A 57,671-nucleotide genomic window follows, 5' to 3' on the forward strand; every position below is an offset into this window, starting at 1 on the left:
CAAACGATATTAGGACAGAGTATTTATCAAGCTCAGAGTAAACTGGGTGATATAATCAAGAAAGGCGATCAAATGTATCTGGACGGTGCTCATAAAAATCATCTTGAACTTTTTGATAGTAAAAATAATTTTAAAGCAGCCCTTAATTTAGATAGTCCAGTAAATGTGGATAAGACCAAAGCTGGTCAAGGGAGGAAACTTAAAATTGACTGAAATAAACAAGTTAAATGACATAAAAACGATTTTAGTCGAGCTAGCAGCAGCTTGCAATATCTCAAAAAATAAGCTTGATAATAATGGTAACCTTGATTATTCGTTAAATCTGGATGATGAACTGCAAGATGAGCTCAAAAAATTGATATCCATGTTTGCAGTATCAAAAAAAGCCCTTGACCAAAATGATATGGTTGCAGTTCAGACAGCATTAGTAATGGCTAGGATATATGCAATGAATTTACGTAATTTTTTTGATGGAATCTTTGAAGATATCGAAATGATAGGTTGGACAGATCGATATAATTGGCCGAAAATTCCTGAAAATTATAAGATCCCAGACCACTATAATTACTCTGAAAATAAGAAATAATAACCATCTCAGTTAAAAGGCTGGGGTTCAATTTATTAACAAAGCGCTGATTTTTTTATCCGGCATTTTGTCAGTAATAAATAATAAGTGCGCTTTCTCAAGCGCACCTTATTTATTACTTCAATTAATCATAATACGGACTGGCTATTAATCGCCGCATGCATTTCTTGTACAGAAATCACCTGTTCGGTTGGATCAGCACTCAGTGCCATTGTTGTAGCAAACCCACCATTTAATGTAGTGTCATAATGCACTTTATATTGCAGAGCACTACGGCGAATAAGTTTGGAATCCTCAATTGCCTGACGACCCGCAGTCGTGTTTACAATATAGCTATATTCACCATTTTTGATTCTGTCCTGAATATGCGGACGCCCTTCGTGAACCTTATTCACCAGACGAGGGTTAATCCCCGCTTCGCCTAGCACAACCGCAGTACCATGAGTCGCATCCAGTTCAAAACCCTGTTTCAGCAACTTAGCTGCCAAATCCACAACTCGGCCTTTATCACCTTCACGCACTGACAGAAGCGCTCTACCACTTTGCGGAATTTTGGCGCTACATCCCAATAGTGCTTTTGAGAAAGCTTCGGCAAATGTACGCCCAACTCCCATCACTTCTCCGGTTGACCGCATTTCAGGCCCAAGAATCGGATCCACACCGGGGAATTTGTTGAAAGGCAATACAACCTCTTTCACCGAATAGTATGGCGGGATGATCTCCTTAGTTGCACCTTGCTCAGCCAGAGATTGCCCAACCATCACTCGAGCCGCAACTTTCGCCAGTGGTAAACCGGTCGCTTTAGAAACAAATGGCACAGTACGAGCTGCACGCGGGTTGACTTCAATCAGATAAACCTCATCATTCTTGACAGCAAACTGGACATTCATCAAGCCACGTACACCCAATTCAAATGCCAGTTTTTCTACCTGCTGACGCATGACATCCTGAATTTCCTGATTTAGGGTGTAAGCAGGCAGTGAACAAGCTGAGTCGCCGGAATGCACTCCAGCCTGCTCAATATGTTCCATAATGCCGCCGATCAATACACGCTCACCGTCACAGATAGCATCAACGTCCACTTCCACAGCATCATCAAGGAAGCAATCAAGCAATACCGGGGCATCATTAGAGACACTGACCGCAGTCTGGAAGTAACGGCGTAAATCAACTTCGTCATAGACGATTTCCATCGCACGGCCGCCCAAAACATAAGATGGACGAACCACCAGCGGATAACCCAAAATGTTTGCTTTCTCAATGGCTCGTTCTATCGTGGTCACTGTGGCATTTTCAGGTTGTTTCAGGCCAAGACGATTGACTGCCTGTTTGAAACGTTCACGATCTTCCGCACGATCAATCGCATCCGGGCTGGTGCCAATAATTGGAACACCGGCGATTTCCAGTTCACGCGCCAATTTCAGCGGAGTCTGCCCACCATACTGAACAATCACCCCTTTTGGCTGTTCAACACGCACAATCTCAAGAACATCTTCCAAAGTCACCGGTTCGAAATAGAGACGGTCCGACGTATCGTAATCTGTTGAAACGGTTTCCGGGTTACAGTTCACCATAATGGTTTCATAACCATCTTCACGCAGTGCCAGCGCTGCATGAACACAGCAATAGTCGAATTCAATCCCTTGTCCAATACGGTTAGGGCCGCCACCCAATACCATGATTTTTGGCTTGTCGCTATTCGGATTAGCTTCACACTCATCTTCATAAGTGGAATACATGTATGCAGTATCAGTCGCAAATTCTGCCGCACAGGTATCAACGCGCTTATAAACCGGATACAGATTATATTTGTGGCGCAGTTTACGGATCTCTTTTTCAGCCACGCCAACCAGTTTCGCCAGACGTGCATCAGCAAAACCTTTACGTTTCAGATGACGCAGGAAGTCGGCCGTCAAGCTGTTAATGCCCTGATCTGCCACCTGTTCTTCCAATCGCACCAGTTCTTCAATTTGCACTAAGAACCAGCGATCAATATCAGTCAGGTTAAAAACACCATCAACAGACATACCCGCACGGAAAGCATCAGCGATATACCAGATACGCTCAGCGCCCGCATCTTTTAATTCGCGACGAATTTTAGTCAATGCTTCTGGATCATCTAAATTGACTTTCGGATCAAAACCGGTTGCCCCGATTTCCAAACCACGCAATGCTTTTTGCAGAGATTCTTGCTGAGTGCGGCCAATCGCCATCACCTCACCAACAGATTTCATCTGGGTTGTCAGACGATCATTGGCCCCTGCAAATTTTTCGAAATTAAAACGAGGAACTTTAGTAACTACGTAGTCAATAGAAGGTTCAAAGGAAGCTGGCGTGCGACCACCAGTGATATCATTCATCAATTCGTCAAGGGTGTAACCGACAGCCAGTTTAGCGGCAATTTTAGCGATCGGGAAACCTGTCGCTTTCGAAGCCAGCGCAGAAGAGCGGGAAACGCGTGGATTCATTTCGATGATAACTAAACGGCCGTTTTTTGGGTTCACCGCAAACTGTACGTTAGATCCCCCAGTTTCTACACCGATTTCACGCAATACCGCCATCGAAGCGTTACGCATGATTTGATACTCTTTATCCGTCATCGTTTGCGCCGGGGCAACCGTGATGGAATCACCAGTATGAATCCCCATCGCATCAAAGTTTTCAATAGAGCAGACGATAATGCAGTTATCATTTTTATCCCGCACGACCTCCATTTCATACTCTTTCCAACCAATCAGAGATTCATCAATCAAGAGTTCGTTGGTTGGTGAAAGATCCAAGCCACGCTCACAAATTTCCTCGAATTCTTCACGGTTATAAGCAATACCGCCACCGCTTCCTCCCATAGTAAAGGAAGGACGGATAATACAAGGAAAACCGACTTTATCAGCAACTGCCAGCGCTTCTTCCATTGAATGGGCGATACCAGAACGCGGAGTTTCCAAGCCGATCTTTTTCATTGCTATATCGAAACGGCGGCGATCTTCCGCTTTATCAATCGCATCTGCGGTAGCGCCAATCATGGTAACGCCAAACTCTTCCAGTACTCCCTGACGCTCCAGTTCTAGCGCGCAGTTGAGTGCGGTTTGTCCGCCCATTGTTGGCAGAATCGCATCAGGGCGCTCTTTTTCAATGATTTTACGCACCACTTCCCAGTGGATCGGTTCAATATAAGTGGCATCGGCCATTTCTGGATCAGTCATAATGGTAGCAGGGTTAGAATTCACCAGAACGACACGATAACCTTCTTCCCGTAATGCTTTACAAGCTTGTGCTCCTGAGTAGTCGAATTCACAAGCCTGACCAATAACAATCGGGCCAGCTCCCAGAATCAGGATACTTTTAATATCAGTACGTTTTGCCATTTTATTTTCTCCTGATTACTTGGTGTTATGACGATTATTTTTCTGACAATACTGTTCAATTAGGTCAATAAAGTGATCAAATAACGACGCTGTTTCATGGGGACCTGGGCTGGCTTCTGGGTGACCCTGGAAGCTAAATGCGGGTTTATCCGTGCGATGAATGCCTTGCAACGTACCGTCAAATAGAGATTTATGAGTCACGTTCAGATTTGACGGCAATGATTTTTCATCTACAGCAAAACCGTGGTTTTGGGCAGTAATCATGACAACATTACATTCAAGATCTTTTACCGGATGGTTTCCACCATGATGACCAAATTTCATTTTCATGGTTTCAGCGCCACTAGCTAATGCCAACAATTGGTGTCCAAGACAGATACCAAAGATTGGAATCTCTGTCTCAAGCAGGGTTTTGATTGCTTCGATTGCATAGCCACAAGGTGCCGGATCCCCCGGTCCATTAGATAAGAAAATACCATCTGGATTCAGTTTCAGTACATCTTCAGCCGGTGTCTGGGCAGGAACAACTGTCAGGCGGCAGCCACGATCCACCAGCATTCGCAAAATATTACGTTTTGCACCAAAGTCATAAGCAACAACATGATAAGGCAGATCCTGTTCTTGCTTATCTTCCGGTAATCCCCCCGCCAACGTCCAGCTTCCCTGTAACCACGGATAAATCTGTTTAGTTGTTACCTCTTTTGCTAAATCCATCCCTTCCAATCCCGGAAATGCTTGCGCTTTTTCCAGAGCAACCTGAGCATCAATCTGCTTACCTGCTATAATACAACCATTCTGTGAACCCTTTTCTCTTAACAAACGCGTAAGTTTACGGGTATCAATATCTGATATCGCAACAATATTATGGCGTTTAAGGTAATCGGAAAGCGTTTCTTCGCAGCGGAAGTTACTGGTCAACAGTGGTAGATCACGAATCACTAGCCCTTGGGCCTGTACTTTTAGTGATTCTTTATCGACTGAGTTAACACCGACATTACCAATATGGGGATAAGTAAGAGTGACAATTTGGCGGGAATAGGAAGGGTCTGTGAGAATTTCTTGATATCCGGTCATCGAGGTATTGAAAACCACTTCCCCAACTGCCGCCCCTTCCGCACCGATGGCACGACCGTGGAATTGGGTTCCGTCTTCCAGAACCAATATAGCTGACTTAATCAAAACACCCTCCAAAGAATAATTACTCGCAACTAGTGCATATTAATTCAGATTTATTCCTCAAAATCAATGCCAAAGCTGCTTTTTAGGCAAAATTTTGGCAAATTGCGCGCATTCTAATGATGAGAGGGGGAGTTGTCTACAAAAAATGTTACTTTTCTTATTTTTTTACACATTACACCGGGTGAATTAATAAAGTAAGACTAAAAACAGCAACAAAACTAATTTAGAAAACGGTAATCAGCATAGAAAACTTGATTATCAGATGAAAAGCTAAAAATAATCATAGAAAGGAGAAAAAAGCAGAAAATTAAGGCTAAGAATAAGACAAAAATAGAAAAAATAAACCAAAAAATAATAAAATCAAATAAAGAAAATAAAAATCGCACAATAAAATATTTAATTATGCGATATCAATAAGTTAAAAAAATTTTCTTTCAAAGCAAGTCGAGATCCAGCACGTCTTTCATATCAAAAAGACCTCTGTTTTTACCACTTAGCCATAAAGCAGCCTTTACAGCGCCATTTGCAAACGTCATCCGACTGGAAGCCTTATGAGTTATCTCTACTCTCTCCCCAATATCTGCAAACATAGCGGTATGCTCGCCCACGATATCCCCGGCACGGATAGTCGCAAAACCAATACTTTTCGGATCACGTTCACCGGTATAACTTTCACGGGCATAGACAGCACACGCTTTTAGATCCCGCCCCAAAGCATGAGCAATAGATTCACCCATTGCTAAAGCCGTTCCTGATGGTGCATCCACTTTATGGCGGTGATGCGCTTCGATAATTTCGATATCGCTATACTCACCCATCACTTTCGCCGCTTTTTCTAATAGCTTAAGTACCAGATTCACACCTACGCTGAAATTCGCGGCAAAAACAATCGGGATATCAGCAGAAGCCTCTTTAATTACCTGTTTACCAGCCTCATCAAAGCCCGTTGTACCGATCACCATCGCCTTGCCGCCCTGGCGACAAATTTCAAGATGAGTCAACGTTCCTTCCGGCCGGGTAAAATCGATCAGGATATCAAAATTATCAACGATACTTTTCAGGTCATCACAAACAGTCACACCTGTATGACCAATACCCGCCAACTCTCCAGCATCGGCACCGATCAGAGAAGAACCAGAGCGCTCCAAAGCTGCGCCAAGAACTACACCCTCTAATTGATAAATAGCCTGAATCAACTGACGTCCCATACGCCCACCAGCGCCAACAATAGCAACACGAATATCTGTATCAGCCATAAGCCCTCACTATGAAGTTAGTCCTTTTCCTGATTTAACACGATGATCAGTCAGATGAATACTTTAAATAAAGATAAAACATACTACTTTATTCTTGTTTATCATGGATATTTAGATTATTTATCTAATTTCTTTGACTTCAACACGTAACTCTTTCGGCACTTCAAACACAATATTTTCTTCCCTACCGTGTAATTCCTTGACGGAGCCAGCTCCAAGATTTCTCAGGCGTTCAATAACTTGCTGAACTAAAATATCCGGCGCCGAAGCGCCAGCGGTTACACCAACCAGAGAGGTGCCGGTAATCCACTCTTCTTTAATATCCTCCGCAGAATCTATCAAATAAGCAGGCTTACCAACTCGTTGAGCTAACTCAGCCAGACGATTTGAGTTAGATGAATTCTTTGAACCCACAACCAAGACAACATCAGCATCAGACGCCAGATCCCGCACCGCTTCCTGGCGGTTAGTCGTCGCATAGCAGATATCATCCTTACGAGGACCAACAATGTTCGGGAATCGCGCATTAAGTGCATCAATCACTTCTGAAGTATCATCAACGGATAACGTGGTTTGAGTCATAAAACACAAATTGTCTTCATCTTTGACTTTCAAGTTCCATACATCTTCTGGAGATTCAACCAGATACATTCCGCCTTCCGCATTGTTGTACTGACCCATTGTACCTTCAACTTCGGGATGCCCAGCATGACCAATCAGAATAGCTTCTTTGCCCTTGCGGCTGGCTCTTGCGACCTCCATGTGGACTTTCGTCACTAACGGACAAGTCGCATCGAACAACATGGTCAAATTGCGGGAACGCGCTTCTGCACGAATAGCCTGTGAAACACCATGTGCCGAAAAAATCAGAATCGCATCATCCGGTACTTCTGAAATTTCTTCAATAAAGATAGCCCCTCGCTTGCGCAGGTTATCTACAACATAACGGTTATGCACAACTTCATGACGAACATAGATCGGCGCACCATATAATTCCAGTGCGCGTTCTACGATACTGATAGCTCGGTCAACACCGGCACAAAAACCGCGAGGGTTAGCCAGCAATATCTGCATGGTTTTCCTCCAATTGTTGATCAATTTCCAATACTTCAATTTCAAACGTGACGTTCTGATCAGCTAACGGGTGATTGAAATCAACAGTCACAGACTCTTCTGTTACGGCTTTGACTATGCCCGGCATTTCACTGCCATTCATCGCCGTAAATAACATTATAGTGCCAATTTCAGGCATACCCGTTTCAGCAAAATCACGCGGAGTAAAATATTGGATCAGATCAGGATTTGGTTTACCAAATACAGCCTCACCAGCCAGAGTAAAGCTATGTTTATCTCCCTCTTTTAGCCCAGTAAGCTGCTGTTCCAAAGGTGAGGAAAGGGTTCCATCACCTAAACGAAATAATGCAGGTTTGCCCTGAGTGTAAGTGGAGTCGGCAATGGAGCCATCTTGCAGTTTTAAAGTGAAATGCAGTAAAACTGCACTATCCGCCTGCACCTGGTTTGACATATTACTTATCCCACTTTGATTGTCTTTTCATCCGGGCTTAAAAAGCTATCAATGATAACCAATCCAGCCCCGAGACATATCGCCATATCGGCGATATTAAAAGTTGGAAAGTGCCAATCACCGACATAAAAATCAATAAAATCGATGACAAAACCATGAACCAACCGGTCAAACAGATTACCCAATGCTCCACCAATAATCAGGGCATAAGCGATATTACTCAGTTTCTTCTTTGCACTGGCACGATACATCATCACCGTCAACACAACTGAAATAGCAACGGCAATGAATGCAAAGAACCAACGCTGCCAGCCGTCTTTCTCAGCAAGGAAACTGAAAGCCGCCCCAAAATTCTGGGCATAAGTCAGATTAAAATAAGGTATCAATGGAACGGATTCATACAGATGAAAGTGTTGTAACACTAGCTGTTTACTACCCAGATCCAGAATCAATACCACAACAACTAACCAAAGCCAGCGAAGGCCGGTGGAGCAAATGGGTTTATTCATCAGGCAAACTTACGCTCTTCGCCGTTACCGGCAACATTAGTTACACAGCGGCCACAAAGTTCTGCATGTTCCGCCACCAATCCCACATCTTTAGCGTAATGCCAGCAACGAGGGCATTTTTCGCCATCCGCTTTACGGAAAGCAATTTTCAGGCTACCGATTTCGCTTTGCTGCGCATCTTCATCAGCCTGATCATAATCTGCAACAACCACCTGAGATGTTAGCAGAACAAAACGCAATTCATCTCTGAGGCTATTCAGTTTGTCCGCCAATTCAGAATCGGCGTACAGCGTCACTGCGGCTTCCAGTGAACTACGGATATGTTTGTCTGCACGTGCCTGCTCCAACACTTTGTTAACTTCACCACGCACTGCCAGCAAATCAGCCCAGAAAGCATCATTCATCTGCTCGCCCGCAGCCGGACCAAACAAGCCGTCATACCACTCTTCGGTAAATACATATTGAGCACGTTTGCCAGGCAACTCATTCCAAACTTCATCGGCAGTAAAAGAGAGGATAGGCGCCATCCAGCGAACCAACGCTTCCGCAATATGATACAGCGCAGTCTGACAACTCCGACGAGCCAGACTATCGCTCTTAGCGGTGTACTGACGGTCTTTAATGATATCGAGATAGAACGATCCCATCTCCACGGAACAGAATTGCATCATACGTTGAACAACAGTATGGAAATCATACTCATCGTAGCATTTTGCAATGTCTGCCTGCGCTGCCTGAGCACGCCCTACCGCCCAACGATCCAACACCGCCATCTCTTCTGGTTTAACCCTATGTTGTTCAGGATCAAAGCCATTCAGGTTCGCTAGCAGGAAACGCGCCGTGTTACGGATACGACGATAGGCATCAGCAGAACGTTTCAGGATCTCATCGGATACCGCAATTTCACCGGTGTAATCGGTAGAAGCAACCCATAGACGCAGAATATCTGCCCCTAATTTATTTATAACATCCTGCGGACTGACGGTATTACCGATAGATTTAGACATCTTACGGCCCTGACCATCCACAGTGAAACCGTGAGTTAACACCTGACGGTAAGGCGCTTTACCTTTTATTGCCGTTGAGATCATCAGGGAAGACATAAACCAGCCACGGTGCTGATCTGAACCTTCAAGATAGATATCCGCAGCGTTACCCTGGAATTCAGGGCGGGCATCAACCACCGATGCGTGAGTTGATCCCGAATCGAACCAGACATCTAACGTATCAAAAATTTTGACATAGTTAGCTGCGTCATCACCTAGCAGTTCGGCTGGCTCCAGATCCCACCACGCCTGAATGCCATCAACTTCAACACGTTTTGCAACTTCTTCCATCAATTCGATGGTACGTGGATGAAGTTCTTCTGTCTCTTTATGGACGAAAAGAGACATCGGCGTACCCCAAGTACGTTGACGTGAAATACACCAGTCAGGACGGTTTTCAACCATTGCCTCAATACGGGCCTGGCCCCAACCCGGAATCCACTGAACCCCTTTGATCTCTTGCAACGATTGTTTACGCAGACCATTTTGATCCATGCTGACAAACCACTGCGGCGTGGCACGGAAAATGATAGGCGTCTTATGGCGCCAGCAACAGGGATAACTGTGCTGTAATTTTTCCAAATGCAACAATGCATTGTTTTCACTCAGGATATTCAGCACAACATCATTCGCCTTAAAGACAAATACGCCATCCAAAGTAGGATAAGTACCGGGCAGATAGCAACCATTCGGGCCAACCGGATTTGCAACTTCCAAACCATATTTCTGACCGAGAACAAAGTCGTCCGGGCCGTGACCTGGCGCCGTGTGCACAGCACCGGTACCTGCATCTAGAGTCACATGATCACCCAGTACAACCGGTGAATCAAAGCCCATAAATGGATGTTTAAAGCGCAACAGCTCCAACGCCGCCCCTGCACAACTCCCTAATACCACCCACGAAGTTATACCCGCACGCTGCATTACACTTTCTACCAAATCAGCCGCCAGGATCAGACATTCGCCCTCAATCTGTACTAATTGATAGCTAAATTCAGCATGCAAAGCGATGGCCCGGTTAGCCGGCAATGTCCACGGCGTGGTTGTCCAGATCACCAGAGAGACTGGCTGATCTGGCGCCTGCACACCAAATTTCGCACAAACCGCTGCTGCATCAACCGCCTTAAAACGCACATCAATCGATGGAGAAGTTTTGTCGTAATACTCAACTTCCGCTTCGGCCAATGATGAGCGGCAATCAGTACACCAGTGAACAGGCTTGGCGCCTTTCAGCAAATGACCATTAGCGATAATACGGCTCAATGCGCGAATAATATTGGCTTCAGTCTTAAAATCCATCGTCAGATATGGACGTTCCCAGTCACCTAATATGCCCAGACGAATAAAATCTTTCTTCTGACCTTCAATCTGCTCTTTAGCATATTTGCGGCACTCGGCACGAAATTCAGCGGCGGAAAATTTCTCCCCGGGTTTACCAATAATCTGCTCAACCTTAAGCTCAATAGGTAAACCGTGGCAATCCCAACCAGGAATATATGGCGAGTCATATCCCGCCATCCCTTTGGATTTAATAATAATATCTTTGAGAATTTTATTGACTGAGTGACCAATATGAATACTGCCATTCGCGTAAGGAGGGCCGTCATGCAGAATAAATGTTTTTTTACCGGCTTTTGCTTTACGAATTACCTGATACAACTCATCTTTGTACCAACGTTTTAACATATCTGGTTCGCGCTTTGCTAAATCTCCACGCATTGGAAACCCTGTTTCTGGCAGATTCAGGGTGTTTTTATAGTCACTCATTCGATTCTCAATTCCAATTTTCCGCTAGATACATGACACAGGCCGCTGTTTAAGAAATTCCCTTGCAGCGACCAAATCATTAGCAATTTGCTGCTTGAGTGCATCAAGGGAAGCAAACCGCTGCTCATTACGCAATTTTTTGCGTAACACCACATCAATATAACGCCCATAGAGATCCATTTGGGTATCAATTAGATGTACTTCAAGTTGTTGACCCTGACCAGAAACTGTTGGGCGTGTGCCAATATTGGCAACACCCGGTAAGGGCTTGTCTCCTAAACCATAAACTTCAACAACATAAACGCCTTGTACAGGAGCCACTAATCGTTTTAACGGCAAATTAGCTGTTGGAAAACCAATGGTGCTCCCCAGTCGTTTACCATGAACGACCCGGCCGCAAATACTATATGGATGCCCTAATAATGTTTCGGCTAATACCAAATCATCATTTTGCAATGCTTGACGGATAGCTGTGCTGCTGATCCGCAAACCATTATCACAAAAACTTTCACTATTGGTCACGTCAAAGCCGTATGTTTCACCGGCTCGCTGTAAAAAGGCAAAATCACCACTGCGAGCTTGACCAAAACGAAAGTCGTCTCCCACCGCGAGAAACTTAACACCCAATTTTTCCACCAGCAACCGTGAAACAAAAGCTTCTGGCGTATTTGCCGCAAAATTTCTGTCAAATTTCACGCATAATAAATAATCCACACCACATTGGGCGAGATATTTGGCTTTATCCCTCAATCTCGTCAAACGCGCGGGAGCATTACCCTTAGCAAAAAACTCCAAGGGTTGTGGCTCAAAAGTCATGACCATTACTGGTAATTCCTGACGCTGCCCTTCGTGTTTTAAGTGTTTCAGTAGTGCCTGATGACCTCGGTGAACGCCATCAAAATTACCAATCGTCAACACGCAACCGCGGTGACATGCCCGGATATTACGTATACCGCGAATTAGCTCCATAGCTGGCCCAATACCCTGGAAATTGCCAAATTATACCTTGTACAAAGCTCAAGGTTAACCCACCATCATAAGATGATTTAAATCAATAACCCTGATTCATACAACAAAAACGCGCAGGAATCCCGAAAAATATTCATTTTATTTCTATCTGGACTATTCAATGAGATTTTTATTGTGAAAGACTGTATTCCCGCTAAGTAAGCTGATAAAATCCTGCGCCATCACAACGAAACAAGTTGCCGCGGTACAACGGCGCTTATTTGCACAAATCCATTGACAAAAGAAGGTTGAACAGGCATATTCCTCGGCCTTTGAATTGTCCTCGATAGAATATATTTGGGAGTTGGACCTTGGCTAATATCAAATCAGCTAAGAAACGCGCCATACAGTCTGAAAAACGTCGTCAGCACAACGCTAGCCGTCGTTCTATGGTGCGTACCTTCATCAAGAAGGTATATGCTGCTATCGCTACTGGCGATAAAGAAACTGCACAGAAAGCATTTAATGACATGCAACCTATTGTCGATCGTCACGCCTGTAAAGGTCTGATCCACAAAAATAAAGCAGCACGTCATAAATCTAATCTGGCGGCTCAAATCAACGCAATGCAATAATTTGCGTTTAGATTACTGAAAAACCGGCCTGCGCCGGTTTTTTTGTGTTTGCAGTTATTATCAATTATTTTTTAAGCACGCTTCTTAGGCGGCACATTAAACAACGCAGAAAAATCTTTATTACATACCCTTTGAACAGCCGGGTGTTGAATCATTCGTTCAGCAAAAATCACATAATACTCTTCCTGCACGGCATCCAATCGACCAATTTCAGCAATATCGTTATCCGCAAAAATATCATTGGTATACAAAGATGGCGCTACAAAAATCGCATTATGATACATACCAAACGCTTTCATTAACGCGGCATCATCAAACTCACCCAATACTTCAACTTGAAGATTTTTATTACGTATCCAAGTCAACAATTTACGCCCCAACATAGAGCGACGCCCTGGAACCAATAAACGACGTTCCTCCAAACATTCCGGGAAAGGTTTTTCCGGGATAGGCTGTCGGCAGAAAAAACTTACATTACATTCACCCAGTTTTACCGAGAACAACCCTTCCTGTTGGGAAGAATCCACCGGGCAATCAGACAATATCATATCAAGTTTGTGCTGGCTGAGTTGCTCCAATAGCAATTCATGGGTTGATTCAAAACAACGTAGATGGATCTGTTCATGTTCCACAACCGCCGTTTTCAATACCTGGCTAACCAAACGTTTGGACAAAGCATCAGCAACACCAACATCAAATAAAAGGTTAGATTCACGGCTATAGTTAACGATATCTAACATCTCCTGGCTTAGCATAAACATCTTATCCGCATAGCGGAAAATAAGTTGCCCTAGCTCGGACGGTACTAAACCCCGGCCTTGACGTTTGAACAGCTTTCCTCCCAGACGCTCTTCCAGCGCCTTTATCTGTCCGGTGATCGTCTGAGGTGTTAGATAAAGTGCCTCTGCCGCTCCAACCACAGATCCTTCCTTGCAAACATGCCAGAAATAATAGAGATGATTAAAATTCAGATGTGACACCCGCATATATTTTTCCTTATGTATCGCTTTCGTCTAACAGACTACCTAGCCATACATCTCTAATTTACCGCTTTACGGCGATTTCCTGTTTTTCACTACATAAAATATCCGCGATACCATTTTAATATTGTACCGCGAGTACAAAAATGAGAGTCAGTTCGGAAATTCTTTCTGAAACTACCGGCTAAATTAATGAATTTACCACAGCTCTGCCATCACTTTTTCTTTGGTAAGACCATTCGTAACAAGCCATAACCCACAAATGCAGCAATGGTTGAACCCATCAGAATGCCAAGACGGGAATAGATACTAAAAGATTCATCTCCCCCTTCAAAAGCCAATCCTGAAATAAAGATAGACATAGTAAAACCGATTCCACAAAGAACGGAAACCGCAAATATCTGTTTAAGATTAATCTGCTGTGGCAATTTAGCAAATCCGATCTTAATAGAAATATAGCTAAACAGAAAAATTCCCAATGGCTTACCAAGAAATAGAGCCGCAGCAATACCTAGAGGTAACATATCGGTCAGACTATTTAATGTAACGCCATTCAGGACTACGCCTGCATTGGCAAAGGCAAATAACGGCAAAATAAGATACGCCACCCAAGGATGCAAACCATGCTCAAGTGATTCAGATGGTGAATGATTATTCTGGCCATGTAGAGGAATCAGAAAACCAATGATAACGCCAGCCAGTGTCGCATGAACACCCGATTTCAGGATACAAACCCAAAGGATAGCGCCGACAACCAGATAAGCTGATATTTTTTCAACACCACGCCAATTCATCCAAACCAGCAAAGCAATCATCGCGGCTGACAATCCAAGCGCCACAAGGGAGACAGTTTTGGTATAAAACAGAGCGATAATCAGGATAACGCCCAGATCATCAATAATTGCTAGCGCCAACAAGAAAACCTTGAGTTCTGTTGGTACTCGCTTAGACAATAACGCCATCACACCCAGGGCAAAAGCAATATCGGTTGCCGCAGGAATAGCCCATCCCTGACGGGTAAACTCATCATTGCCATTAAATAGCAGATATATCAGTGCCGGAGCGACCATACCACCTATCGCCGCAATCACCGGAAATACCGCCTTATCACGCCCTGCCAAAGAGCCTTCCAGCAGTTCCCGTTTAACTTCCAAACCAACAATTAAAAAGAAGACCGCCATTAAGCCGTCATTAATCCACAACAATAAGGGCTTATTGATCTCCAGTGCTGCGAATTGTACTACCACCGAAATATTAAGAAATTGCTGATAAATACCCTGTAGTGGTGAGTTTGCCATTATTAGCGCAATAATGGCAGCAATGATAAGAAGGAGCCCTCCAGCCGCTTCTAATTTCAGGAATTGACGGATAATTGCGGTCACGATGATTAACCTCTGAAACTGATCGGACTTAAATGGTACTCTAGCTATGGTTTCGAAAAAAATCGATTTTATAACCAGAATAATTCGTCATAACCGATCTATTGATGATCTACATCTCAATAAAATAGATTATCAATCAGAGGAAATCGTTAAATGAGAGAAGCCCTATTTATCTTACATTAGCACCAATTTCCCGCATCTTAGCCAAAATGCGGTTTAAATCATCTTCTGATAGTGTTAACTGTGCTGTTATATAGAATATACCCGTTATCTTTCAAGTTGCCTCTTTATTGGCTGCATTCGCTCACCCCCGGGCACATAGTTCGCTATGCTCCCGGAGATTCGTTCCCTTGCCGTCGCGATGCATCTTGAAATTCATTGGGTATATAATTCTCAACTCAAACAAAAAGTCCTCATTTAATAACGAGGACTTTTTCATCCATAATTTGAGCTTTATTTAACAATCGATCTCGCTATCTGTGGAGATATCGACCGTTACTTGGTCAAATCATCAAAGAATTTCTTTACGCCATCGAAGAAACTTTTAGACCGTGGACTATTCGTTTCTTCGCCAGCACCACCAAAAGATTCACCCAATTCACGCAGTAATTCTTTCTGTCTTTCATTCAATTTAACTGGCGTTTCTACCACTACCCGGCACAGTAAATCACCCTGAACACCACCACGGACAGATTTAACACCTTTGCCTTTCATGCGGAACATTTTACCGGTCTGAGTTTCAGCAGGTATTTTCAGTTTCACACGGCCATCGAGGGTTGGTACTTCGATTTCTCCGCCCAGTGCCGCCATTGCAAAGTTAACTGGCACCTCACAATAGAGATTACTTTCTTGACGTTCAAAAATATGATGCGATTTCACCTGTACCTGAACATACAGATCACCTGCGGGGGCGCCTTTAGCTCCTGCTTCTCCCTCACCGCTCAAACGAATGCGGTCGCCGGTATCCACACCTGCCGGAATTTTAACAGACAGGGTTTTGTATCTTTCAACTCGCCCATGACCATGACATTTATGGCAAGAATCTTTAATAATCTGACCACGGCCATGACAGTGTGGACAAGGTTGCTGAACGGTGAAGAACCCCTGACGCATATGAACCTGACCAGCACCTTGACAGGTTGAGCAGGTTACAGGGCTAGTGCCTGCTTTAGCGCCGCTGCCATGACAGGTATCACAGGTTTCCAGTGTCGGGATACGGATCTCTTTGGTCACACCACGAACCGCTTCTTCCAACGTCAATTCCATGCTGTAACGCAAATCAGCGCCACGGCTTGGACGCTGCTGACGACGACCACCGAAGATATCACCGAAAACGTCACCAAAGATATCGCTAAAATCAGCACCGCCGCCGCCCATGCCGCCTTGTTCAAAAGCAGCATGACCATATTGGTCATAAGCAGCCCGTTTCTGGTCATCCGTCAGAATTTCATAAGCTTCTTTAACTTCTTTAAATTGACTTTCTGCCTCTTTATCGCCCTGATTACGATCAGGATGATATTTCATCGCCAGCCGCTTATAGGCTTTTTTAATCTCTTTTTCGTTCGCTGTTTTGGAAACCCCCAAAACCTCGTAATAATCTCTTTTCGCCATCTCTTATTTTACCCTTAACATGCGCGCACGGGCGCAGAGTTCCCTCAACGCCCGTGCCGGTTAATCAGCAACAGTTGTCATAATTTAACTGTCACCGCGCCCGCTAAGGGCTATTATTTTTTATCTTTAACTTCTTCGAATTCAGCGTCTACAACGTCGTCATCTTTCTTCGCACTGTCGCCAGCGTCTGCGGTTGCGCCAGCCTGAGCTTGCTGCTGAGCGATTTCCAACAGTTTAGCGGAAGCCTGAACCAGAGCTTGAATTTTCGCTTCAATATCCGCTTTATCTTCGCCTTTTGCCGCAGTTTCTAGCTGAGTGACAGCACTTTCAATCGCAGTTTTATCTTCTGCCGGCAGCTTGTCGCCCGCTTCTTCTACTTGCTTACGAGTACCGTGAACCAGTTGATCTGCCTGGTTACGGGTCTGTACCAACTCTTCAAACTTACGATCAGATTCGGCATTAGCTTCTGCATCACGAACCATCCGTTGAATTTCTTCCTCATTCAGACCAGAAGAAGCCTTGATGGTGATCTGCTGTTCACGACCGGTGTTTTTGTCTTTAGCAGATACATGCAAAATACCGTCGGCATCAATATCAAAAGTCACTTCAATCTGAGGCATGCCACGAGGCGATGGCTGAATACCATCCAAATTGAACTGGCCCAGAGATTTGTTATCGCCGGCACGTTTACGCTCACCCTGCAACACATGGATAGTTACCGCAGACTGATTGTCTTCTGCCGTAGAGAACACCTGGCTGTGTTTGGTTGGGATCGTGGTGTTTTTCGTAATGAGGGAAGTCATTACGCCACCCATTGTTTCGATGCCCAGAGACAACGGCGTCACATCCAGCAACAAGACATCTTTCACATCGCCGGCCAACACGCCGCCCTGTACCGCCGCGCCCATTGCTACCGCTTCGTCAGGGTTCACGTCTTTACGCGGCTCTTTACCGAAGAAATCAGCAACGACTTTCTGTACCATTGGCATACGGGTCTGACCGCCCACCAGAATGACATCGTTCACATCAGAAACTGACAGTCCAGCATCTTGCAATGCAACTCGGACAGGCTCCATAGAACGTTTAACCAGATCTTCTACCAGTGATTCCAGTTTCGCACGGGTCACTTTGATGTTCATGTGCTTAGGACCGGTCGCATCTGCGGTGATATATGGCAGGTTAACATCGGTCTGTTGCGCAGAAGAAAGCTCAATTTTCGCTTTTTCCGCCGCTTCTTTCAGACGTTGCATTGCCAGTGGATCGTTACGCAGATCAATGCCCTGATCTTTCTTAAATTCATCAACCAGATAGTTGATCATACGGCTGTCGAAGTCTTCGCCGCCCAAGTGAGTATCACCGTTGGTTGCCAACACTTCATACGTTTTTTCGCCGTCAACTTCATCAATTTCGATGATAGAGATATCGAAAGTACCACCACCGAGGTCATAAACCGCGATAGTACGGTTACCGACTTCTCTGTCCAAACCATAAGCCAGTGCAGCAGCCGTTGGTTCGTTGATAATACGTTTTACTTCCAGACCTGCGATACGGCCCGCATCTTTGGTTGCCTGACGCTGAGCATCGTTAAAATAGGCAGGAACGGTAATTACCGCTTCAGTCACTGGCTCGCCCAGATAATCTTCCGCTGTTTTCTTCATTTTCTTCAAAACTTCAGCAGAAACCTGAGGAGGAGCCATCTTCTGGTCTTTCACTTCCAGCCATGCGTCGCCATTATCTGCCGCAATAATTTTGTATGGCATGATAGCTACGTCGCGTTGCGCTTCTTCGTCTTGGAAACGACGGCCAATCAGACGCTTAATAGCAAACAACGTATTTTGCGGGTTAGTAACAGCCTGACGTTTAGCCGGTTGACCAACCAGAGTTTCACCATCCTGGGTATAAGCAATGATGGAAGGGGTTGTGCGATCACCTTCGCTGTTCTCCAGCACACGAGCTGTCGTGCCATCCATAATAGCTACACAAGAGTTGGTAGTTCCCAGGTCGATACCAATAATTTTACCCATCTAAACGCCTCCAAAGAAATTCGTAATCAGTCAAGTTGCTAATCAATATGAGGATGACTTTCTGCTTTTCAATGGCACCATTTTTATGCCTCTACGCGATTTCCTCACCTTTGCTTTATACACCGGCTGTATAGGACAGCGATTAGCAACTGCGGTTGATTATAAGATGGGGTCGTTAAAACCATCATCAAGGGGGATGAGAAAAAAAAACCTTTTTATTATTTCAAAGGTCATTGTTTCCTTGCTGACAGATCATTATGATTCGCCACCTTTGCTATTTATGACTTTTGCGATTTTCTTTCAGAGGACTTATGAGCGCTAATCAATTAGCTAATCCCGGCCCCTTAGGTTTGATGGGCTTCGGTATGACAACCATTCTGCTTAATCTGCATAACGCAGGTTTCTTCCCACTGGCATCCGTTGTCCTGAGTATGGGCATTTTCTACGGCGGACTGGCCCAAATACTGGCCGGACTTTTTGAATATAAGAAAGGCAATACCTTTGCCGCAACAGCTTTCACCTCTTATGGATTCTTTTGGCTCAGTCTAATCGGGTTATTATTTCTGCCTAAGATGGGACTGGCAGAAGCCACCAGCAGCCAATATTTAGCGGTATATCTTGGCCTGTGGGGTGTGTTTACTCTGTTTATGTTCTTTGGCACCTTCAAGGCTAACCGCGTGCTACAGTTTATCTTTGGCGGCCTGACGCTGTTGTTCGCTCTGTTAGCAATTGGCAACTTTACCGGCAATACCGCTCTTCTGACGATTGCCGGTTATGAAGGGATCATTTGCGGCGCCAGCGCATTCTATTTGGCAATGGCGGAAGTGCTAAATGAACAATATGGACGCACCATTCTGCCTATTGGCGAGATAAAACCGTAATCAACCGTGGATTGGGAGAAGGCAAATTATTTCCCCCTCTTCCAGTCCATTATCAACGTATTGCTATCCTATTTTTTCAATGTTCAATGCTCGTCGAAATCACTTGAGGTTTAATCAGCATTATGGATTTCGAATTGATAACAAGTACGATGCCTATAGCGTTGATTAGGACGAAGTATGCAGCTTTCTTGCTCCCATTCAGGATGGTTGGGAGAATTCGGTAAAAATTGTGGCTCAAATGCCATTCCCGCATAGTTCTCATATCGCCCACCATCACGATTAGGCGTTCCGCCTAACCAATTGCCTGTGTAAAACTGCACAGCCGGTTTTGTGGTGAATATTTTCATTGCGATTGCTTCATCGGGGGAGGTGACTGAAATTGCATGATTCGTGTCCAAACAGGCTGCTTGCAACCAGAATGAATGATCGTATCCATTTACAATCTGTTGTTGTTTATCCAGCATAAAGTGACTGTTAATTGCTTTAGGTTGTCGAAAATCAAAACCCGTATTATCAACCGAAGCCAATTGGCCCAATGGAATACCATTTTCATCGATCGGTAAATAATCGTCACTTTTCAATTCCAAACAATGCGATAAACATGTTTTTCCAGAGTCCGCCCCCAACAAATTAAAATAAGCGTGATTAGTCAAATTAATGGGCGTCGCAGCATCTGTATGGGCTGAATAATCCACGATTACGTGATTATCGTTGGTTAATACATAACGAACGGTCACAACGACATTACCCGGAAAACCTTGATCACCATCTGGTGACCGTAATGTAAAACTCACTGAATAGGCATCTCTTGCGGTGATTGTCCAACGCCGCTTATCAAAACCCTCAATCCCACCATGCAAACAATTTCCCGCCTGATTGACCTGTAATTGATAAGTTTTACCATCAAGATTAAAACAGCCATTTGCAATACGGTTAGCGTATCGCCCCACGGTAGCACCTAAATAGCTGGTCTGTGTATAAAAGTCTTTTAAGGTAGCAATCCCCAGTAAAACTTCTCTTTTCTCTCCACTTAAAGGTACACGGCAACTCAACCACGAAGCGCCAATATCCATCAGCACAATGGAAAAACCCGAAGCATTGGCAAGGCAGACAAGATTTGCTTTTTTTCCATCCCAGGCAACATCTTGTGTCATTGAAGCGTTCAATAATTCAAAATAAGCATCTGCCATTTTATTGCCTACTGTGTTTCAACTAAACTTGCACCATCCGAAGCCTGACACACATAAATAGTCTCTTTCAAACCCGTCAACGCAAAATAATGTTGTTCCACCGCTGCCTTAACCACATCAACCAAAGTTTGTGGAACTAAAGCCACCACACAACCGCCAAACCCACCACCGGTCATTCTCACTCCCCCCTGTTTACCAATGGCTTGCTGCACAATATCAACCAAAGTATCGATTTCAGGTACGGTAATTTCAAAATCATCACGCATTGACTGATGTGATTGCGCCATAAGTTCCGCGATTAATGGCATATCTCCCTCTGCCAACGCTTTTGCGGCCAGAAGTGTACGTTCATTTTCTGTGATGACATGACGCGCACGTTTAGCCACGATGCTATCAAGTTCAGCACTACTCTTTTCAAATTCATCTAATGTCACATCCCGCAAAGCGTTAACCTCAAATAATGCCGCAGCTTGTTCGCATTGAGCCCGACGAATATTATATTCACTGCCAACCAATTCCCGTTTTTTATTTGAATTAATAATCATAACTGCAATATCTTTCGGCATATATACGGCTTGCGTGGTTAAATGACGACAATCAATTAATAATGCATGATTTTTCTTACCTTGCGCGGAAATTAATTGATCCATAATTCCACAATGACAACCGACAAATTCATTTTCAGCTTGTTGCCCATTTAACGCAATTTCCGTTTGGCTAATAGCTAAGTGGTAAAGATTCTTAATTGTTTGACCAATAACTGTTTCCAATGCAGCCGATGAACTCAACCCCGCCCCTTGCGGCACATTACCCGCTACCACAATATCTGCCCCGTTAAATATATACCCACGACTGAGCAGACACTTTACAACACCGCGAATATAATTAGCCCACATATTACTTTCATGAAATGTAATAGATTGGCTAATATCAAACTCGTCTAACTGATTATCATAATCAACCGAAACAACACGGATAATATTATCCTCACGCTTCGCGGCAGCAACCATAATTTGGTAATTAATAGCACAGGGCAATACAAAGCCGTCATTATAATCCGTGTGCTCTCCAATTAAATTCACCCGACCTGGCGCTTGAATAATATGTGTCGGCATATAATGAAATACTAAATCAAAAACATCTTTAACACGCTTAATTAAATTTTTCATCACCTTATTCTCAAATATGGTATCAGCCACTCGATAATGAACATTATTACCCTTTATATTGTTATTCCTTATAATGTACATCACTCACCGCACGCAAAAACTGAGCTGCTTGCTCTGCCGTTAAATCACGTTGTGTTTCAGCAAACATTTCATAGCCCACCATAAATTTTCGCACAGTAGCCGATCGCAATAATGGCGGATAGAAAAGTGCATGTAATTGCCAATGTTCAATATCGCTGCCTTGTTCAAAAAACGGCGCAAAATGCCAACCCATCGAATAGGGAAAAGAGCTATGAAATAAGTTGTCATAACAACTCGTCAGCTTTTTAAGCGCAACAGCCAAATCATCGCGCTGTTCATCCGTTAATTCATTCATACGACGAACATGAACTTTTGGTAACAACATAGTTTCATAGGGCCATGCTGCCCAATAAGGCACAACTGCCAACCAATGGGTTGTATCGACCACCACCCGTTCACCATCAGCTAATTCAGCCTGAACATAATCCATCAGTAAATTGGAACCATTTTCTTGATAATAGTTACGTAGCTGTTTATCTTTACGTTCAATTTCATTGGGTAAAAAACTATTCGCCCAAATTTGTCCATGCGGATGAGGCTGAGAACACCCCATTATCTCGCCCTTATTTTCAAATAATTGTACCCAGAGATACTCTTTACCCAATATCTCAAGTTGTTCATTCCAGGTATCAATCAATTGACGAATTTGTTCAACTGACAATTCTGGCAATGTCTTACTGTGATCAGGAGAAAAACAGATCACACGGCTTAATCCTCGTACTCCTTGTATTTTAAATAACGGGTGAGACGATTGGGGAACATCAGGTGAATCGGGCATTAAAGCTAAAAAATCATTATTAAAAACAAAGGTTCCTTGATAAGCAGGATTTTTATCACCGGAAATGCGTGTATTTGATGGGCAAAGAAAACATTGCTCATCATAGTTAGGAATATTATCTATCAATGACTGCTCATCCTGTCCACGCCACGGCCGCTTCACCCGATGAGGAGAAACCAAAACCCATTGCCCGGTTAGCGGGTTATAACGACGATGGGGATGTTCAACAGGATTGAATGTAATCTTATTAGGCATAGCAGTCTCTACTTTTTGTATTCTTCAACACCGATTATGAAAATCTTTATTAATACTTAAGCTGGACACAGTTTAACAACGGGTATTAACACTAATCTGAGATATCAATCACGTAAATGTAAACGATTACACAAAAAGTTTAAATATAAACCTAAAAGAGAGATAAAGTACTCATATTTGATATATTCTGCAAACATGAGTTAAAAGTCACAGTAAATTTACTTAATCTATTAATTAAAACGAATCATTAAGAATTAAGATAAGTTACAAACACGATATTTAATAACAATTTTGTGATTCTGATTACATCCCCACCAAATGGTAACGTTTACAATTCAGTATCAAATAGACTAACCAGGAAAAGAAACATGTCCACTATAGAACACGGTTTAAGCTTGGTAGATATATTGGTATTTATGCTCTATGTCGCCGTTATCGTCAGTGTGGGGCTCTGGGTATCAAGAGATAAAAAAGGATCAGATAAAAGCACTGAAGATTATTTCCTGGCGGGTAAATCTTTACCTTGGTGGACAATAGGCGCTTCACTGATCGCAGCAAATATTTCTGCCGAGCAATTTATTGGCATGTCCGGCTCCGGTTATTCCATTGGTTTAGCAATAGCTTCTTATGAATGGATGGCGGCAATTACATTAATTATCGTAGGTAAATATTTCTTACCCATTTTTATTGAGAAAGGCATTTATACTATTCCCGAATTTGTGGAACAACGGTTTAATAAAAACTTAAAAGCCATTCTGGCAGTGTTCTGGATCTCACTCTATATTTTCGTCAATCTGACCTCTGTACTTTATTTAGGTGGCTTAGCACTTGAAACCATTCTGAATATTCCATTGATCTATTCGATTATTGGGCTTGCCATTTTTGCCTTGGTTTATTCTATTTACGGCGGCCTTTCAGCTATCGTTTGGACCGATGTTATTCAAGTCTTTTTCCTGATATTAGGCGGATTGCTCACAACATTTATCGCTATCAGCTATATTGGCGGTAGTGACGGCATGATGGCCGGATTTGCAAAAATGGCTGATGCAGCGCCAGAACACTTTAAAATGATTCTGGATAAAAGTAATCCTCAATTCATAAACTTGCCGGGTATTGCTGTACTGATTGGCGGTTTATGGGTTGCCAACCTTTATTATTGGGGCTTTAACCAATACATTATTCAGCGTACTCTTGCTGCCAAGTCAGTGCAGGAAGCGCAGAAAGGAATTGTTTTCGCCGCCTTTCTGAAACTCATTCTGCCTTTCCTAGTTGTTGTGCCGGGCATTGCCGCTTACGTGATCACAACATCCCCTGAATTAATGGCAGGTTTAGGCGACCTTGCACTAAACAACATGCCTGATGCAACGCACGCAGATAAAGCTTATCCGTGGTTAACCCAATTTCTACCTGTCGGTTTTAAAGGTATTGTATTTGCCGCATTAGCAGCCGCTATCGTTTCATCATTAGCATCAATGTTAAATTCGACTGCTACCATTTTTACTATGGACATTTATCGGGAATATATTGCACCTGATTCAAGCGACCACAAACTGGTTAATGTTGGCCGTATTTCTGCCGTTATTGCCCTGATTATCGCCTGTTTTGTTGCGCCAATGCTTGGCGGCATTAACCAAGCATTCCAATATATTCAGGAATATACCGGCCTTGTCAGCCCCGGTATTTTAGCCGTATTTTTACTTGGTCTGTTCTGGAAAAAAACAACCAGCAAAGGCGCGATAATTGGTGTGGTTTTATCGATACCTTTTGCCTTATTCCTGAAATTTATGCCATTTTCGATGCCATTTATGGACCAAATGCTCTACACATTACTCTTTACGCTGGTGGTTATTGCATTCACGAGTTTAAGTACATCGGCTAATGACGATGATCCTAAAGGCATTGTATTAGTTTCATCTATGTTTGCTACGGGCCGCAGTTTTAATATTGCATCTTATGCCATTATGATCATTCTGGCTGTATTGTACGTTGTTTTCTGGTAGTCAGTTTCTTTGACCGCCTCGACTAATGGAGGCGGTCATAATAAGGCCGACGTTTCTTACCAAATGATGAAAATAAACAGCGCACATAAAGAGCAAAGCGCAGCAACTTATTTTAATTTCAATTTAGATACCATTTATTTATAACTCCTTGGTTTACGCGCGATAACTGCCCAGACACGATGAGGTATAAGTAAAGGATCTTGAGGAAAGTTGTTTGCGAGTAATTCCTGATGTTCTTCATCAAATTTATGAACACTTTTTTTATTTAAACTGGCAGAAACACCTGCGCTAGCTCTGATACGCCCACACCAATGTTCATGGGTATATGGAATATCTAAATCAAAACTAAAAGTCTCCATACCAACGAAGCCACTTTTGACTAAATCTTCCAACCAACGGGGATAGATTCCTGATCCACCAGACATATTCCATTTGGGATTATGCTTTAATATCAAGTTTTCTGTAGCTTCTACAACATTACCCGGCAAAGGCAGCCAATCGAAATGACAAATTACCATAATGCCGCCATTGCGAAGGACTCGAAAACATTCACTACCTGCTTGCTCTGGATTAAACCAATGCCAACATTGACCCGCGATGATAACATCTTGTGTCTCATCTTGTAGCGGGATGTTCTCGGCTTTTCCTAACTTATAATCGACAAAAACCTTTGCCTTAATATCTAAAGCCCTAGCCTGTTTCAATAATGGCTCAGCGATGTCCATTCCTATTACTTCAGCACCTACTTGGGCTAATTGCCTGGCTAAAGTCCCTGTTCCTGTTCCAAGGTCCAAAATTCTTTGCCCAACTATTCCAACTCCATAAGGTTTAAGGCGAACCAATAGAGCAGGAGGAAATCCCTCGCGATGTATTACATAATCTAGTGCTGTTTTCCCGAAATCAATTTTGGTGCCCATTGAATTTCCCCACTCATTTTTTAATGTAATGTGCAATATTGCCCATTATTAGTGGGCACATTCAGGGAGCCATTAATTCGATAAGTTCATTCAACGGCGAGCACTCTTCGGCCTAAAAGCCGCGACTACCTTATCATCGGTTTCCACATATGGGCCATCCAGCAATTGAATACAATACGGCACGCTGGCAAAAATGCCGGATACCAGAACGTTGCCATTTTCGTCTTTCAAGCCTTCTAGCGTTTCCGCGATTGCTTTTGGCTGCCCTGGTAAATTCAAGATAAGAGACTGCTTGCGGATAACGCCAACCTGACGGGATAAAATTGCCGTTGGAACAAATTGCAAACTAATCTGACGCATCTGTTCGCCATAGCCCGGCATTTCTCGGTCTGCAACCGCTAATGTGGCATCAGGCGTCACATCTCGGCGTGCCGGACCCGTTCCACCAGTGGTCAAAACCAGATGACAACCGATTTCATCCACCAACTCACACAAGGTTTGTTCAATGATGATCTGCTCATCCGGGATCAGGCGAGTCTCTATCTGAAAAGGGGTGGTAATCGCACTTTTCAGCCACTCTGCCAATGCCGGAATCCCTTTGTCCTGATAAACACCGCTTGATGCACGATCAGAGACGGATACCAAGCCAATACGCAATTCATTCATACAAACCTCAATTAACACAATTAACTAAATAGCAAAAAGGCGGCCAATTATGCCGCCTTTAAAGCTAAAAGAATAGTTTATAGCCTATCATTACAACAGATCAGCGATCATCTTCTCAAGTTTGCCCTGATCAATAGCAAATTTACGGATACCATCCGCCAGTTTTTCTGTCGCCATTGCATCCTGATGATGTTCCCAGTAGAACTGAGCTTCATTCAATGGCTCTGGACGCGCTTTAATTTCACCGGAATAACCCAGTTTACGTTCAACTTCACCCTGAGCTTCAGACAACTCTTTCAACAGCGCAGGGGCAATAGTCAAACGGTCACAACCGGCCAATTCCAAAATCTCACCAGAATTACGGAAACTTGCTCCCATAACTACCGTGTTATAGCCATGCTGTTTATAGTATTGGTAGATTTCAGTCACAGAAATGACGCCGGGATCTTCGTGTGGAGCGAACTCTTTCTGATCACTGTTCGCTTTATGCCAGTCAAGAATACGGCCAACGAATGGCGAAATCAGATAAACCCCGGCTTCCGCACAAGCACGCGCCTGAGCAAAGGAGAACAGTAGTGTCAGGTTACAGTTAATACCTTCTTTTTCTAACTGTTCAGCCGCGCGGATACCCTGCCAGGTTGAAGCCAATTTAATCAGAATCCGATCATTGCTGATACCTGCCTCGTTATACAACTTAATCAGGCGCTTAGCTTTGGCAACACTGCGTTCGGTGTCATAAGACAAACGGGCATCAACTTCTGTCGAAATACGGCCAGGGATCAATTTGAGAATTTCCAAGCCAATATTTACCGCCAGTTTATCACTCGCATCCATAATCTGCTGCTCGTGGGAATCGCTCTGTTCACGCGCCCACGCAATTGCTTCATCAATTAATTTACGGTATTCAGGAATCTGTGCAGCGTTAAGGATCAGAGATGGGTTAGTTGTCGCATCTTGTGGCTGATAAAGTTTCATCGCCGCAATATCCCCGGTATCTGCCACGACTGTTGTCAGTTTACGCAGGGAGGTTAGTTTATCGGTCATTTTGTCATATCTCATCGTTATGCGTGAAATTGTGGCATGGTTTCTGAGCCATCCGTTGATGATAACACGGTAAAACCTTGCTGCAAGGCGGTAAAAACGATCACTCACTCGCAACCGTTTTCGATTCCGTATCTGTCACCAATCTTAGTAAATCTTAAGGCAAATCCTAATATCCTAATATCCTAATATCCTAATATCCTAATATCCTAATATCCTAATATCCTAATATCCTAATATCCTAATATCCTAATATAATAATATAATAATATAATAATATAATAATATAATAATATAATAATATAATAATATAATAATATAATAATATAATAATATAATAATACTTGCTGATCCTATTTCGGTCAGCCAATTCAACATAATTTAAATTGCAACCAACCTTTTTATACCACCTCGCTAATGTCCAATCTTGAACCAATAGTTTCCATATGTGAGACAACGATTATTTTCTTATTTTTATCAATTCTATTTATTAATTCCCTGCAATCAAACTCATCAAATATAATCACATCTGAATTTGAGTTGTTGAGATAATCTAAAAATCTATCGTTTGCTAAATAGGAATCAAAATTATGATCTATATATATGTATCCTTTTATTTCAGATAATTTCTTAAGAAGAAAGGTTTTACCACTACCATTATTTCCCACTAATTGTATAATTCTATCTTTTTCCAAGTTTTGTTCTAAAATTGATAAATTAGAAGATAAATTTATTCTTTTATAATAAGTATTGTAGTGTTCAGTTATTCTTTTAATAGATACAGTTTCTGACAAATATCCAAATATGGCGAAATAAAAAATGACTATTCTACTATCTAAGTTTATAGCAGCGGTAATGTTATCTGATTCAAAATTGGGATATAAAGAATAAAAGATCATTAAACTAGATATTATAAGGCCTAATATAGAAGCTAAAGAATTAATTAAATATCGCTGCGATGCTATGGTATATAAACTATGTATTCCAGATAGAATAGTATCTCGACAAAAAAGATTAGCCAGACGACATTGAGGTAACTTATTAAGATAAGAAAAGCGAATTGATAAATTATGCAACTCTTTATAGTGTTTATTTCTATTGTTCCTGTACACAGGATACAATAAATAAACGCTAGTGAGCAATACAAATATAGCTCCAAACATAATCATAAAATTGTCAGAATTAAGGAATAAAAGTACAGTTCCGACAAATATCGAACCAAACCAAAAAACATCCTTGGCATACATGGTAAATCTATTTATTATTACATTATATTCATGCTTAAATAAGTTGAAGCCTTCTATCCTAAAGTTGCTTTTAATAGAACTATATATGTCTTGTCTTGCTTTTTTTCTTATCTTAAGCTCTATTAAATATGATCCTACAATCAATGAAATCATACCTAATAGAGATATAGATATTATTTTATAGGTCTCACTACCATATTCATTATATGTAATTGCTCCCAACTCGAATAATGAAAAACTAGCAATGAACAAGAGTATAATCCCAATTGCAGAGTTATAACTAAAAACATATAGGAACTGATAAATTCTTGATTTATTAATTTTATAATCTTCTTCTAATATAACACCATTATTTGACATCGATTTCAGGGGTTTATTTTTTATATCCAACTCAATATTCTTAAGTTCATGAGGAAATGACAATATAATATTAATTTGATACTCTGCCTTTAGTTTTGAAATGATACTGTCTAAATCAAGCAATAAGTTAGAGTCCCACCCAGTCCTATTTACATCAAAATAAATATGGCCTTTATACTTATCAAGTATAGCCATATATACATTCCTTACAGCAAAAACAAGATTCAATTGTCCTCTTGACAGATCGCTAATACTTGAACTCATATCAATATATTTATTAATCTGAAAAATTTCATAACTTAATTTATTTAAAACTCTTCTATTGATTAGTTCTTTTGATAAATATATATTCTCAAGAATGGTTTTCTCAATAAAACCCTGCGTACCATCTAAATCATAATATTCCTCTGGCTTGCATCGATAATTTTTATATCTACTAATAATTGACAATTTTGCTAAATAACCATCATAAAATGGTGTTAATAATCTAACTAAACCAAGATATTCACCAACCAAAATTAGAGAATATAAAAGAATTAGCAACTTATCACTATTATATATTTCTTTGCCAATTAGAATGAGAAAAAGAACAGGAATCACTTTTAAAAATGCATTTGATGAAATATCTACAGCTCTCCACAGTGAATCAATACGCTTTACTTTTTCTTCAATATTAATAATTCTATTCAAGTTTGAAAATTTCCCTCCTTGATACCCAGTTAACAATATAGCAGTCAGAGACTCAGAATTATCTCCAATAAATTGGTATCTCCGTTTCCTTATCTTTGCTAATTTCTTAGAGAGATATGTTCGCTTTTTAAATAGAAAAAAGGATAATAGTATTAATATGGGACACAAAGATAATAAGCCAACTGTTCCGCCCTCAACATTGATGACCATTAGAATGGAGAGATAAATGAAACAGATTACTTTAGATATCATCAAAACCACACTAGTATCATACGTGGAGTAATTTACAATATCATGCTCATTCTGCTGAGCATCTTTTTTACTGGTGAAACAGCTATCAAATATTGAGAGAATATAAGCCTGTTTTTTAGTGATGAGAAATAGACTTAGATTATTAATCACACTCAAGATAGGTCTTAATATTACAATTAAGAAGATAATCAAGCCAACACTATCCGCCTCTAAACCCTCAGTCAAAGGCAGTGTTATTATATAAATTAATATGAAAAATGAAAAGAAAGAAGATAATAAATTAATTATTACCTCAATAGGAAATAGAATTAATGTACTATATTGCTTTGTTAAATTGTCCTTAATTGCAGAAATGTTCATTTGCCACCTTATTTTTTAATAGCTAAATTAGGTCTTATTTTTCCCCTGCATTATTTACAAAAATGATGTCAGGTCTTGAAGATTCATTCTTAAATCCTTTATCTTGCGTTACTTGTTTAAGTAAATGCACTAATTTAGACTTTTCTTTATTATTCATCTATTCCTCCTTTAATTGACGATGTCTATTAGCTTGCTGGAATAAGAGCGAATATTTAAATCATTTCAATATTGTTGGTCAATGATGACCTCTCAGATATGGGGTAAATGTCGCATAAATTACTTTAATGTTAGTTTATTCTCAACGTCAGCACTTATTTTATTTGCAACAAAAACTGAGCTCAAAGAACACATTGCAAAAAAGATAAATAAAACACTACTTCCTAGCAAAGGGATTAACCATATTATTATAATACCAAAGGCTGACTGGTAACTTCTTGAAATTGCATCCGAAGACGATATTATTCTCGCAAAATATTTTTCTGGCGTCAGCTCTTGCCCTGATGTATAGAGAGAGACTCTTGAAAAAGAAAGTCCGATAAAAATAAGCATGGTTCCCAGTGTATAGTATAACAGGACAATTTTTGATAAAGGCATAGCCCAAAGAATACTCCCAATCGCAATCAATAGAGAACCAAGGAAGAAAGATTTTTTTATTCTACTTATAGTAAAATAGCGACCAGATAAATAAGACCCAAATAACATTGAAACAGAAGCTAAAAAGGAAAAATAAGCAATCAGATCAGAAAAAGAAAACGAATATGACCCACTAAATAAAGAGGAAATTGTTATATAGTTAGAAGTCACTATATAGGTCGAAATCACTTGGTATGACACCATTGCAGTTAAAATACTTATCCTGAATAATAATATATTTCTCTGAGTATTATTCTTGATAATATATTCTAATCCACCATATTTCATAGAAATATCTTTTTCCTTTATTTTAGTTCCCCAATCGCTGATAAATAATAGAAATATAATTGATAAAATAAAACACATTGATTCAATAAGAAATAAGAAGCGTATTGAAATCATATTTATCAAAAAACCAGCTATCAATGGAGAAGATATAGAGAGCAATCCATAATAGAATTGTTGCTTTGATATAAAAGCAACTCTTTCTTCTGAGCTGATAAATACCTGGTATGCTACTGACCTTATCGATATATTCAAACCTGAAAAAAATGATAGAAGAAAAGATATGAAAAACAATAAATATATATTATTGACAAATACAGCAAGAAATATTGTTACTGCCCGGAAGAAATCCGAAGAAATACAAATAGCCCGCATATTAAACCGAGCAGTTAGCCAACCAATAACCACAAAAACTAATATACTCGCTGTTAACCTTACAGATACCATTAAAGACGTATCTATCTCCGACTTGGTAATTGAATATACAAGTGAAAGAAGCGCTATTTCACTTATTCCTGTACCAAAGATAGATATTATATCAGAGGATAATAGCCTGTTTTTATTTTCCATATCCTATCCCGCTTATATTTTATTTATCCAATCGATTTCAACAATGGTATTTCTCCAATTTCAATTAAATAAGAACAATGATTACAAACGTGCCTAAATTTCCTATTATCAAAATCATCACCGTAAGCATATGTATATGTAATTCCACAATTATCACATACATCATATTTAGGATTTTCTATATTATAATTTTTATATAACCTCTCAAGTGACTCAAAAAAATTGAATCCCAACCCTGGCCAAACACCCGATAATAAATCAGCTATAAAGTAATTTATATCCCTATTATGATCTCCTCTATCATAGTCTGTAGGCGATCCCTGTTTCGAATGGTGTTCAGGAGCCACAATCTTAAGATATAATGTCAATTCTTTTTTAGTTATTGTCCATAATGGTGATACATGCGTAAACTCCCCCCATGTTTTCAATGGAGCCGACTCACCTAATAATATTCCCAAAGTATATGTTCTAAATATACTGGTAAATAAATCTTCAAAATGGTAGCCAAACGATAAATTGAAAACTCCCTTTTCTCTTGCAAATCTTTCAACACAAGCTCTCATAATAGTATGCCACAAAGCAATTGAACGCCCACGTCCATTTGTTACAAGCACTTTTTCAATAACGTTTTCAAAACCATTTATAAAATGCATCGTTTCATTAACATAAGAAAGCGGTAATATCGTATAGTCTCTTACACCCAAATTTGCAATAGCCTCAGCAGCCACTTTAACATCTGCACCTGACGCTGCCGTATCAGCAACAGTAACTCCAATTAACTCATGCTTTGGCAATTTATCCACATTTCTTCTTAAAAGATATAATAATGCCAGACTATCTCTGCCTCCAGATAAGGCAAGTATAATTTTATCGTTTTCCTTAATCAAAGCCTTAGCAAGAATCCCCTGAACAAACATGTCATCAATGTATTTTACGAAATTATCCCCATTAAATTGTGTTTGCTTTAGATCGCAAATTCCATTCTCTTTAAACCAAAGTATTCTCTTAGTGTAAATTGAATCTGTATTTTCCTGAGTCACCTCGACTCCATCATCTTCCCATAAACGTAAAGTCCTGCAATATTCAGGGAGCTGATATGCCCTTACCATATCCAAAACGATTTTATCATCTTCTTTTACTATATAACTTTGATCATCTGTTATTTTATCATTCACATAGCAAAGTATAGAATCTTGGGGTATGTAATTCTCCTTCAAGAATTTTCTCAACGGGATCCCGGACTTTGTAGAAAGCACGTGAATTTTATCTAATCTATCTTTAAGCAACACGGTGTGTTTTTTCATAGCAACCTCGCAAAAAAGAGCCCGCTGCTAGAATACAGCAGGCTTTCATTTTAAATGTGAGCGATACTCTCACTGACACTCATGAGCAGGTCAGCATCACGTTTAATACGCCCAATAATCATTTGATTAATTTCTTCGAAACCAATATCGTCTTGATAAACACTAAATAACTTTATAGGTTCAGCTTTGCGAGTAAATATGGGCTGAAATAGTTTTTGAGCTGTTGATTGCATACCTATTCCTCTAGTTTTATAACAAACAAATTTGCAAGAAGTGCTCTTACTTTTAGAATAATTACTATATTACAATTCAAAAAAAATCGATCAAACGCACAAAAGCTTACATTTAAATAATCCATAAAAACTTAATTTAAATTTATATATAAATTTAAATTAAAATATACCTTTATAAATCATTTAAATATTTTTGATATTAAAATCAATATCGATCAATGAAATGGAATACAAAATTATCAGCTTGTCACCCGACAGATATCACACATAGTTTCCACTATCGTCATTATTAATTCTTTATTATCCTATCTTTTGTTAAAGTAACCTCATCTGAACAACCGGGACAATATTATGCTTATTACTATTTCACCTGCAAAAACCCTTGATTATGAAAGCCCGCTTGCCACGGAAAAATACAGTCAGCCAGTATTACTCAGCCAATCAGAGCAGTTAATCTGTATTTGTCGCGAACTGACGCCTACTCAAATTGCGAGTCTGATGGGTATCAGCGATAAACTTGCTGGCCTGAATGCAGCCCGTTTTGGCGAATGGCATGCTGATTTCACACCAGAAAATGCCCGTCAGGCTATCCTGGCATTTAAAGGTGATGTTTATACCGGTATGCAGGCTGAATCTTTCTCCGATAAGGATTTTGATTTTGCTCAGGATCATTTGAGAATCTTATCTGGCCTTTACGGTGTGCTTCGTCCGTTAGATTTGATGCAACCTTACCGGTTGGAAATGGGAATCAAACTGGAAAATAAACGCGGTAAAGATCTCTACGCTTTCTGGGGAGATCTGATCACAGAAAAACTCAATGAGGCTCTGGAACAACAAGGTGATAATGTGTTGGTTAATCTGGCTTCTGATGAATATTTTAAATCCGTGAATACGAAAAAGTTAGCCGGTAAAATCATTAAACCTGTATTCCTCGATGAGAAAAACGGTAAGTATAAAATCATTAGTTTTTATGCGAAAAAAGCTCGTGGGCTAATGAGCCGGTTTATTATTCAGAATCAATTAACGCAAGCTGACCGTCTGGTGGAGTTTAATCTGGATGGTTACGCTTTCGATGAATCGTTATCCAAAGGAAATGAACTGGTATTTAAACGCCCAGAACAACATTAAGACCTTATTATCAATAATATACGCCGCATGATCTGTGCGGCGCCTATTTTCATGATAATTTAGGTGCTCTTTCCATCAAGAAAGATCGCAACTTAGCAAAATCTGCCGGTAAGTAATGGGATAGCAACTCCAAATCAGCCCGTTCAGCCAACGCTTCGGGCAATGGCAATTCCTCATCCAGAATCTGTTCCACACTCTCTTTAAATTTCGCTGGATGAGCCGTACCAAGAAATAACCCGTATTCACCTTCTTGCAATTGATCACGCAGAACACGATAAGCAACCGCTGCATGAGGTTCAGAGATATAACCCAATTTAGCCAATTCCTTAATTGTCTCTTTAGTCACGTCATCACTGACTACACCATATCCCAATTCACTCAACGGCCAAGATTTACGACAAAACAGTTCTTCAATCCGCGGCCAATTGTTTGGCTGACTCACATCCATTGCGTTGGAAAGCGTGGCAACTGTTTGATGAGGCCGCCATTTTCCACCCACCAGATAACGTGGAACCGTGTCGTTAACATTAGTGGCAGCGATAAAGCGTTTTACCGGCAATCCCATCGATTTTGCCAATAAACCCGCGGTCAAATCACCAAAATTCCCACTCGGTACAGAGATAACCAGTTGTTCACGCTTGTCTTCTGGTAGCTGAGCAACCGCTTCAAAGTAGTAGCAAATTTGCGCCAACAAGCGGCTGATGTTAATTGAATTGGCTGAATTGAGATACAGAGCTTGTTTCAATTCCTGATCATCAAACGCCTGTTTAACCAACGCCTGACAATCATCGAAATCGCCATCAATCGCCACAGTGTGAATATTACCGCCCAATGTACAGAATAGTTTCTCCTGTAACGGGCTGATCTTGCCTCGCGGATAGAGGATCACCACCTGTACATTATTCAGCCCATAAAAGGCGTGCGCTACCGCCGCCCCCGTATCGCCGGAAGTCGCAGTCAAGATAGTTACTGGCTGCTCACCAGCAACTTGTGCCAACATTTGCGCCATAAAACGGCCGCCAAAATCCTTAAATGCCAGAGTCGGGCCGTGGAATAATTCCAGCGTTGCAACATCATTTTCCACTTTGGCAACAGGCGCCGGAAAATCAAAAGCATGCTTAACTCGTGTCGCCAGTTGTTCTGGCGGAATTTCATCGCCAATAAACGCTGAGAGAATGCGACCGCTGCGGGTAACAAAATCCAGTTTCAGCAGTTGGTCAATTTCTTCACGGCTAAATTCCGGCAAATCCTGCGGGAAGAAAAGCCCTTGCTGTTTACCTAATCCCTGTTTGACTGCCTGTGCAAAACTCACCTGCTCGCTGTTGTCTTTTAAGTTATACAGTTTCATCAGTTACCCTATCTGTCGTGCGCCTGCGAGATCCAGACGGCAAATGTGTACAAAACCTTCATCATTCTGAACATAATGCTGTTGCAGCCACTCAGCCATTTCCTCTGCGGTCGCCATATCATCACAAATGGAGAACAAGGTCGGACCAGAACCAGAAATACCACACGCCAATGCGCCTACCCGTTTTGCTGTTTCTCGCGCCTTGGCAAAACCCGGTAGCAGTTGGGTACGATATGGTTCAGCAACCACATCTTTCATTAATCTGGCTGCCAATGCTGGTTGCCGTGTATGACAGGCATGAATAAAACCAGCAAGGAAACGTCCATGATCGATAACATCCTGCTTCGGATATTTCTTAGGTAAAATTGCTCTGGCTTCTGCGGTAGAAACTTTACTGCCCGGATAGGCCATTACCCATAACCACTCATCAAATGAAGGTACTGGCTGACAGATAATATCCCCTTGTTCCATAATCAGTTGCAAACCGCCGAGATAACATGGAGCAACATTATCATAGTGAATACTGCCGGAAATGCGTCCTTCCAGTTGCCCCATCATTGCCAGTAATTGGCTCTCACTAAACGGGAGACCTACAAACTCGTTCAGTGCCATCAAGCCAGCAACAACAGAACAAGCGCTGGAGCCAAGGCCTGAACCAATTGGCATATTTTTTTCCAGCGTCATTGCCACAGGTAATTGTTTGCCCAAATGCTGACAGAATAATTGCCAGCATTGATAAACGATGTTGTACTCCAGTTTCTCAGGCAACTTCCCCACAAACGGCCCTTCATTATGCAAACTGAAACTCTCCGCTGCCCGGACAGTAACGCAATCACCTAATAAAGTACCATCAACCGGAGAGACCGCAGCTCCCAGTACATCAAACCCAACACTGACATTGCCAATAGATGCAGGCGCATAGACTTTAATCACAATTAAACTCCCTGTTTCCAGGACAAGGTACGCAGCATATCTGCGAACACACCTGCGGCAGTCACATCATTACCCGCCCCGTATCCCCGCAGTACCAGCGGAATTGGCTGATAGTAACGCGTGTAGAATGCCAACGCATTTTCGCCATTTTTGACTTTATAAAGCGGATCATTGCCATCTACTGCGGCAATTTTCACCTTACAACGGCCATCTTCAATGATGCCAACATAGCGCAGCACTTTTCCCTGCCCTTTAGCTTCTGCCACACGCTGGCTGAAAACCTGATCAAGAGAAGGTAAACGCTCAAGGAAACTATCCACGCCGCCACTGTTATCAAAGGAAGCTGGTAGTACAGGTTCCACATCAATATCATCCAGTTCCAGTTCATAACCCGACTCACGAGCCAGAATCAGCAGCTTACGAGCAACATCCATACCGGACAGATCATCACGCGGATCAGGTTCGGTATAACCCTTCTCTTTTGCCAGCAACGTCGCCTGAGATAGTGACATTCCTTCATCCAACATACCGAAAATAAAAGAGAGAGAACCAGAAAGAATACCATTGAACTGAACCAGTTCATCACCCGCATTAAGCAGGTTTTGTAAGTTTTCAATAACAGGCAGGCCAGCCCCGACGTTAGTGTCATACAGAAATTTGCGTTTAGATTTCTCTGCCGCCTTACGAATCTGATGATAATAAGCCATTGACGACGTATTGGCTTTTTTATTCGGCGTGACCACATTGAAGCCATCACTCAGGAAACTGGCGTATTGATCAGCAATTTGCTGATTAGAGGTACAATCCACTATCACCGGGTTTAGCAAATGGTACTCTTTCTCCAAACGGATCAGACGGCTTAAGCTAAAAGGTTCTTTCGCCTCTGATAAGCATTGCTGCCAATTATCAAGGCAAATGCCTCTCATGTCCGTCAACATAGCCCGTGAATTAGCAATACCACATACCCGTAAATCAATGTGCTTTTGCTTCAACCAAGTTTGTTGACGACGGATCTGCTCAATCAAAACACTGCCTACGCCACCAACACCGACAACAAAAACTTCGATCACCTGATCAGTATTAAATAACATCTGATGGCACAGACGAACCGCTGTGGTTGCCATTTCATTATCGATAACCGCAGAGATAGAACGTTCAGAAGATCCCTGTGCGATGGCAACGATATTGATATTACCGCGCGCCAATGCAGAGAAGAAACGGGCAGAGATACCACGCAAAGTACGCATACCATCGCCAACAACAGAGATAATGGAAAGATTTTCCATCACGTCCAAAGGATCAAGCACCCCCTCTTTCAGTTCAAGATAGAATTCTTCACTCAGCGCCTGACGCGCACGTTCCAATTCACGTTGAGGGACACAGAAACTGATACTGTATTCTGAAGATGACTGAGTAATCAGCACAACAGAGATCCCTTTGCGAGACATGACAGCAAATACCCTTGCCGCCATCCCCACCATCCCCTTCATTCCAGGGCCTGATACGTTAATCATTGCCATACTGCTCAGGTTGGTAATCCCTTTCACCGGCGTACTTTCATCTTTCTGCCCGTCACCGATAAGCGTTCCCGGCGCATCTGGATTGGCGGTATTTTTAATCAAACAAGGGATCTGAAATTGAGCAATCGGGGCAATGGTCCGTGGATGCAATACTTTGGCGCCGAAATAAGAGAGTTCCATCGCTTCCTGATAGGACATGCCTTTTAGTAACCGCGCATCCGGCACAACTCTGGGATCACAGGTATAAACGCCATCCACATCGGTCCAGATTTCACAACAGGTCGCCCGCAAACAAGCCGCCAAAACCGCAGCAGAATAGTCAGAACCATTACGCCCCAGAACAACTAGCTCCCCTTTATCATTTCCGGCCGTAAATCCAGCCATCAGGACAATATGATCATCAGGAATATTCAGAGAAGAAATACGCTTCGTAGACTCGCTGATATCTACCGTAGATTCAAGGTAATGACCTTGCGCCAACAAATTTTCTACCGGATCAATCACCGTGACCTTGTGACCACGCGCCTGCAATACAGACTCCATGATTGCGATAGAGAGTTTTTCCCCACGACAAATCAGGGAAGCGTTAATGCTGTCCGGGCATTGTCCCAGTAACGAAATACCATGCAGAACCTGTTTCAATTGCGCCAATTCTTGCTCAACCATCATTTTTAACTGTTCATAAGCAAAACCGGGTTGCGCCTGTGCCAATCCCTGTAATAAATCAGCAAAGATTTGCTCAGCATCATGCATATGGGTAATGATCTCTTGCCCGGCTACCGTTTTTTCAATCATCTCCACTAAATGATTGGTAATTTTTGCCGGCGCGGAAAGCACCAACGCAACTCCGCCTTGGGAAAGTTTTTTTTCTGCAATATCGGCAACGCTCAGCACACGCTGGTAATTCGCGACCGAAGTTCCTCCAAATTTAAGCACTCGCATTAACATTTTTCTCCTGATTCCGCGCCAAAAAAAAGCCCGCATCTGATTTGGATGCGGGCTTTTTTCTCTGTTTTATTTATGCGTCAGCCCGCCCCGCAACCTGTGGTTCCGGTGGTGGTAATAATTGTGGTTTTCAGGCTGATAGTTCGCATAGGTTCCTGTCTGTCATTTAATGGGTTCGACCCTATATTGGTTAAATGATTTTGTGCACAAAGTCAAACATTTTCGCTAAATAATCTTATGTTTTTGATATTTTTAGCATTGGAATAATCCATCTTATGGTCGTCAATGCAAACAAATATTTCTTACTTAACACAATCTTTTAGTTGTTAAATCCATTTTTAACAAAATTAACAATATATTTTATCTTTTAGCAAAAATCAGTTATTTTTGTTCACTATTAAGCTTATGGCAGGTTGCTTTTCATACAAAAACACACGGGTATATTAATAGAAATTTGTCATTTGCATGACAGAATACAAGGTATAAAATAACCAATATAAATAATATTAACGTGCTACAATCAATTTTGATGTACGTCAATAAAAGGTAGTTTTTTTAGATGGTAAATGCATTGCAAGCTGTTATATTGCTGTTAATGAACTAACATAACACTGTTTAACCAGTTTTTTGGGTATATACCCACCAAAGGAAAAGCAACTTTTACTTTCAGTGTAAAACATATCAATAAATGTTATTACTGATTTAAGCTATAATTTCAGTGATGACAAATAATAACCAGTAAATATCCTGAGATAAGAGTAGTTTGAATCATTCTGATTTATTTTTAAGCGATTCTAGGTAGCAACCATGCAAACCCCGCACATTTTGATTGTTGAAGACGAAATTGTCACTCGCAATACCCTAAAAAGCATTTTCGAAGCTGAAGGGTATATCGTTTATGAAGCCACCGATGGCTCAGAGATGCACCACATTCTGTCAAACAATGACATTAACTTGGTGATTATGGACATTAACCTTCCAGGCAAAAATGGCTTGTTACTTGCCCGCGAACTGCGTGAACAAGCAAATGTTGCCCTGATGTTCCTGACCGGCCGTGATAACGAAGTAGACAAAATCCTTGGCTTGGAAATTGGTGCAGATGATTACATCACCAAACCATTTAACCCACGTGAATTGACTATTCGTGCCCGCAACCTGCTTTCTCGTACCATGAATCTGAGTAATGTCAGCGAGGAGCGCCGCCAAGTTGAGAGTTATAAATTCAACGGTTGGGAATTAGATATCAATAGCCGTTCTCTGATCAGCCCAGCGGGTGAGCAGTATAAATTGCCACGCAGCGAATTCCGCGCCATGCTTCATTTCTGTGAAAATCCAGGCAAAATCCAAACGCGCGCAGATTTACTGAAAAAGATGACAGGTCGTGAATTGAAACCTCATGACCGTACTGTCGATGTAACGATTCGTCGTATCCGTAAACATTTCGAATCGACACCAGATACGATAGAAATTATCGCCACCATTCACGGTGAAGGCTATCGTTTCTGTGGTGATTTAGAAGCATAACTTGAATATCGGTAAGCCTCTAAAAATAACAGGATGGGATATCCCTGTAGGAACCCATCCTGCCCCTCAATTTTCCACCGTCTTCCACGGCATAATCGGTACAGCACTGAGCGCATTCTTCGGTGAACCATCAATCATCTTATCGGAATATGTCAGATAGACTAATGCATTACGGTTTGCATCATAGAAGCGAACGACTTGAAGTTTTTTAAACACCAGTGAGGTTCGTTTCTGGAAAACCACCTGACCTTTTTTGCTGCTCTTTTTAATCTTGTCTGTTAATTCAATCTCTCCAACCTGCTGACAAGAAATAGCCGCATCAGAAGTATCCTCCGCAAGTCCTAAACCCCCTTTTATGCCGCCTGTTTTTGCCCTGCTCAGGTAGCAAGTCACATTTTTAACATCAGGATCATCAAACGCTTCCACCACAATTTTGTGATCAGGCCCGATAAATTTAAAAACAGTGTCTACCGAACCAATCTCTTCAGCCTGAGTCGCCACAGGTATGAACAACAATGTTGTTGTTACTAGTATCTTTATGATTTTTAACATATATAGTCTCGTACCTTAATTAATTCAGCGTAACGTTTCACCGCCTAGATACCAAATAGGGCAGTAATACCATCCAATGGAAATAATTACTTATTAGAATAATTTCATAAAGTAATGAGTGAAATTATAATATGAATAAGTATCCTATTGTAAATATAAGACTTGTTTTACACTTAGCACTTATATCCAGTAGAGTTATTGTTGAATGCCACGTTTGTCAATAAATTATGAACACGCACAGCACACAGGCGCCAGAACAGATATGCAATACACTGGAATGATCGTTTTACTCACTCTGTAGACCTGTTCAAGTGGCAAACAAAATAGTCTAGTAATATAGGTTCTTATGTTGTTCTTTCTGGTCTTAACGACTAAGGAGATGTATGGATCAAACCGGCATCATTCGTGATTTATTACGTTGGCTAGACAATCATTTAGATCAACCGTTATCACTCAATAATGTTGCAGCTAAAGCAGGTTATTCTAAATGGCACCTGCAACGTATGTTTAAAGACATTACCGGCCAGGCTATTGGCTCCTATATCCGTGCCAGAAGGTTGTCACGGGCAGCCGTTGCTTTACGTTTAACCAGCCGCCCTATTCTGGATATTGCTTTACAGTACCAGTTTGACTCCCAACAAACTTTCACTCGCGCATTTAAAAAACAATTTAATAAAACACCTGCACTTTATCGTCTCAGTGAGGAGTGGTGCGCCACAGGTATTTGCCCCCCCATATTATTGGATAAGCGGTATATTCCCGAAGCAACCTATCTCACACTAAAGGAACAGCCACTGGTTGGTATAGAACAGACCTGTTCTTATACGCTGGAACAATGGTCCAGTTTTTGTACTGAAATGCGACACAATTTCTGGACATACTATCTGAAAAATGCGGAAGTGTTGCCTCCTGTACTTTATGGCCTGCATCATGCGACTCCCAATCCAGAAAAAGAAGATGAACAAACCGTGTTGTACACCACGGCGGTAGAACCCCAATATGCCCTGTTTGATGTGGCAGGCAGCCAACCTGTTACATTACCGGCTGGAGAATACGTCTCATTTAGTTACTACGGCACCAAAGATGGCTTACAGGATTTTCTGTTTACCGTCTATGGTATTTGCCTGCCAATGCTAAACCTGACACGTAGGAAAGGATACGATATCGAGCGATATTATCTTACCAATATCAATGATAGAGATAAGGAAGCGGTGAACCATATCATCGAATTTCAGTATCTCATTCCTATCCAGCATTAACGTTGTAATTCATCCAGCGCGGGCGTATCCAAATGTGTGATATCGCCTGCCGTTTCTACAATCCAGCCTGACGCCAGCCACGGACTGTGTTGATAATCCACTCTGGACAGAGAGCAATTTCTCAGGCGAAGGCGACGTTCAGCATGCGCCGGCAATCCCAGTATTGTGCTAACCAAACATCCCAAAGCAATACCGTGACTGACTAACAATGGCCGACTCCCATCCGGCAGATTACGGCAGCTTTCCAGCGCAGCTCTCATACGCATAGCAAGTTCATCCATAGATTCACCTTCGGGGATACGCCCCCCAGGTGTGCCATCAAGGACCTTCTTACGCCAGGTCTCCTCTTCCGAGGTCAAGGAGTCAATATTTCTGCGTTCAAGCACTCCCATGTTCAATTCGCGCAAACGTGGCTCCAGAATAATTTCACAACCACAAACCTCAGCAATAATTTCCGCCGTTCGACGTGTCCGTCCAAGGTCGCTGGTAATAATATGGGTAATACTTTCAGATTTTACTCTTTGCGCCACTAATCTGGCTTGATGTTCGCCTGCTTCGGTCAAAGGGCTGTCAGATTGTCCCTGAATACGACGTGCCGCATTCCATTCGGACTCCCCATGCCGAACAAGATATACCTGTAACATTTTCATTTTCCGTTATACTGCGTAAATACTCGTTCAAAGGATAACTCATCTATTATGTATCACGTTATTGCTGCAACCACCAACCCTGCAAAAATTAAAGCCATTAGTCTCGCCTTTGATGATGTTTTTGGGCCAGGTACTTATCGGATCGAAGATATCAATGTAGACAGTAGCGTCCCACAACAACCTATTGGTAACACGGAAACCCGTACTGGCGCCCGTCAGCGCGTAATGGCCGCCAGACAAGTTCGTCCTGAAGCAGATTTTTGGGTCGGTGTTGAAGCAGGTATTGAAGACGATATGACATTTGCCTGGATGGTGGTGGAATATCAGCAAATTCGCGGAGAATCTCGTTCAGCCAGTCTAATGCTACCAGAAAAAATTCTTGATGGTATTCGAGAAGGTCGGGAATTGGGCCACGAAATGGCTTACCTTACAGGCATTGATAACATCAAACAAAAAGATGGAGCAATTGGCTTTTTTACTGACGGCATCCTGACTCGTACCAGTGTGTACCACCAAGCTCTGATACTCGCTTTGGTGCCGGTACATCATGAAATTTATAAGGAACTGAACGCCCGTTAAACAGGCATTCACCATAGGCCGCGTTGGCGGCCTGCTGCTATTTCAGTAGCTGCTGTTCTAACCAAGCCTTTACATCGTTTGAAGCAAATTTCAGGCTATTAGAGCCGCGCGTAATCGTCGCAATTCCCACCCCAAGTTCATTTTTCAGCTCACGTTGACTCATTTTTCCACTCATCAACTCCTTGATGATTCGTACCCTGGTAGCCAGTGCTGTCCGTTCATCCGGTGTCAATAATAACTGCAAAATCGGATGCTGTAGATTTTCAGCAAAAGCCTGTTGGAGTAATGTCACGAAACATTGCCAATCTTCATGATCTTGTGGCGAAAGTGCCGGGTCTGTCAGATGATTCGTCGTCATAATCAATCATTATACTATTTAACTAGTACAGCAGCATAACATAGTTTGCCATAAATCAATAACGCCTTTGCCATTCCACGTTAGTCAGCACATTTGATGATTTGCCCATGAAATGACGGTAGAAGACATCATAAACCAAAACATTTTTGACATAATTGCGGGTTTCAGAAAATGGAATGCTGTCAATAAAGGCTATCGCATCCAGTCGCCCACCACTGTTAGATAACCAACGATCTACACGAGTTGGCCCAGCATTATAAGCAGCGCTGGCAAGTATCCGATTATTTCCAAAGCGCTGATAAACCGATTCAAGATAAGCTGTACCGATTTCGATATTCGTCAACGGGTTTATCAGTTGGCTACTGTTTACATATCCTTGGATGCCATTTTGCTTAACCGTATCCTCTGCCGTTTCTGGCATCACCTGCATCAACCCCATTGCCCCAACTGGCGAACTGGCTTGCGGATTCCAAGCGCTTTCCTGACGGGCTATCGCCATCGCATAACTTTGAGGAATGCCTTTATTGGCAGTGAAGTGACTAAATTCCCGCTGCCATGCTAATGGAAAACGTTCTTCAAGGTAGTCCCACATTTTTCCAGTTATTGTCGCCTGTACACTAAGAGCCGCCCATTTTTGATCGAAAGCATAACGCGCCAGTTGCTGTTGTTTTAATTTATCTTGGCTAGCGATCAAATAATGCCACTCTATGCGAGCAAGATTATCCATTTGCCAATACAGCAGCTCTCTTACTCTCCGTACATCGGGCATTGAAGCAATAGCAGAATCTGGCTTTTTTGAGATGCTTATCGTCAGCGGATAGCTGACATTTAATTTTTGCGCAGCAACCATTGGGTAAAAACCACGGCCTTCCATCAACTTACGCAATATCGCCTCACCTTCGCTTTTATTACCCTGAGCTAATAGAATATTGGCTTGCCAATAACGCCACTCCTCTTTGTTCTGGTTCTCCAACGGTAACAATTTTATCCATTGAGCCACTCCACGCTTATCTGCATGACCCAACGCCAAACGAATACGACGCTCAAGCAATGCAACAGATTGGCTATTGCGGATCGCATCATCACGCCACTTTTCTTGTTCATCACTCACATCGCCCATTAGCTGCCAGGCAACAATATCTTTTAATCGCTGACGTTCACTTGCATTCATCTTTTGCACTCTGACAATTGATGAGATGATCACTCTTGCTTGCTCCGAATCTTGACGCGCAAAACGCGAAAAAGCCGCCAAAATGGCTGCACGAGTAAAATCAGTCGGCCCGGAATGATCAGCAAAATCCGCTACGGTAGCCGGATCATTTTGCAATTTAATCAGGCCTTCACTGATACTTTTGTATCCCAGTGGCAATTGTTTAGCGAGGTAACTGACCAACGACGTATTCCCTGCTTTTAACGCAAGGCTAATACGCTGTAATATCAGTTTCGCTGATAAATGGCCGGTTTGCTGCCAAACATCAAATAATTTATCGCAACTGGCTGGCAAAGAACGACCATTCAACCAAACTTCTTTCGCTCCCTGCCAGGCAACCGGTTCCTCACCTGTAGCCCATTTAGCAAAATAGTAATGACAACGGGCTGTAATAGATTTCGGCGCAGTAGGAGTGAATGCCAGCACGCCGCGCCAATCTTCGCGGCGTGCAAGCTCATTGATAAAACGAGATGATAAAGAACGTGCGGGTGGTAGATTAGGGTGGCGATCAATAAAATCACGGATCTGCGCAGATGTAGCAAGTGACAGATCCTGAGTCAACTCCCGGTATTGCAGATAAGGATAAAGAGGATAATCTTTCAATGTTGGCATCAGCCTCGCGATTTCAGCCCTATCGCCGACATTCCACGCTTGCTTAATTTGCTGATATCTCTGTCGCTGATTTTCCAGAGAATCCGCCTTCGCTGCTACGGAGATAAAAACCAACCCTACAGCCACCGCAAGGTATTGCCACTTAGCCATTATCACGTTCCTCCGGGAGATCAAATCACATAGGTTAATATTACGAATACATAAACACCATATTAATATAATTACCATCTCTTACCACATCAATTTATCCTATGATGAGATATCTGACCATATATTCATAACAGGTAAGTTTTTTATCTAATAAGTTGATTCACTTTAACCAACTCAACCCAGGATTATCTTATTCGGGCAATTGGGTTATAGAGTTTATCGACTTAAATCGGGTAAACTGTGACAAATCGTGTTCAGATGAACATCAATAACCTAAACGGATATAATCAGGCATCAACGCGCCCTGTTCATGCGACTTGCTTCGCAAAACAGGCATTATCACAATCAGAGATAGCGAGGCTTATAGCAACGTGGCTCAATACGTTTACACCATGCATCGGGTCGGTAAAATTGTTCCCCCGAAACGTCATATTTTGAAAAATATCTCCTTGAGTTTCTTTCCAGGAGCAAAAATTGGTGTTCTTGGCCTGAATGGCGCCGGTAAATCGACCTTACTGCGCATTATGGCCGGCATTGATAAAGATATCGAAGGAGAGGCCCGACCACAACCAGGAATTAAAATTGGCTATCTACCACAGGAGCCTAAATTAAATCTTGAGCACACTGTCCGCGAAGCAGTGGAAGAAGCGGTTAGCGAAGTAAAACATGCGCTGACCCGTTTGGATGAAGTCTACGCAGCCTATGCTGATCCTGATGCTGATTTTGACAAACTGGCTAAAGAGCAAGGTGAGCTGGAAGCGATTATTCAGTCCCACGACGGCCATAACCTTGATAACCAGCTTGAACGCGCCGCTGACGCCCTGCGTTTGCCGCCGTGGGATGCAAAAATCGAGCATCTATCCGGGGGGGAACGCCGCCGTGTGGCAGTCTGTCGCTTACTGCTGGAAAAACCCGATATGCTGCTACTGGACGAGCCTACTAACCACCTTGACGCCGAATCTGTCGCCTGGCTGGAACGCTTCCTACACGATTACGAAGGTACCGTTGTCGCAATTACCCACGACCGCTACTTCCTTGATAACGTTGCTGGCTGGATTCTGGAACTTGACCGTGGTGAAGGTATTCCGTGGGAAGGTAACTACTCTTCATGGCTGGAACAGAAAGATGCACGTCTGGCTCAAGAAGCCGCAACAGAAGCCGCACGTCGTAAATCCATTGAGAAAGAACTGGAATGGGTTCGCCAAAATCCGAAAGGCCGTCAAGCAAAAGGTAAAGCACGTCTGGCCCGTTTTGAAGAATTAAATAACGTTGAATACCAGAAACGTAACGAAACCAGCGAACTGTTCATTCCACCTGGGCCACGCCTAGGCGACAAAGTTCTGGAAGTGGAAAATCTAACCAAATCCTATGGCGACCGGGTTCTGATTGATAATCTGAGTTTCTCTCTGCCAAAAGGGGCGATTGTTGGGATTATCGGGCCTAACGGTGCAGGTAAATCTACCCTATTCCGTATGATCTCCAACCAGGAACAACCCGATTCCGGCACTATCACGTTAGGTGAAACCGTCAAACTCGCTTCTGTCGATCAGTTCCGTGACAGCATGGATGACAAGAAAACCGTTTGGGAAGAGATTTCCGGCGGTCAGGATATTATGCGTATTGGTAACTTCGAGCTGCCAAGTCGCGCCTATGTTGGTCGTTTTAACTTTAAAGGTGTTGATCAAGGCAAACGTGTCGGTGAGTTGTCTGGTGGTGAAAGAGGACGGCTGCATTTGGCTAAACTGCTGCAAGTCGGCGGTAACATGCTGTTGCTCGACGAACCAACCAACGATTTGGACATTGAAACCTTGCGCGCACTGGAAAACGCCTTGCTGGAGTTCCCAGGTTGTGCAATGGTTATTTCCCATGATCGTTGGTTCCTTGATCGTATCGCAACCCACATCATTGATTATCAAGATGAAGGTAAAGTCACTTTCTTCGAAGGTAACTTTAGTGAATACGAAGACTATAAGAAGCGGACTCTCGGAGCAGAAGCGCTGGAACCACATCGCATTAAATATAAGAGAATCAGCAAATAATCATATTGAAAATGGCCTGGTAACAGGCCGTTTTCCACTCAATTATTTAGATATAAACTCATAGTCTTATTCATTATGTTATGCGTAAGATACGTATCATGGATAATCTTTCCTTCTTTCAAAGTAATAATACGATCTGCATGTTTGATAAGCCTATTATCCTGTGAAGCCACAACAACCGTCCCTCTTTGGTTATGAGCAATAAAACTTAAGATATCAATAGCTGTTTGGCAATCATCATTATCAAGATAACGGGTTGGCTCATCAGCAAACAAATACCGAGGGCTTTTCACAATAGCACTGGCTATTGCCACCCGTTGTTTTTCATTATCACGTAATTCCTTGGGATATATATCTTTCTTGTGCTTCAGACCAACAATATTCAGTGCCTTGGTTGCCCTGACTATTGCTTCCTGATGAGAAATCGTGATTCCACAAGAGAGAGATAATAGCAAATTATCCAGGACCGTAAGTTCATTAGATAAATTAATTCTTTGAAAGATAAAACCACAATTCATCAAATGGAATCTATCTAATTCGAAGTTATTCATCCTCCCCAATTCGTTATCAGAAATTAATATTTTTCCTCCGTCGAGAGGCAATAACCCAGAAATCATTGCCAGCAAAGTACTTTTTCCTGAGCAGAGATCCCCATTAATCAAAGTAAATTCACCTGGAAAAATAGAAAAAGTGATGTCTGAAATCATTTTCTGGTTAGCTTTACTTTTCGAAAAACCATATGAAATATCAATGGCTTCAATCGTAGCGATTTGATTCAAATTCATTATCTCAGCATAATTAATAGTGTAAGAAATCTGGCATTATCAGTAACTCTTACAGCCAGAGCAATCCGTAAAAATACAGATATTCATCATTATAAGATTACACAAACGAGGGAAAATCATATAAGAAATATCTCAATTGAAAGTATATCAATATTTCTACCAGTGACTATTTCAAATGACTATCTGTATGCTAAAATCAAAATTTTACTAAACAAGATCAACCCATTCCTATCAACCATTCATTAACAATAGGCGACTATCTTGTTAGTGCAAATAAAAAAATAACATCAGACAAATAATTTTTTATAGATAAAAACACCTTAATATCATAACAATATGTTAAAATTAATATTTAATTATCATAATAACAGCGACACATCGAACATTAAATTATTAATAAAAAAATCAACCTTATCTTATTCCCCAACCAATCAAAAATACAAAAACTTTTATTTATAAATCAACCGGGAAGTATTTAATTATTAATTTTGTTTTTATTCAAGAAATAAATAATCAATAGAAGTATCAAAAATATTAATAGCTGTTATATATTTTATTACTTACAGCAAACAAAAATATCCAGCCACAATGCATATTGTGATTGGATATATATTTATTAATTTATCATATAAAATATTATATATAAATCTAATTACAAACGATTCAACTGACGTGTCATTTCGGATTAGCCGCTAAAAGTTGCTGAATTAGTTCAATACAACGTAGGAAACGCTGATCATAATCGGGTGAATCCACATTAACATATTCAATATTATTACTTTTCAGCATATCCTCCAACAGTTGCTGGAACTCTTTACGATCCTGCTCACTGCCAAGACTACGCAAACCGTCAGCAACCCAAGGGGTATTGTTTTCCAATAGAATGACCAAATCAAATCGGTATTCATCAATTAATGCCTGAACAAACGGGTGTTCACGTCCTTCATATCGCTTACAGAATGCTTGAGTAGTGACAAAATCGGTATCTATAAATGCAACCTTATTCGCATACTTTACTGCAAAATCAATATACTGGGCTTGCCCTAATGCTATCTTGTCATAGTCCGAATATTGTAGCGCCATCTCATCTCCCCCCAGATGAGAAAAAACATAATCACGACCATATTCCCAAGCACTTGTCGTATTAAAAATATTTGCCAATTTGTTAACTAACGTAGATTTACCACTGGACTCTCCACCAAGAATCGCTACGGTACGAACAAAGAAAGGTTTCACTTCCGTAGGAATATATTCCCAATGACGGAATGGGTCCTGGCGAATATGCCGACCACTAATTTTCATAAACGAACGTTGTGGATCGATAAGAATTGTCTCAATTCCTAAATGCTCTTTATATCGGGGAGCATCCTGAGTTTCACTGGAATATATATAAGTTGGATTAATACCTTTTTTCGACATAAAGGCTTTCATACCGTCACTCCACACATCCCAACCATGTGGATAGGGTTCAATTCCCTGTTCATTAAAAGAGTGAATATGAATATTTTTCTGATATTTAAACGTTTGCAGCAACCAGCGCAAACGATCGCTCACCGTGGGTTGCTGAGACATAGAACTGCTCATAAACAGCTCCCGATCTCTAGGCTCATCATGGCAAAGAATAATATGCAACTCATCCACCTGACTACAGGCTCGCTGAATCAGATAGATATGCCCGGTATGCAATGGATAGAACTTGCCAAATACCACTCCAACAGTTTTATTTTGCATAGGATATTCCAACCTCAGATAGCGATGAAGAGCAGCCAACTTTTGGGCGCTGGGACTTTTAATTTTGTCATTAATTAATTGGCTGAGATAACCTTTGGTCATATCACTTGCATCGGCAACCTGTTGCAACGTATAGCCGGTCTGTTTAATCGCTTCTTTAAGATAGTCAAATTGGCCCATATCTCCTCCCTGTTTAATCAAAATCATCCATAACAGATAACGCATCCGCCAACTTTTTCACACCAAAAACTTGCATCTCTGGCAGCGCTTTTTTCGGCATATTGGCATAAGGTACTATCGCCCGTTTGAAACCATGTTTAGCGGCTTCGGATATGCGTTCCTGCCCACTGGGTACAGGGCGGATCTCTCCTGCCAACCCGACTTCACCAAATACAACTAAATCACGGGGTAACGGCCTATCCCGAAAACTGGAGACTAAAGAGAGCAGTAAAGCGAGATCCGCGCTGGTTTCCGCGACCTTAACTCCACCCACCACATTCACAAACACATCCTGATCGGACATTTGCAAACCACCATGACGATGAAGAACCGCCAACAGAATAGCCAGCCGGTTTTGTTCCAACCCCACAGCCACCCGCCGTGGATTGGTCATCATTGAATGATCCACCAGCGCTTGAATTTCTACCAACAGAGGACGAGTCCCTTCCCACACCACCATGACAGAACTGCCAGCGGTAACTTCATCACCACGGCTCAAGAAAATGGCTGATGGGTTACTGACTTCACGCAATCCTTGCTCTGTCATGGCGAATACCCCAAGCTCATTAACGGCGCCAAAACGGTTTTTATGACTACGTAAAGTGCGAAAGCGAGAATCCGCCTCACCATCAAGCATCACTGAACAGTCAATACAGTGTTCCAACACTTTCGGTCCCGCCAATGAGCCATCTTTGGTCACATGACCAACCATAACAATGGCAACACCACGAGTTTTTGCAAATCGAGTAAGATAAGCGGCAGTCTCTCTGACCTGAGCGACACTCCCCGGCGAAGATTGAATATCCGCCATATGCATCACCTGGATGGAATCAATCACCATCAACTTTGGTTGCTCTTGCTCCGCAATTAGACAAATTTGTTCAATACTGGTTTCTGACAACATATTCAGATTATCAGCCGGAAGCCCCAACCGGTGCGCACGCATTGCAACCTGTTGTAACGACTCCTCACCGGTGACATATAAAGTTTTCATCTGCGCAGACAACTGACACATCGTCTGCAATAATAGGGTACTTTTCCCCGCTCCCGGATTACCGCCAATCAGAATCGCGCTACCAGGCACAACACCGCCGCCAAGCACCCGATCGAACTCTTTAAATCCCGTAGAAAAGCGAGGAAGTTCTTCCAGACTAATCTCTGATAATTTCTGAACCCTGTTGACACCAGTATCTCCCGCATAACCACTAAACCGGTCATTACGGGAAGAAGGTGCTGCGGCTAAGCGCACCTCAGTAATGGTATTCCAGGCATGACATGCACTACATTGCCCCTGCCAACGCGGATAATCCGCCCCACACTCATTACAGACAAATGCCCGCTTTGCTGCTTTAGCCACTCTGCACTCCTAAAGACTCTATTAACGCTCTTCGTGTTTGAGACCGCCGCTTAACACACACAATACTCCCATTAGATCAGCATGACGGATGGTCACTTTCGACTGCGCATAAACTTTCGGTTTAGCATGGTAAGCAATACCTAACCCTGCTTTACGTATCATCTTCAAATCATTAGCGCCATCACCAATCGCGATAGTTTGCTCCAATGGAATATCCAGTTTTCTCGCCAATTTCACCAATGTAGCAGCCTTATATTTAGCATCAACAATTGGCCCTATAACCTTGCCTGTCAGCTTGCCATTTTTGACTTCTAACTGATTGGCTACCGCAGCCACCAAACGTAAATTCTGACGCAAATGGTCAGCAAAATAGGTAAAACCACCTGATGCGATGGCTACATGCCAATCAAGGGATTGTAACTTACGCACCAAACTGGTCAGCCCCGGCATAAGTGGCAAATTTTCTACAACCTGTCGCAGAATATCAGCATCAGCCCCTGCCAACTGAGCAACTCGCTCCCGCAGACTATCAGAAAAATCCAACTCTCCTTGCATCGCTCTCTCAGTAATTTCAGCGACTTTATCACCTACGCCAGCCAAACGGGCTATTTCATCAATACATTCAACTTGAATTGCGGTTGAATCCATATCCATCACCAGCAAACCAGGTGACCGCAACCTTGGGATCTGTCCCAAAGGAACCACGTCCAGACGACACTCATCCGCCAACCGCTTAATACGCGCAGTCAAATTCCCGGCAATACGGACTACCTGATAATCATCAATGCGCCATGAAGAGACGATGACAATAGCCGCGCCAAGCCGATGCTGAAAATTACTGATACGTTGTTTATCCAAGCCACGACCATATATCAACCAACCACTGTCGCCAGCCCGGTAATCCAATGGCATAACTTCTTCACCACTTAACGAAAGCGGCAATCCCGGCCACTTATGGACCTCTTCCGGCAAATAGTGATAAGCCAGGTTATTAGACATTAATCCCTACTCCTGTAATCCCACATGATTTGACAGCAAAAAATTGCGCTTCAAACTATCCTCTCTATACTGCAACTGCATCTGGCAACATTGCGTTGTCCAAAGCTTGGAAGAGATAAATATGATCAAAGCTAAATTAAAATTCCGACTGCATAAAACAGCTATTATATTGATTTTCATTGCTTTATTAGTATTTCTAATGCAGGGCGTTTCTTATTTTAGCCGTTCTCACCAACAAGCCCAGATGGATCAATTTGAGGAATTGGCAAAAACCTTGGCAAAACAAGTCGCATTCAGCTTATCTGATTATATGGAGAGTGGCAGCAAAGATCTTAATAATGAGCAGATACTGGCTAATTTGCATCATCTGACGACAAACAGCCGCATACTTGATGCCAGCGTTTATCTTAACAATGGAACACAGGTTGCTCATAGCGGGGAAAACGTCTCCGTGCGGGATCGTCTATCTTTGGATGGTAAAAAAGCGGGCAGCTATTTTAACTACCAAATAGTTGTTCCTATCCCAGGAAAAGATGAGCCAAAAGGTTTTTTGCGCCTGACACTGGATACCCATAAATTAGCAACAGAGTCCAAGCAGGTGGATAACACGACTAACTTACTTCGGATCATGATCTTACTTGCTTTAGCAATTGGTTTTATTCTGGCACATAACTTATTGCAATTAGCTCCAAGCCGCTGGCAACAATCGCCTTATTTGCTGACAGCCAACAGCAAATCAAGTGAAGAAGAGAAATAAAGTGAAAATTTCTTACTATACCCTATGGATTTCAAGATGCATCGCGACGGCAAGGGAGCGAATCCCCGGGAGCATAGAGAACGATGTGACCGGGGTGAGTGAGTGCAGCCAACAAAGAGGCAACTTGAAAGATGACGGGTATAAATCATTTTGGTATCGATACTAATAGAGGCGGTTATTTCTACTATTTCATTATCTCAGTCACTTCGTAGATGGAATTAGGGCATAGCTCGGAACATTTAATTGTTGCCAGCACCTCCCTTGCCAAGAAATTTCATAGCCGAATAAACACGCTGTCATACTAATAAAAAATCATCAATCTTAATTGAGAGAAACAACTCTCTCATCATTTAATAACCAAAATAATAGTTCATTATGTTACTTTAACTGTAATTATATAATAATATCCTTAGTGACATATATCACATATTTATCAATATAGAGAATTAAATCAGGCCATCTGATCAAAGACACATAACTTATTAATTAATAAAGTATTTTCCATTATTGCTCATTTTCTAATAAAATCATATCCAATTGTTTTTATTGAATATTTATAACAACCCGCATTTCTTAATCACATCAGTGATTAATATCTACATATTGATTATTAAGTCAAATTCATGACTAATAGCGCCCCAAAAATTATATGACGCGTGCGGGATGCCAAAGAATAATGAAAAAAAAGGTGATTATTTTTACTGGTTTTCTTATTGTTACTACCGATGTTAAAGCCGCCGAAATTTCAGATCAGCAACTCATTCATCAACAAGAACGACAGAAAGCACTGGAAGCCCAATTAGCTCCGCCGCCGGCGGATATTCGTCTGTCTGTTCCTGAAACAGCCGTCCCTTCTCAATTTCCTGACGATACGCCCTGTTTTCCCATTACGCGTGTCGTTCTTGAAGGTACAGAGCATTTTCCTCACTGGTTACCGTTAAAGCGTTTAGCTCAACAGGGAGAAAACCACTGTCTGGGCACCCAGGGAATTAATCTATTAATGACTCGGATACAAAACCGGTTAATTAATCACGGCTATGTCACGAGCAGAGTATTAGCGCCCAGCCAGAATCTGAATGCCAAAACATTAAAACTCATGATCATACCGGGCAAAATCGGGCATATTCGCTATACCGCTGAAAGCGGCAATTATATTCAACGGATAACCCCATTCCCGCCCCGCGAAGGAGAGCTGCTTGACTTACGGGATATCGAGCAAGGATTAGAAAATTTACAACGTTTTCCTACCGTTCAAGCCAGTATGGAAATTGTACCGAATGAACAGTTAGGAGAAAGCGACATTGTGCTGGACTGGCGGCAGTCAAGACATTGGCGACTGGCTAGCTACCTGGACGATTCAGGATCTAAAAGTACCGGGCGTTACCAAGGCGGATTAACTTTATATCTGGATAATCCTCTTGCGTTGAGTGACCTATTTTATATCTCCGGCGGACGCGATATTCGCTCCCCTTCCGGTCGCAGCAGCAAAAACTACACCCTCCACTACTCCCTACCGGTGGGATACTGGATGGCAGGCATCACGGCCAGTAATTATGATTACGACCAAAAGGTAGCCAGGCCAAATAAAGACGACAAATACAGCGGTGAAAGCAAAAACCTGACTATCCAACTCAGCCGGACCTTGCATCGTAACGCCAGTCAAAAAACCTCGGTTAACGGTGAAATTTATCGTCGCACATCCAAGAGTTTCATTAATGACTTTGAAATCGACGTACAGCGCCGGGAAACGGCGGGCTGGAAATTGGGATTATCCCATCGTCACTACATCGGTAGAGCGACCCTGGATGCCGGCGTGACTTACCAACAGGGAACCCGCTGGTTTGGGGCGCAGCCCGCACCGGAAGAAGTCCGGGGTGAAGCAACCGCCCTACTTAAAACAACCCAGTTTTCTGCGGCGCTGGCTGCGCCATTTACCCTATTTTCTCAGCCCTTCATCTACAAAACCCAATACCTGCGCCAAATAAGCGCCAGAACGCTGACGCCACAGGATCAATTTTCAATCGGCAACCGCTGGACGGTACGCGGGTTTGACGGCGAACGCACATTAAATGGGGATCACGGCTGGTACAGCCGTAACGAACTGGAATGGCAAACGCCGCTGAATGGTCACGCCCTGTATATGGGCATGGATTATGGCGAAATTGGTGGGCCGGGAAATGAGCGGCGCCTGGGAAAACACCTGGCGGGCGGCGTTTTGGGCTGTCGCGGCAGTCTGAAAAGCGTGAGCTATGACCTGTTTGCCGGTATCCCGCTATCCAAACCGGATGGCTTTCAAACCTCATCAGTCACAACCGGATTCAGTGTGTACTGGCAGTACTAATTCAGCATAACCACGTTGCCAAAGCGTAGTAGATAAAAAGTGTTAGCGGAGAGAAACAATGAACAAGCATCTGTATCGTATTATCTTTAACAAAGCCCGGAACATGCTAATGGTCGTGGCCGATATTGCCGCGTCGGGGCAAGGTAGTACGGTACGCCGCCGCAGTCGTCGGCAATCATCACAATGCCTGTGCAGGTTAACAGCATTACGACTGAGTTTGTTATTGGCGACCGGCTGCATCTCCCTAACAGCGCAAGCCAATATTGTAGCCGACGGACAAGCGCCGGGTAACCAGCAGCCGACTATCCTGAACAGCGCAAACGGCACGCCCCAAATCGATATTCAAACCCCTAACGCCGCGGGTATCTCACGTAATACCTACAGTCAATTTGATATCGATGAACGAGGCGTCATCCTTAACAACAGTCACAATGCGGTCCAAACGCAACTGGGCGGTCTGGTGGCAGGAAATCCGTGGCTTGCCAAAGCGGAAGCCAAAATCATTCTCAATGAAGTGAACAGCATTAACGCCAGTAAACTTAATGGCTGGATAGAAGTCGCCGGACAAAAAGCCGATGTGATTATTGCCAACCCGGCAGGTATCACCTGCAACGGCTGTGGATTCATTAACGCCCATCGCGCAACACTCACCACAGGACAGGCCATGATGGAACAAGGCCGACTGAAAGGCTTTGATATTGAGCGGGGAGAAGTCCGCATTGAAGATCTGGGACTGGACAGCTCACAACAAAATTACACCGACATTATTGCCCGCTCGGTGGTCATCAACGGCAAACTGCACGCGAAAGATCTGAAAGTCACCACCGGACGTAATATCGTTGATGCGGCTCACCAGAACATTGAGAAAAAATCTGTTGACGGCAGCAAAAATCCCTCATTTACGCTGGATGTAGCAGCGTTAGGCGGCATGTACGCCAATAAAATCGTGC

Annotated in this window: 47 protein-coding genes, 1 pseudogene and 1 other annotated feature (1 of these 49 running past the window's edge); of the genes and pseudogenes, 13 read left to right on the top strand and 35 right to left on the bottom strand. The window is 42.3% G+C overall.

The features are described from left to right. Both OO184_RS15815 and OO184_RS15820 read left to right on the top strand, forming a co-directional pair. A pseudogene (locus tag OO184_RS15815) lies at positions 1-213 on the top strand (hemolysin BL-binding protein); the annotation flags it as partial. After that, entirely contained in the window at positions 206-586 is a 381-nt protein-coding gene (locus tag OO184_RS15820) for a DUF6853 family protein (protein ID WP_265380004.1), read from the top strand. The pseudogene OO184_RS15815 and the gene OO184_RS15820, both read left to right, overlap by 8 nt. 128 nt (positions 587-714) lie before the next feature. Here OO184_RS15820 and carB read toward each other — a convergent pair whose 3' ends face one another. The 8 genes from carB to ribF form a co-directional block, all read right to left on the bottom strand. Then, positions 715-3,951 carry a carbamoyl-phosphate synthase large subunit gene (gene carB / locus OO184_RS15825; RefSeq protein WP_265380005.1) on the bottom strand — a complete coding sequence of 1,079 codons (3,237 nt, stop codon included), beginning with the start codon at positions 3,949-3,951 and terminating at the stop codon, positions 715-717. 15 nt (positions 3,952-3,966) lie between these two features. Continuing rightward, positions 3,967-5,130 (bottom strand): glutamine-hydrolyzing carbamoyl-phosphate synthase small subunit, encoded by a 1,164-nt coding sequence (carA, locus tag OO184_RS15830; RefSeq protein ID WP_265380006.1) that lies wholly within the window; start codon positions 5,128-5,130, stop codon positions 3,967-3,969. A 434-nt stretch (positions 5,131-5,564) separates the two neighbouring features. Next, the gene (gene dapB / locus OO184_RS15835; RefSeq protein ID WP_265380007.1) at positions 5,565-6,386 is read right to left on the bottom strand and encodes a 4-hydroxy-tetrahydrodipicolinate reductase; all 822 of its coding nucleotides are present in this window, start codon (positions 6,384-6,386) and stop codon (positions 5,565-5,567) included. Positions 6,387-6,506: 120 nt separating this feature from the next. After that, positions 6,507-7,460, bottom strand: a complete 954-nt coding sequence (gene ispH, locus OO184_RS15840) for a 4-hydroxy-3-methylbut-2-enyl diphosphate reductase (protein ID WP_265380008.1) — start codon at positions 7,458-7,460, stop codon at positions 6,507-6,509. Further along, positions 7,441-7,911, bottom strand: coding sequence for an FKBP-type peptidyl-prolyl cis-trans isomerase (fkpB, locus tag OO184_RS15845; protein WP_265380009.1), 471 nt, complete (start codon positions 7,909-7,911; stop codon positions 7,441-7,443). The genes ispH and fkpB overlap by 20 nt, the downstream gene beginning before the upstream one ends. Positions 7,912-7,916: 5 nt before the next feature. Next, positions 7,917-8,420, bottom strand: coding sequence for a signal peptidase II (gene lspA / locus OO184_RS15850; protein WP_265380010.1), 504 nt, complete (start codon positions 8,418-8,420; stop codon positions 7,917-7,919). Further along, positions 8,420-11,233, bottom strand: coding sequence for an isoleucine--tRNA ligase (gene ileS, locus OO184_RS15855; protein WP_265380011.1), 2,814 nt, complete (start codon positions 11,231-11,233; stop codon positions 8,420-8,422). The genes lspA and ileS overlap by 1 nt, the downstream gene beginning before the upstream one ends. A 24-nt stretch (positions 11,234-11,257) precedes the next feature. Continuing rightward, entirely contained in the window at positions 11,258-12,202 is a 945-nt protein-coding gene (gene ribF, locus OO184_RS15860; protein WP_265380012.1) for a bifunctional riboflavin kinase/FAD synthetase, read from the bottom strand. A gap of 350 nt (positions 12,203-12,552) precedes the next feature. Here ribF and rpsT point away from each other — a divergent pair, with 350 nt between their 5' ends. Then, positions 12,553-12,816 carry a 30S ribosomal protein S20 gene (gene rpsT / locus OO184_RS15865; RefSeq protein WP_049583754.1) on the top strand — a complete coding sequence of 88 codons (264 nt, stop codon included), beginning with the start codon at positions 12,553-12,555 and terminating at the stop codon, positions 12,814-12,816. A gap of 71 nt (positions 12,817-12,887) precedes the next feature. Here rpsT and nhaR read toward each other — a convergent pair whose 3' ends face one another. The 4 genes from nhaR to dnaK all read right to left on the bottom strand — a co-directional run bounded on the left by nhaR (position 12,888) and on the right by dnaK (position 18,813). Further along, positions 12,888-13,802, bottom strand: a complete 915-nt coding sequence (gene nhaR, locus OO184_RS15870) for a transcriptional activator NhaR (protein ID WP_049583755.1) — start codon at positions 13,800-13,802, stop codon at positions 12,888-12,890. A gap of 209 nt (positions 13,803-14,011) precedes the next feature. Further along, positions 14,012-15,178, bottom strand: coding sequence for a Na+/H+ antiporter NhaA (nhaA, locus tag OO184_RS15875; RefSeq protein ID WP_265380013.1), 1,167 nt, complete (start codon positions 15,176-15,178; stop codon positions 14,012-14,014). 495 nt (positions 15,179-15,673) lie between these two features. Then, on the bottom strand, positions 15,674-16,789 hold the full coding sequence (gene dnaJ / locus OO184_RS15880) for a molecular chaperone DnaJ (RefSeq protein WP_265380014.1): 1,116 nt from the start codon (positions 16,787-16,789) through the stop codon (positions 15,674-15,676). Positions 16,790-16,902: 113 nt separating this feature from the next. Continuing rightward, positions 16,903-18,813 (bottom strand): molecular chaperone DnaK, encoded by a 1,911-nt coding sequence (gene dnaK, locus OO184_RS15885; protein ID WP_139655991.1) that lies wholly within the window; start codon positions 18,811-18,813, stop codon positions 16,903-16,905. 311 nt (positions 18,814-19,124) lie between these two features. On the opposite strand from dnaK, the gene satP reads away from it, so the two are divergent. After that, positions 19,125-19,694, top strand: a complete 570-nt coding sequence (satP, locus tag OO184_RS15890; protein ID WP_265380015.1) for an acetate uptake transporter — start codon at positions 19,125-19,127, stop codon at positions 19,692-19,694. Between the two features lie 110 nt (positions 19,695-19,804). On the opposite strand, the gene galM is transcribed toward satP, so the two are convergent. The 3 genes from galM to OO184_RS15905 all read right to left on the bottom strand — a co-directional run bounded on the left by galM (position 19,805) and on the right by OO184_RS15905 (position 23,167). Next, entirely contained in the window at positions 19,805-20,884 is a 1,080-nt protein-coding gene (galM, locus tag OO184_RS15895; protein ID WP_376712567.1) for a galactose-1-epimerase, read from the bottom strand. Positions 20,885-20,892: 8 nt separating this feature from the next. Next, on the bottom strand, positions 20,893-22,053 hold the full coding sequence (gene galK / locus OO184_RS15900; RefSeq protein ID WP_265380016.1) for a galactokinase: 1,161 nt from the start codon (positions 22,051-22,053) through the stop codon (positions 20,893-20,895). A gap of 61 nt (positions 22,054-22,114) precedes the next feature. Next, a complete protein-coding gene (locus OO184_RS15905) occupies positions 22,115-23,167 on the bottom strand; it encodes a UDP-glucose--hexose-1-phosphate uridylyltransferase (protein WP_265380017.1) in 1,053 nt (350 codons plus the stop codon). Between the two features lie 368 nt (positions 23,168-23,535). Between OO184_RS15905 and OO184_RS15910 the strand changes: the two genes are divergently transcribed. Continuing rightward, on the top strand, positions 23,536-25,167 hold the full coding sequence (locus OO184_RS15910) for a sodium/sugar symporter (RefSeq protein ID WP_265380018.1): 1,632 nt from the start codon (positions 23,536-23,538) through the stop codon (positions 25,165-25,167). A 134-nt stretch (positions 25,168-25,301) separates the two neighbouring features. On the opposite strand, the gene OO184_RS15915 is transcribed toward OO184_RS15910, so the two are convergent. The 8 genes from OO184_RS15915 to OO184_RS15950 form a co-directional block, all read right to left on the bottom strand. Beyond that, complete coding sequence (locus tag OO184_RS15915; RefSeq protein WP_265380019.1) at positions 25,302-26,084, bottom strand: class I SAM-dependent methyltransferase; 783 nt, start codon at positions 26,082-26,084, stop codon at positions 25,302-25,304. 90 nt (positions 26,085-26,174) lie between these two features. Further along, on the bottom strand, positions 26,175-26,750 hold the full coding sequence (gene mog / locus OO184_RS15920; protein ID WP_265380020.1) for a molybdopterin adenylyltransferase: 576 nt from the start codon (positions 26,748-26,750) through the stop codon (positions 26,175-26,177). A gap of 90 nt (positions 26,751-26,840) precedes the next feature. Next, positions 26,841-27,794, bottom strand: coding sequence for a transaldolase (gene tal / locus OO184_RS15925; RefSeq protein ID WP_265380021.1), 954 nt, complete (start codon positions 27,792-27,794; stop codon positions 26,841-26,843). 398 nt (positions 27,795-28,192) lie between these two features. Continuing rightward, positions 28,193-30,700, bottom strand: a complete 2,508-nt coding sequence (locus OO184_RS15930; protein WP_265380022.1) for a hypothetical protein — start codon at positions 30,698-30,700, stop codon at positions 28,193-28,195. A 34-nt stretch (positions 30,701-30,734) separates the two neighbouring features. Beyond that, positions 30,735-30,857 carry a hypothetical protein gene (locus tag OO184_RS15935; RefSeq protein ID WP_265380023.1) on the bottom strand — a complete coding sequence of 41 codons (123 nt, stop codon included), beginning with the start codon at positions 30,855-30,857 and terminating at the stop codon, positions 30,735-30,737. A gap of 119 nt (positions 30,858-30,976) precedes the next feature. Next, positions 30,977-32,188 (bottom strand): MFS transporter, encoded by a 1,212-nt coding sequence (locus OO184_RS15940; RefSeq protein ID WP_265380024.1) that lies wholly within the window; start codon positions 32,186-32,188, stop codon positions 30,977-30,979. A 23-nt stretch (positions 32,189-32,211) separates the two neighbouring features. Next, a complete protein-coding gene (locus tag OO184_RS15945) occupies positions 32,212-33,492 on the bottom strand; it encodes a tRNA lysidine(34) synthetase (RefSeq protein WP_265380025.1) in 1,281 nt (426 codons plus the stop codon). A gap of 50 nt (positions 33,493-33,542) precedes the next feature. Next, positions 33,543-33,725, bottom strand: coding sequence for a hypothetical protein (locus OO184_RS15950; protein WP_265380026.1), 183 nt, complete (start codon positions 33,723-33,725; stop codon positions 33,543-33,545). A 351-nt stretch (positions 33,726-34,076) separates the two neighbouring features. Here OO184_RS15950 and yaaA point away from each other — a divergent pair, with 351 nt between their 5' ends. Beyond that, positions 34,077-34,853: a peroxide stress protein YaaA gene (yaaA, locus tag OO184_RS15955; protein WP_265380027.1), complete on the top strand. Its 777-nt coding sequence runs from the start codon at positions 34,077-34,079 to the stop codon at positions 34,851-34,853. Between the two features lie 49 nt (positions 34,854-34,902). Here the strand turns inward: yaaA and thrC are convergent, their stop codons facing one another. The 4 genes from thrC to thrL form a co-directional block, all read right to left on the bottom strand. Next, positions 34,903-36,201, bottom strand: coding sequence for a threonine synthase (gene thrC, locus OO184_RS15960; RefSeq protein ID WP_265380028.1), 1,299 nt, complete (start codon positions 36,199-36,201; stop codon positions 34,903-34,905). Positions 36,202-36,204: 3 nt separating this feature from the next. Beyond that, positions 36,205-37,134 (bottom strand): homoserine kinase, encoded by a 930-nt coding sequence (gene thrB, locus OO184_RS15965; RefSeq protein ID WP_265380029.1) that lies wholly within the window; start codon positions 37,132-37,134, stop codon positions 36,205-36,207. A gap of 2 nt (positions 37,135-37,136) precedes the next feature. Further along, positions 37,137-39,596 carry a bifunctional aspartate kinase/homoserine dehydrogenase I gene (gene thrA / locus OO184_RS15970; protein ID WP_265380030.1) on the bottom strand — a complete coding sequence of 820 codons (2,460 nt, stop codon included), beginning with the start codon at positions 39,594-39,596 and terminating at the stop codon, positions 37,137-37,139. 25 nt (positions 39,597-39,621) lie between these two features. Then, positions 39,622-39,741, bottom strand: a sequence feature (Thr leader region). Beyond that, complete coding sequence (gene thrL / locus OO184_RS15975; RefSeq protein WP_112896452.1) at positions 39,680-39,748, bottom strand: thr operon leader peptide; 69 nt, start codon at positions 39,746-39,748, stop codon at positions 39,680-39,682. It overlaps the preceding feature by 62 nt. Positions 39,749-40,406: 658 nt before the next feature. Here thrL and arcA point away from each other — a divergent pair. Continuing rightward, on the top strand, positions 40,407-41,123 hold the full coding sequence (arcA, locus tag OO184_RS15980; RefSeq protein ID WP_265380031.1) for a two-component system response regulator ArcA: 717 nt from the start codon (positions 40,407-40,409) through the stop codon (positions 41,121-41,123). Between the two features lie 66 nt (positions 41,124-41,189). On the opposite strand, the gene creA is transcribed toward arcA, so the two are convergent. Further along, positions 41,190-41,675, bottom strand: coding sequence for a protein CreA (gene creA / locus OO184_RS15985; RefSeq protein ID WP_139656877.1), 486 nt, complete (start codon positions 41,673-41,675; stop codon positions 41,190-41,192). Positions 41,676-42,058: 383 nt separating this feature from the next. Between creA and robA the strand changes: the two genes are divergently transcribed. Continuing rightward, positions 42,059-42,934 carry an MDR efflux pump AcrAB transcriptional activator RobA gene (gene robA, locus OO184_RS15990; protein WP_265380032.1) on the top strand — a complete coding sequence of 292 codons (876 nt, stop codon included), beginning with the start codon at positions 42,059-42,061 and terminating at the stop codon, positions 42,932-42,934. Here robA and gpmB read toward each other — a convergent pair. After that, positions 42,931-43,578, bottom strand: coding sequence for a 2,3-diphosphoglycerate-dependent phosphoglycerate mutase GpmB (gene gpmB, locus OO184_RS15995; protein WP_265380033.1), 648 nt, complete (start codon positions 43,576-43,578; stop codon positions 42,931-42,933). The two genes, robA and gpmB, sit on opposite strands and share 4 nt — an antisense overlap. Positions 43,579-43,632: 54 nt before the next feature. Here gpmB and yjjX point away from each other — a divergent pair, with 54 nt between their 5' ends. After that, on the top strand, positions 43,633-44,163 hold the full coding sequence (yjjX, locus tag OO184_RS16000; RefSeq protein ID WP_049583776.1) for an inosine/xanthosine triphosphatase: 531 nt from the start codon (positions 43,633-43,635) through the stop codon (positions 44,161-44,163). Positions 44,164-44,200: 37 nt separating this feature from the next. Here the strand turns inward: yjjX and trpR are convergent, their stop codons facing one another. Then, positions 44,201-44,521, bottom strand: coding sequence for a trp operon repressor (gene trpR, locus OO184_RS16005; RefSeq protein WP_011144939.1), 321 nt, complete (start codon positions 44,519-44,521; stop codon positions 44,201-44,203). A 55-nt stretch (positions 44,522-44,576) separates the two neighbouring features. After that, positions 44,577-46,493, bottom strand: coding sequence for a murein transglycosylase (sltY, locus tag OO184_RS16010; RefSeq protein ID WP_265380034.1), 1,917 nt, complete (start codon positions 46,491-46,493; stop codon positions 44,577-44,579). 371 nt (positions 46,494-46,864) lie between these two features. Between sltY and ettA the strand changes: the two genes are divergently transcribed. Further along, entirely contained in the window at positions 46,865-48,532 is a 1,668-nt protein-coding gene (ettA, locus tag OO184_RS16015) for an energy-dependent translational throttle protein EttA (protein WP_265380035.1), read from the top strand. A gap of 38 nt (positions 48,533-48,570) precedes the next feature. Here the strand turns inward: ettA and OO184_RS16020 are convergent, their stop codons facing one another. The 4 genes from OO184_RS16020 to serB all read right to left on the bottom strand — a co-directional run bounded on the left by OO184_RS16020 (position 48,571) and on the right by serB (position 53,623). After that, entirely contained in the window at positions 48,571-49,317 is a 747-nt protein-coding gene (locus tag OO184_RS16020) for an ABC transporter ATP-binding protein (RefSeq protein WP_265380036.1), read from the bottom strand. 675 nt (positions 49,318-49,992) lie between these two features. Further along, on the bottom strand, positions 49,993-51,228 hold the full coding sequence (gene nadR / locus OO184_RS16025) for a multifunctional transcriptional regulator/nicotinamide-nucleotide adenylyltransferase/ribosylnicotinamide kinase NadR (RefSeq protein ID WP_265380037.1): 1,236 nt from the start codon (positions 51,226-51,228) through the stop codon (positions 49,993-49,995). Between the two features lie 13 nt (positions 51,229-51,241). After that, the gene (radA, locus tag OO184_RS16030) at positions 51,242-52,624 is read right to left on the bottom strand and encodes a DNA repair protein RadA (protein ID WP_265380038.1); all 1,383 of its coding nucleotides are present in this window, start codon (positions 52,622-52,624) and stop codon (positions 51,242-51,244) included. Positions 52,625-52,645: 21 nt separating this feature from the next. Beyond that, entirely contained in the window at positions 52,646-53,623 is a 978-nt protein-coding gene (gene serB / locus OO184_RS16035; RefSeq protein ID WP_265380039.1) for a phosphoserine phosphatase, read from the bottom strand. 121 nt (positions 53,624-53,744) lie between these two features. Here serB and OO184_RS16040 point away from each other — a divergent pair, with 121 nt between their 5' ends. From OO184_RS16040 to OO184_RS16050, 3 genes are all read left to right on the top strand, one after another. After that, positions 53,745-54,380, top strand: a complete 636-nt coding sequence (locus OO184_RS16040) for a YtjB family periplasmic protein (protein ID WP_265380040.1) — start codon at positions 53,745-53,747, stop codon at positions 54,378-54,380. Between the two features lie 676 nt (positions 54,381-55,056). Then, complete coding sequence (locus tag OO184_RS16045; protein WP_265380041.1) at positions 55,057-56,721, top strand: ShlB/FhaC/HecB family hemolysin secretion/activation protein; 1,665 nt, start codon at positions 55,057-55,059, stop codon at positions 56,719-56,721. A gap of 58 nt (positions 56,722-56,779) precedes the next feature. Further along, positions 56,780-57,671: part of a two-partner secretion domain-containing protein coding region (locus tag OO184_RS16050; RefSeq protein ID WP_265380042.1), annotated on the top strand (this coding region is incomplete at its 3' end). 696 nt of the annotated region lie beyond the right edge of the window; the window shows 892 of its 1,588 annotated nt.

The sequence above is a fragment of the Photorhabdus aballayi genome (assembly GCF_026153155.1).
Classification (GTDB): domain Bacteria; phylum Pseudomonadota; class Gammaproteobacteria; order Enterobacterales; family Enterobacteriaceae; genus Photorhabdus; species Photorhabdus luminescens.

What these genes read in the sequence shown, in the direction of transcription:
- carB (WP_265380005.1), bottom strand. Translation starts at nt 3,951, where the DNA reads ATGGCAAAACGTACTGATATTAAAAGTATCCTGATTCTGGGAGCTGGC.
- dapB (WP_265380007.1), bottom strand. Translation starts at nt 6,386, where the DNA reads ATGGCTGATACAGATATTCGTGTTGCTATTGTTGGCGCTGGTGGGCGT.
- ispH (WP_265380008.1), bottom strand. Translation starts at nt 7,460, where the DNA reads ATGCAGATATTGCTGGCTAACCCTCGCGGTTTTTGTGCCGGTGTTGAC.
- fkpB (WP_265380009.1), bottom strand. Translation starts at nt 7,911, where the DNA reads ATGTCAAACCAGGTGCAGGCGGATAGTGCAGTTTTACTGCATTTCACT.
- lspA (WP_265380010.1), bottom strand. Translation starts at nt 8,420, where the DNA reads ATGAATAAACCCATTTGCTCCACCGGCCTTCGCTGGCTTTGGTTAGTT.
- ileS (WP_265380011.1), bottom strand. Translation starts at nt 11,233, where the DNA reads ATGAGTGACTATAAAAACACCCTGAATCTGCCAGAAACAGGGTTTCCA.
- ribF (WP_265380012.1), bottom strand. Translation starts at nt 12,202, where the DNA reads ATGGAGCTAATTCGCGGTATACGTAATATCCGGGCATGTCACCGCGGT.
- nhaR (WP_049583755.1), bottom strand. Translation starts at nt 13,802, where the DNA reads ATGCGGGTGTCACATCTGAATTTTAATCATCTCTATTATTTCTGGCAT.
- dnaJ (WP_265380014.1), bottom strand. Translation starts at nt 16,789, where the DNA reads ATGGCGAAAAGAGATTATTACGAGGTTTTGGGGGTTTCCAAAACAGCG.
- dnaK (WP_139655991.1), bottom strand. Translation starts at nt 18,813, where the DNA reads ATGGGTAAAATTATTGGTATCGACCTGGGAACTACCAACTCTTGTGTA.
- satP (WP_265380015.1), top strand. Translation starts at nt 19,125, where the DNA reads ATGAGCGCTAATCAATTAGCTAATCCCGGCCCCTTAGGTTTGATGGGC.
- galM (WP_376712567.1), bottom strand. Translation starts at nt 20,884, where the DNA reads ATGGCAGATGCTTATTTTGAATTATTGAACGCTTCAATGACACAAGAT.
- galK (WP_265380016.1), bottom strand. Translation starts at nt 22,053, where the DNA reads ATGAAAAATTTAATTAAGCGTGTTAAAGATGTTTTTGATTTAGTATTT.
- OO184_RS15905 (WP_265380017.1), bottom strand. Translation starts at nt 23,167, where the DNA reads ATGCCTAATAAGATTACATTCAATCCTGTTGAACATCCCCATCGTCGT.
- OO184_RS15910 (WP_265380018.1), top strand. Translation starts at nt 23,536, where the DNA reads ATGTCCACTATAGAACACGGTTTAAGCTTGGTAGATATATTGGTATTT.
- OO184_RS15915 (WP_265380019.1), bottom strand. Translation starts at nt 26,084, where the DNA reads ATGGGCACCAAAATTGATTTCGGGAAAACAGCACTAGATTATGTAATA.
- mog (WP_265380020.1), bottom strand. Translation starts at nt 26,750, where the DNA reads ATGAATGAATTGCGTATTGGCTTGGTATCCGTCTCTGATCGTGCATCA.
- tal (WP_265380021.1), bottom strand. Translation starts at nt 27,794, where the DNA reads ATGACCGATAAACTAACCTCCCTGCGTAAACTGACAACAGTCGTGGCA.
- OO184_RS15930 (WP_265380022.1), bottom strand. Translation starts at nt 30,700, where the DNA reads ATGAACATTTCTGCAATTAAGGACAATTTAACAAAGCAATATAGTACA.
- OO184_RS15935 (WP_265380023.1), bottom strand. Translation starts at nt 30,857, where the DNA reads ATGAATAATAAAGAAAAGTCTAAATTAGTGCATTTACTTAAACAAGTA.
- OO184_RS15940 (WP_265380024.1), bottom strand. Translation starts at nt 32,188, where the DNA reads ATGGAAAATAAAAACAGGCTATTATCCTCTGATATAATATCTATCTTT.
- OO184_RS15945 (WP_265380025.1), bottom strand. Translation starts at nt 33,492, where the DNA reads ATGAAAAAACACACCGTGTTGCTTAAAGATAGATTAGATAAAATTCAC.
- OO184_RS15950 (WP_265380026.1), bottom strand. Translation starts at nt 33,725, where the DNA reads ATGCAATCAACAGCTCAAAAACTATTTCAGCCCATATTTACTCGCAAA.
- yaaA (WP_265380027.1), top strand. Translation starts at nt 34,077, where the DNA reads ATGCTTATTACTATTTCACCTGCAAAAACCCTTGATTATGAAAGCCCG.
- thrC (WP_265380028.1), bottom strand. Translation starts at nt 36,201, where the DNA reads ATGAAACTGTATAACTTAAAAGACAACAGCGAGCAGGTGAGTTTTGCA.
- thrA (WP_265380030.1), bottom strand. Translation starts at nt 39,596, where the DNA reads ATGCGAGTGCTTAAATTTGGAGGAACTTCGGTCGCGAATTACCAGCGT.
- arcA (WP_265380031.1), top strand. Translation starts at nt 40,407, where the DNA reads ATGCAAACCCCGCACATTTTGATTGTTGAAGACGAAATTGTCACTCGC.
- creA (WP_139656877.1), bottom strand. Translation starts at nt 41,675, where the DNA reads ATGTTAAAAATCATAAAGATACTAGTAACAACAACATTGTTGTTCATA.
- robA (WP_265380032.1), top strand. Translation starts at nt 42,059, where the DNA reads ATGGATCAAACCGGCATCATTCGTGATTTATTACGTTGGCTAGACAAT.
- gpmB (WP_265380033.1), bottom strand. Translation starts at nt 43,578, where the DNA reads ATGTTACAGGTATATCTTGTTCGGCATGGGGAGTCCGAATGGAATGCG.
- yjjX (WP_049583776.1), top strand. Translation starts at nt 43,633, where the DNA reads ATGTATCACGTTATTGCTGCAACCACCAACCCTGCAAAAATTAAAGCC.
- trpR (WP_011144939.1), bottom strand. Translation starts at nt 44,521, where the DNA reads ATGACGACGAATCATCTGACAGACCCGGCACTTTCGCCACAAGATCAT.
- sltY (WP_265380034.1), bottom strand. Translation starts at nt 46,493, where the DNA reads ATGGCTAAGTGGCAATACCTTGCGGTGGCTGTAGGGTTGGTTTTTATC.
- OO184_RS16020 (WP_265380036.1), bottom strand. Translation starts at nt 49,317, where the DNA reads ATGAATTTGAATCAAATCGCTACGATTGAAGCCATTGATATTTCATAT.
- nadR (WP_265380037.1), bottom strand. Translation starts at nt 51,228, where the DNA reads ATGGGCCAATTTGACTATCTTAAAGAAGCGATTAAACAGACCGGCTAT.
- serB (WP_265380039.1), bottom strand. Translation starts at nt 53,623, where the DNA reads ATGTCTAATAACCTGGCTTATCACTATTTGCCGGAAGAGGTCCATAAG.
- OO184_RS16040 (WP_265380040.1), top strand. Translation starts at nt 53,745, where the DNA reads ATGATCAAAGCTAAATTAAAATTCCGACTGCATAAAACAGCTATTATA.
- OO184_RS16045 (WP_265380041.1), top strand. Translation starts at nt 55,057, where the DNA reads ATGAAAAAAAAGGTGATTATTTTTACTGGTTTTCTTATTGTTACTACC.